Genomic DNA, 57,671 nt, shown 5'->3' on the forward strand with positions numbered 1-57,671 from the left:
GAATCACTGGCAATTAATATAGGTGTTTCGGCAAACTCAACTAGCGCAATATCAATTGCATCTAAACTGGTGCCAGTCATTATACCAATATAATAGTCTGACACTGAGTTCGCCTTTTAACGCATGGCTAATAGAAGGTTTTTATTATGCTGTAACATATCCATACGCGACTCTGCTAATGCTAAGAAGCGTTGCTTTTCATCTTTTGATATTGGATTTGCCTTTGGCAGCGAGACAGTTCTAGGGTTGCGATGAACGCCATTAACCAGAAATTCATAATGTAAGTGAGGACCAGCGGCTAAACCCGTTGCGCCCACTAAGCCAATAACTTGGCCTTGCTTAACTTTTGCGCCCTTGCGAACTTTTCTTTTCGAGAAATGAATATACTTTGTGGTAATACCGCCGCCATGTTCAACAAAAACATGATGGCCGTTAAATCTGTCGTATCCTGACTTTATTACTTTTCCATCACCCGCAGCAAAAACAGGTGTACCTGTACTCGCGGCATAATCTACTCCGCGATGTGCTTTATATCGTTTTTGAACTGGGTGATATCTGCGATTACTAAAGCTGGAGCTGATATATTTGAAACTCACTGGCGCACGTAAAAACGTTTTTTGCATGCTATCGCCCGTTGGCGTGTAATAGCGTCCATCTGAGTAACGAACTGCGCTAAAGTCATCATCTTGGTTGGTAAACTCGGCTGCAAGTATTTCTCCATACCCGGCAAACTCACCATCGATAAAAATCTGTTCGACGAGCGCTGAGAAATGGTCGCCCTCACGAATGTCTAATGCAAAATCGACATCCCATTGAAATATATTGGCTAAGTTCATTATAAGCTTATCGTTTAAGCCTGCCATGACGCCCGCGTTCCAGAAATTACTATTAATGGTGCCTTCGAAGTATTTTTCTGTTACTACTGTTTCTTTTTGTTCTAATTCTGTTTCAAATTTGCCATCGTCTAGTCGTTTTGCCACTAAGGTCTCGACCGCTTGGGTCGCGTATTGAAGCTCAATAAGATCGTTATTTTCGTCAAAGGTAAATGTCAAATATTTGCCAGGTATTAGTCTGGTAAATTGTTGAGATAGCTTGCCCGAACGAGTGATCTGTAACATGGTTTTTTGTGGTACGTTTTGACGCTGAAATATTGTAGCGAGCGAGTCGCCACTTTTGATACGTACTTGTTTAGTCGATGTATTTGCTTGGCTGTAATGAGACGCTGCTTTTATTTCTAGAGGTAAAGGGTACTCTTGACCAACGGCTAACTCTTGATAATCAGCAGCAACATGGATGACATCTTTTGACGCTTCTGCAGATTCAGATGGTAATAAAAGTAAAACAAACAACAAACCCAACGCACCTAACAGGGCATATCTGTGTTGTTTCGGAAAACTGTCTATAAACTCTCTCATTACCTACTTCTCGCAATAAAAGTCACTCGGAACATAATAATCTCTCAATTTGAGCCCTGAGAATAGCATTCAAAAATGCGGAAGCCAACTTTTTAGGGTTGGCTTCAATCTTCACTGTCTAAAATAAGACACTAAATGTCTAGACTCAGTTTCTTCTGCTATGACGTTTAATAAAGCCACCAGCTCGACGTTGTTGAGACAATGTCATGGCTTTCTGTTTTTTGTCTTCAAATGGGTTATCGCCCTCTCTGAATTCAATTTTTATTGGCGTACCCATTACATCCAAAGCCTTACGATAGTAGTTCATTAGGTAACGCTTGTAAGAGTCTGGCAATTCGTCAACCTGATTACCGTGAATTACGATACGAGGAGGGTTATAACCACCAGCATGGGCGTATTTAAGTTTTATTCTACGACCACGAATCATAGGCGGCTGATGATCATCTTGAGCCATTTTCATGATACGAGTTACCATAGAGGTTGAAATACGCTTGGTTGCTGACTGATAGGCTTCAACGATAGACTCGTATAAATGACCAACACCAGTGCCGTGTAATGCAGAAATAAAATGCAAACGAGCGAAATCAATAAAGCCTAAACGACGATCTAATTCTCTCTTAACGTCATCTTTTACACCTTGGTCAAGCCCGTCCCATTTGTTAACCGCGATAACAATTGAGCGACCCGCATTCAAAGCAAACCCAAGCAGACTTAGGTCTTGGTCAGAAATGCCTTCTCGAGCATCCAACAATAAAAGTACCACGTTGGCATCTTCGATAGCTTGAAGGGTTTTAACAACTGAGAACTTCTCGATAGACTGCTTAATTCGACCACGACGTCGAACTCCAGCTGTATCAATAATAATGAAGTCTTCATCGTTGCGTGTCATTGGGATATAAACTGAGTCTCTAGTTGTACCCGGCATGTCATAAACTACAACGCGCTCTTCACCTAACATACGATTAGTTAGTGTAGACTTACCTACGTTAGGTCGACCAATAATTGCAAACTTTATTGGTAAATCTTCAAAAGGGACCGCCTCTTCATCACTCTTTTCATCATGTTCATGATCAAGTGCTAAATCTTCAAGGGATTGTAACTTCTTAACGTTTTGCTCTGCATCACCGTCGGTGTCAGCGTGTTCATCACCCAAGCTTTCTAACAAACGTTCAGCTTCAGCCAATTCATCCATTGCAGCTTCATATTCGGCAGTTAGACGTTCTACAACCGGCATTAGTGAATGATCCAACAACTGACTTATACCACGACCTTGAGATGCGGCTATTTGGTGAACATCACCCAGTGCTAAAGAGTAAAACTCAGCACTATAAGAGTCACCGTCAATACCATCGACTTTGTTTGCAACAACAAACGTCGGTTTGTCTTTTTTACGTAAATGCAGTGCAATAGCTTCATCAGCGGCCGTTAGACCTGCTCTAGCATCAACTAAAAACAAAATGACATCTGCTTCATCAATCGCGAGTAACGATTGCTCAGCCATTTCCACATCAATCCCTTCTTCCGTTCCATCAATACCTCCTGTATCTACAACAATAAAGTTGTTTTCGTCATGACTGGCTTGTCCATAACGACGGTCACGTGTAAGTCCAGGAAAGTCCGCCACTAACGCATCGCGCGTCTTAGTTAAGCGATTAAACAGGGTTGACTTTCCAACATTAGGACGACCAACTAGAGCCACTACAGGTAGCATGAATTCACCTCAAAAGTTTGATTTAGCAAAAAACCAATAAATAATAAAAACGAAAAAGGCTTCGTACCCAATATGGACTACAAAGCCTATTAAAAATGTCTAACTATTACGGTAGACGTAAAGCGGTCAGTTCGCCATCTCGAGTTTGTATATATAACAACTCATTTGACGCAACCGGAGCTGTATACGCGCGACGGTCTTCACTCGTAAACCAGCTTGCAAACCAATGGAATGCTGAATAGTCGTAGTCATCTAGCTTGTAGCGTGAAATTTCAACGCCTGATGACTTGTCTAAAAAGTGAAAATAACCTTCAAAATCACCCACTACAATCGTATCTTTATATACGACTGGCTGTGTTAAGCGACGATTATAAAAGTCGTTGTTTGTCCACTTCTCAGTGCCTGTCGCAGCATCTACTGCGGTTACAAACCCTTTTGCGTCAGTTAAGTAAATAACACCAGCATCTAACGTCAGGTTACGATACGACGAGTACTCACGCTTCCAATTAATACGGCCAGACTGAATATCAACCGAAGCTAAGTTACCATTGTAAGCGATCATATAAACTTCGCTGCCAACGACAATAGGCTTACTATCAACATCAATCAAACGTTCTAGTTCTGTTGTACCCTTTACTACGGCTATTTGTGCATCCCAAGCAAGTAGACCTTGCTCTAATAACAATACTTGTAGCTTACCGGTCGCAGTACCGACTAGCACGCCACCACTTGCTATTGTAGGCGAAGAGGTGCCGCGCAATGTTAACGTTGGAACTGTCGTTTCAGACTGCCAACGTTGCTCGCCTGTATCAGGATGCAATACAACAATATGTCCAGATGTTGTCGATGCAGCTATCCAACCATCACCAGCATCAGGTGCAGCAACTACTTCACCTGGTACTTTTTGACGCCAAAGTAGTTTACCATCGGCCTGCGAAAGCGCGATTATCTCACCATTTTCTGAGCCAATATAAATATTTTTATATGCTGCCGTAATACCACCGCTTAACTTGTCAGTTTCATTGTCATCCAACAATACTTTATCAAGCAAAGAAGGCGCATTAATACGCGTGTCAGTTTCCCAAACGGTCTCGCCGGTCAGCTTGTTGTAAGCTATTACTTCACCTTTCCTGCTTGCAGCAAAGATTACATCACCAACTATGGCTGGTTGAAGGTTAGAAAAATAATTATCGACACCAGAACCCGCTTGCTCTCGCCATTCAACATCAACATGTCTTGTGATGTTAATTGGTTTTAACTCGGCAATGCGTGTTGCTTCATTTTCTTCTGTTGTCTCACAACCCATCAGCATTGATGCACTTAGAGAAGCTAACAACGCGAGCTTTATACCACTCGTTTTAACACTTTTTAACAGCATATTGTCTGCCTTTTAGCTAGCAACGTTTGTTGACAATGCCAAATCTTGAAGCTTCATCTTTAAAATCGCATTTCCATCCAAGCCACCTTTATCCGCAGCCGTTTGATAAGCTTGACGAGCTTCAGTGTTTTTACCTTGTGCAAGGAGTGCATCACCTTTAATTTCCGCTACGCGAGCTTCATATGCTGGTTCTGTGATTGATGCTAATGTAGCGATGGCTACATCGTACTTTTCTAAAGCGATTTGTACTCGAGCCAAACGAATATCAACCAAACCTTTAAGGCTTACTTCAGACGTTTCTTTTGACGCTGCAAGTAATCTAGTTTCTGCTGTTGCAAGTTGCCCTGCTTCTACAGCCTTTTTAGCGGCAAGCAGATTAGCGAAAATCGCATAACCGGTTTCGCCATGAGCTTTAACAAAGCTATCCAGTTCCGCGTCAACCAACTCTGATTTGGTCGTTTCTGCACCAGCTACTTTTATAAATTCTTCAAATTGCATTGAAGCATTTTCTTGAGCTTCAATTTTACCGTCGACATACATATTCCAGCCGGTAAAACCAGCTAAACCCAATGCTGCGCCTACAAGTATTTGTACGCCATTCTCTTTAAAAAACGACTTGATTGCTTCTTCTTGTTGTTCTTCTGTTGAGTAAATTTCCATTACAACCTCATATTTTGCACTGCATCACGCACTAGGCGTAGATATCAATTTTGTCCTACCAACTCTTGAACTTGGTTGGCTACGTCGCTCCAGCTTACTGTTTGTTGTTCACCCTGTACAACTAGGTTTTTAACAGTAACCTGCTCATTATTTATTTCGTCTTCCCCTAGAATCAGGGCGACTTTAGCGCCTAATTTGTCAGCACGCTTCATTTGTTTTTTAAAGTTGCCACCACCACAGTGGTTCACAACACGTAAACTAGGGGCAGAATGTCGTAATTGCTCGGCAATTTCAACCGCTTTTAATTCTGCGTTTAAGCCCTGAGCTACGATGTAGACATCGGCACTTGATGTTGGTTCAACTAAAATACCTAATGTTTGCAATAAAAGCACCAAACGCTCAATACCCATTGCAAAACCAACTGCAGGTGTAGATTTACCACCTAACTGCTCGACCAACCCGTCGTAACGGCCACCAGCAAGCACGGTTCCTTGTGAACCTAAACTCTCAGTAACCCACTCGAATACAGTTCGATTGTAATAGTCTAAACCACGAACAAGGCGCTCATTTACAACGTATTCAATGCCAGCGGCATCCAATCTTGCCTTTAACTCACTGAACATTTCTGCTGATTCTTCATCTAAATGCTCAGACAAACGAGGTGCATCTTTAAGCACTTCTTGCACATCCGCGTTTTTACTATCTAGTATTCTTAGCGGATTAGTACCTAAACGTCGTTTAGAATCCTCATCTAACTTATCTTCATGTTTCTTCAAGAACTCGACTAATGCTGCGGTATATTGTTGACGCGCTTCACTTGTTCCTAGCGAATTGATTTCAAGCTTCAAATGTTCAGTTATGCCAAACGCTTTCCACAATCGAGCAGACAACATGATGACTTCGGCATCCATATCCGCGCCAGCAAACCCATAAGACTCAACACCAAACTGATGAAATTGGCGATAGCGCCCTTTTTGAGGACGTTCATGACGAAACATCGGGCCCGTATACCAAAGGCGTTGCTGTTGGTTATATAGCAATGCGCCCTGATTTGCAGCACGAACACACACAGCAGTACCTTCTGGACGTAAACTTAGTGAGTCGCCGTTTCGATCGTCAAATGTATACATCTCTTTTTCAACGATATCAGTAACTTCACCAACAGAACGCTTAAACAAGTCCGTAAATTCAACAATTGGAAAGCGGATCTCTGAATAACCATAACTGGCTACAGTTTGGCGTAATACAGCTTCAACTTGCTGCCACTGAGCGGTTTCAATCGGCAGAATATCATTCATGCCTCGAATGGCTTGGATCGGTTTTGACACGACTAGAAAAACCCTTAGATAAAAAATAGTGCCGTATTATATGCGCTTTGTCGCCTAAGGTAAATTGCCGTTGTAAATGAATACTAATTAACGATTAAGTTTTTGTATATTTTTATAGTAATTAATTAGGGCTGATTGGTACTTTTTCTGTTAAATTGTACTGATTAAAAACTACCAAACTCGTAATCATAAGATGTTAAAAGAATTTTTAGTTAGCGATCTCAAGTGCAATATGTTCATTGCCGAAGTAACTGAACAAACGGGACGCTTTTCCGTTAAGTCTGGTGGGTTTGTTAGAAGCCAAAAGTCGATAGATAATCTCGCAGCGAAAGGTGTTTCTAAGGTTTTAGTTGACTTAGACAAAAGTGAACATGAAAAAGAACCTGAAGTTGCGCCTGTTAGCGCCGCAGTTCCTGTTGAAAAAGTTCGACCAAAGACATCGTTTAAAGATGAAATTGGTAAAGCAAAAAAACTATATAGCCAAGCTAAAACACTTCAACGTCAAGCTTTAAAAAACATGAAAGCCGGTCGACCTATCGATACCGGTGGTATGAAAGAAGTCGCTGATGGTTTTATTGATTCTATTTTTCGAAATCAAGACGCGCTGGCGTGTATGACAAGAATGCGTCAGAAAGATGATTATTTAATGGAGCACTCCATAAATGTATCTATCATCATGACGATATTTGCCAAGCATCTACAGATTGATGAAAAAACAATTCATGACTTAGCAACCGGCGCTCTTTTGCATGATTTAGGAAAAATAAATATTCCTGATGAAGTATTGCATAAACCGGGTCGTTTAACTGATGATGAAATGGTGATCATGCGTTCGCACGTAACATTAGGTTACGACATACTAAGAGAGTCTAGCGATTTATCACCGACCATTTTAGAGGTAGTTCGAGACCACCATGAGCGTTTAGATGGCTCAGGTTATCCAAATGGCAAAAATGAAAATGAATTAAGTCAGTTTGCTAAAATGATCAGTATCTGTGACACATACGATGCTATTACTGCCTCTCGTGTGTACCAAAATGCTCGAACACCCATTATGGCCTTTAAAATCCTACGAAAAGAAAGTGGTACTGGTTTCGACGCAAATTTAGTGGCTGAGTTTATAAATTGTATGGGCGTTCACCCAGTTGGCACATTAATTCAAACTAAAAGTAACAAACTTGGGATTGTAATAAAGTCAAACTTTGTTAACCCGTTATGTCCTGTTGTTAAAGTTTTTTACAGTTTGGCCAATAAAGGCTATATCCCGTCAAAAACAATTGATTTGGGCGCGCCGGGTGTAGAAGATGAAATTGCCCAAAGCGTAAAACCGGAAGATTACGGAATTGACATTAACCGTATCATGACTGAAATATTAGACTAACTTTAAAGCAAACAAGAGATAACCCATGAGTGACGGATTGCAGCGAATTCCAATTACAAGACTATTGCCGGGGCAATATGTGGTGGATATCTCTCAGCAAATTGGTCACATGAAAGTTGCTTCTTCTGGCTGGGTTCGAACGCAGCAGGAAATCAATGAGCTAATTGCTAAAGGCATTGTTAGCGTAACTATTGATACAACCCAAAATGCCAATCAAATAGAAGCAGATGACTTTAGTTTCCAAGATCAATTTGTGCGAGTGCCATTTAGTCAAGAAATTGAAAACGCCAAAGAGTCCGTAGAAAACTTAACCTCTGTTTTAGAAGAAAGCTTTGATTATATTCGCAATGAAAATTTGTTTGATGTGAACGCGCTTCACCTCGCTGCTATGGAATTCATTGCATCTATTTACAGAAACTCTGCGCCAGCACTAGCGCTTGTGCGTGTTAAACACTACAAAGATTTTCAAGTTGGCCATGCGCTGCGTTGCGCCGCTTATTATGCTGCAATGTTAAGAAAGATGAAGTGGCCAACTGACGTTGCGCAAAACTGGGTAATGGGTGCATTACTGCATGACATAGGAAAACTAACTATGTCTAAAAGCATTCAACAACCTAATGATAAAACGTTGACTAACAAGCAACGTGCCGAAAATGAATTTTTAGTCGTTGATCATGTCGAGAATGGTTTAGAGATTGCAATGTCGGTAGGCAGTTTAACCAAAGAAAGCATTGACGTAATTCGCCTACACCATGAAAAAATTGACGGCTCTGGATATCCAGCAGGTAAAAAGCTGACAGATATCAACGACGCTTTACGTATATTTAGCATTGTAAATGCCTTTGACAATCTAACTAGAGTTGGTATTAACGGCAAACCAATTGGTGTATTACAGGCATATCGAAAACTGATGACGCTAGATGGCGAGTTCGATAATGATATGTTGCAGCGATTTATTCAAAATATTGGAGTTTACCCACCTGGCACTTTGGTTAAGTTAAAAAGTGGCAAGGTTGGTTTAGTATTAGATAACGTAGGCAATCACTTAAGACCATTTGTTAAGGTAATTTATAATGAAAACCTTGGCCATCATGTAACCGCTAAAGTTTTTAACCTAGATACTAGCCGCAACGAAGAAATTGAAGGTTTATATTACGGTAACAAGCGCGGCATTTTCGCTGAGAATTATCTATAACAAACAGTCCCATCTACCATAAGTCAAAATACCGCTTTATTGGAATTTAGCGATAGTCCTCAAGTGCGACTTGGATAAAACGTCTGTCTCTGCTTTCCCACACGATTAAATCTTGTCTAATTTCAGCAACTCGTAAATAAGGCGTTAGTCGATCGCCTTCAAATAAAGTGATGTTGTTTATTCTTACCCAACGCTCATTCACATCTGAAGAATAAATGTGCATTTCGTATAATAGTTCCGGGATTAGCGCTTTATCACTACCTTTTAACTCTTTAATATCAACCAAACTAGAATCAACTTCGACCTGAATGCGATTGTTGTTACTAGTTTCACCTTTTAAACCTTTCTTATTTTCAGTATCGGTTTCTTCTAAGGCTAACGCAAACTTAGCTTGTAAGTCGCTGGAAACCTCATCTAGAGTCATGTTTGAACTGTTAATATCTGCAACATTAATTACGTCTTGAGGCTCATCTTCCAGGACGTTTTGCTCTATTGAGTCTGTTAAATTTTCACTCACTTTGGCGACATTCAAACTGTTTGTCGCTGGTTGCTTACTTTCTGCCGTACCATCATGTTTGACGTCGACATCGGTAGCATTAGCATTTGTTTGTTCAGAACTAGGCTGATCAGCCCCCTTGCCGTTAGCATTAACGCCAATTAACTCAGTTTGACTTCGCTCAGCTTCTAGAATGTGAGAACCCACCTTAATTTGCGAAGCGACCTTTTCCGTTCCTAATATGTACCCAGCCAATAAACCAATAATTAATAGTAAAAATGCGATGGCAAACCAAGCTAACCATGGGCGATTATTTTGATTGGCAAACCTAGGTTCTGGTATTTCTGAATACGCATATTGATTGCTGTAAGTAGCTGTGTGATTGGCCGAATTGCTGTAATTTTGATCTTGGCCTTGTTGATTTTGCTTACCTTGATCTTTTAACAACGCCTTATATAAAAAACTCACGCTCTTTTTCCCTTTAAAAATGACAGCCACGACCAGCGTTTACTTGTTTCATTTGCAATACCTAAAATTTCACTTGATGCCTGTTTTACTAGTTTTGCATCAACATAAAAGCGGTTACTTGCGTACGCCCCCATTAAGGCACGATCTGCTAATAAGTTTATCAGCCTAGGCGTTCCTTTTGAGTATCTAAACAAGGCACTAATCGCTTTTTTATCAAATAACGGACGACTAGCCCCCACTGACTGCAGTCGATGATTTACATATGCAGAGGTCTCTTGTTCAGTAAGTGGCAGCAAGTGATAACGTGCTGTTATTCGCTGGGCCAACTGGCGCAATTCACGTTGCGCTAATTTTTCTTGTAACTCAGGCTGTCCTATTAAAATTATCTGTAATAACTTCTTGTCGTTAGTTTCAATGTTGGTAAATAGGCGCAATTGTTCAAGAGCATCTACATCCAATAATTGAGCTTCATCTACTACAAGTAGACAACTTTCACCCTTCTCATGACTTGTCACCAAAAAGGCTTGTAATGCATCTGACAACTTTTTATGGTCAGAAGTTTCATCGAGTTGCAATTCAAAAGCGTCGCACACAGTCTGTAATAATTGAATTCGATTCAATGTTGGGTTGAGAATGTATGCTACATGTAATTCATCGGGTAAGTCAGACAGTACTGCGCGAGAGACCATCGTTTTACCTGTACCAACTTCTCCCGTCAACATAACAAAACCACCGTTACCACGTAACCCATACTGTAAGTAAGCAATCGCTTCTTGATGGCGCTGACTTGGGTACATCATATTTGGGTTTGGCGCTATATTAAACGGTTCTTGGTTTAACTGAAAATACTCTAGGTACATGAAACTTGCTCACAACTGGTGCGGTTTGATAAATATTTGAATTGAGCCAACCATACCGACCAACCTCGAAAAATCAACTACTTTCCACAAGGACTTTTTTTGTAATTCAGAATATACTTAATCTATAAAGCAGTATGCGGTGGGAGTAATTGTGCAAATATATCTAGTTGGTGGTGCTGTTCGTGACGAGCTACTAAATTATCCCGTTAAAGATAACGATTATTTAGTAACAGGCGCGACAATCGAACAAATGCTTGATCTTGGTTATCAGCAAGTCGGAAAATCTTTTCCTGTTTTTTTACATCCTACTAACAAACAGGAATATGCCCTTGCTCGCACTGAAAAAAAACAAGGCTCGGGTTACACAGGCTTTACCTGTGAATTTACACCAGACATCACGCTAGAGCAGGACTTACAACGTAGAGATTTAACCATAAACGCAATGGCTATGAGCGAGGATGGAACGATTCATGACCCGTATAACGGTCGGGTCGATCTGAACAACAAACTCCTTCGACATGTATCCGAAGCATTTGTCGAGGATCCGTTAAGAGTTCTCAGAGTCGCCAGGTTTGCAGCAAGGTACCATCATCTTGGTTTTTCAGTGGCTCCAGAAACGCTGGCCCTAATGAAACAAATAGTGTCAAACGGCGAAGTTAACGCTTTAGTACCCGAGAGAGTGTGGCAAGAGACCGAGTCGGCGCTAAATGAACAGGACCCACAAGTCTATTTTGAAGTCTTACGAGAATGCGGTGCCTTGAAAGTTATTATGCCGGAGCTTGATATTTTATGGGGCGTTCCTAACCCTCCTAAATGGCATCCTGAAATTGACACTGGGATACATACCATGTTGGTAGTAAAACAAGCTCAACTGCTGTCAAATGACCTAGCCGTTCGTTTTGCTTGCTTATGTCACGACTTTGGCAAAGGCCTAACAAAACCAGAGGATTATCCACGACATCACGGCCATGAAAAATCCGGCATAGTACCGATTAAGGCCTTTTGTGAACGTCTTAGAGTGCCAAATGAACCACGCGATTTAGCCATATTACTTAGCGAATTTCATACACATACGCACCGCGCTTATGAATTAAAACCTGAAACATTGATAAAACTTTTTGACCGACTAGATGCGTGGCGAAAACCGATAAGGTTTGAGCAATTCCTAACTTGTTGTACAGCTGACATGCGAGGGCGCACAGGCTTCGAAAATGCAGAATATAAACAGACTGATTATTTAAGAAGTATGTTTGAAGTCGCTAATAGTGTCGCGATTAAAGATGTCATTGCGGCTGGTTTCAAAGGACCAGAAATAAAAGAAGAAGTTCGTCAGCGTCGAATTGAAGCTATTAGTCAAGCTAAATCAAAACTAGCCTAACGTAGGTGAACGAAGGCTAGTTTTTATGTGGGTTATTAACCGGGTTGAATTACCACCTCGAGTTAACAGCTACATTTTTCTAGTTTAGATAAAGAAAAATATTAGGATAGCACCAAGAAGTAATCGATAGATAACAAAAGGTAGCATGCCTATTTTCTCAACTAATATTAAGAAATAGTGGATACATGCGTAAGCTGATACAAAAGACAACAAGGTACCAAGGCCAATTGCTGCCCAATCAACAGGCATAGTTTGTTGAGCTAACTTAAGAGTTTGATAACCACCAGCAGCTAAAATAAGCGGTATAGATAATAAAAATGAAAATCGTGCTGCAGCTTGACGAGTCAAGCCAACCATCAAGCCGGCCGTAATTGTTATCCCACTTCTTGAAGTCCCAGGGATTAACGCCAATACCTGAGCAAAACCGATAATAAGTACTTTTTTAACTGTGACTTGATATTCATCTGTATTTTGTTTTGCGGTTGCATCGGCGTACCATAGCAACAAGCCAAATATGATGGTCGTAGTGGCAATAACCGCAGAGCTTCGTAAGTTGCCTTCAATAAAGTCATCTAATGCAAAACCAATCAAACCTGCCGGTATTACACCAAGAATGATGAGCCAAGCTAAATTGCTTTCTTTGTCTTTGTGCCCTGAAAAAGACTTTACCCAACTAACAGTCATGGCTGATACTTCATTCCTAAAATAAAGTACAACTGCAAATAAACTACCAGCATGAACGGCAACATCAAATGCGAGTCCTTGGTCATCCCAACCAAACATTTGTGACGGCAAGATTAAATGCGCTGAACTGGATATCGGCAAGAACTCAGTTAACCCTTGTAAGATTGCCAATACGATAATCTCAATCAAACCCATTCTTTTATATCCTTGTTATTCTTTGATAAATCCAATAATTATTTATTTCGCATACTGGCTAGAGTCACGCTCTATTATTACGCCAACACTTTTTGTACTGGCAACCGCGCCAAGCTTTCTTAATGTAATCTTTACACTATTGACTGAGTAGTGTGTCAGAATTTGCTCTGCCACTTTCTCGGCAACCGTTTCAATTAACTCGGCTTGATTGTCTTTGGCCAATCGAACAATATCTTCAGCAACAACGGCATAATCCACTGTTTTCGACAAATCATCGACTTTGGCGGCCGCGCTAATATCCGTCCTCATTTCAACATCAAACTGAAGCGTTTGTTGAATGCTTTTTTCCCACTCATACACACCAATGACGGTATCTACTTTTAGCGCTTCTATAAAAACGATGTCTTGAATCATGTTTTGCCCTGATATTGTTAATATTTCGCGTTCATGGTTTGAAGTCCGGCGATTGCTCAGATACCATGCAATTTGTTCGAAAATAATTCGAGCGCGAATTCTAGCGTATATTCATCTGTTGAGGAACTGATGTCTTTTGACTTTTTCATAACAATTGTTGTTGCCTACCTGATCGGTTCGATTAATTTTGCGATTTTAATCAGCCGGACTAAAGACTTGCCTGATCCTCGAACACAAGGTTCGAACAACCCCGGTGCTACAAATATATATCGTATCGCAGGCCGTTCTACGGCTTTAAAAGTGCTTGGGTTAGATATATTAAAAGGTATTGTGCCAACTTGGGGAAGTTACTATCTTGGCTTATCACCTATGGAAATTGGTTTTACCGCGATTGCTTGCTGTTTAGGTCACATGTTTCCAGTATTTTTCAAATTCAAAGGCGGCAAGGCTGTTGCTACCGCATTAGGATGCTTACTACCCGTTGGAATTAGTTTAGGTGCGGTTTTACTTTTGGCCTGGATCGCTGTCTTCAAATTAACAGGTTATTCGTCGCTCGCTGCTATTGTATCTGTTGGCGTCTCTCCAATAGCAACTTATTTTATCGCCCCAAAATACACACTGCCTGTAACTATGCTGGCAATATTTATTATTTTGAGGCACATCCCGAATATTTTACGCTTAATTAAAGGTGAAGAGCCTAAATCAAAGCAGAGGTTGTAATTCTTCAATTGACCAGCGTGGTTTCGCTTTTACTTTTAAGTCAGTAGTCCCTTGATGAAGCCTTTGAGCCCCCGCGTAAGCAATCATAGCGCCATTATCAGTACAGAACTCTGGACGAGGATAAAATACAGAACCACCTTGCTTTTTCATCAACACTTCAAGCTTTTCACGTAACTCTGTGTTGGCACTCACGCCACCGGCAATTACCAGCGTTTTATGTCCGGTTTGCTCCATCGCCCTACGGCATTTTATTGCAATTGTATCTACAACCGCTTGCTGAAACGCATGAGCAATATCGGCTTTTGTTTGCTCTACATTTGCAGGGGCATCTACTTGACTAGATTGACCGCCCGCTAAATGAATGCCCTCTTTTCGAATCGCATTTGCGGCTGCGGTTTTTAGGCCACTAAAACTAAAATCCAAACCAGGTCGATCAGTCATAGGTCGTGGAAACTTAAAACGTCCTGGCTCACCATTTAACGCTAATTTAGCCAACATTGGGCCACCTGGATAATCCAGCCCAAGAAGCTTTGCTGTTTTATCAAAGGCTTCTCCGGCGGCATCATCAATTGACTCACCAAGAATTTGGTACTCACCAATCCCTTTTACTTCAACAATTTGTGTGTGCCCGCCCGATACTAATAAAGCAACGAACGGGAACTCAGGTTGTTTATCTTCTAACATCGGCGCTAACAAATGACCTTCCATATGATGCACCTCAATCGCTGGTACACCCCACGCGAATGCCAAAGACTTTGCTATACAGGCTCCAACCATAAGCGCACCAACTAGACCTGGGCCCGCTGTATATGCAATACCGTTTATATCCGACTTATTTAAACCATGCTTAATCATTAACGCTTTTATAATTGGAATCGTTTTACGGACATGATCTCGAGATGCTAGTTCTGGAACAACACCACCGTAATCCGCATGTATTTTTATTTGGCTATACACTTCGTGACCAATAAGGCCTTGTTCTGTATCGTATAAAGCGACACCAGTTTCGTCACAAGAAGACTCTATAGCTAATATTAACATTCTAAATTTCCACAGCGATTGATAAATAACGACGGCATTCTACCCAACCTCCATTAAATGCTCCAGAGAATTAATCTATTCACGTTTAAATAAAGACTTTACTTTGCCAGTAATTTGGCTATAGAATACGGCACCATTTTTATTAGTCTTGGTTAAATAGATAACCATTAATACACAAATACTGAGGTGAATTTTTAAATGCCAGTAATTAAAGTAAAAGAGAACGAACCGTTTGACGTAGCTCTTCGTCGTTTCAAGCGTTCATGTGAAAAAGCAGGTATCCTTTCTGAAGTACGTCGTCGTGAGCACTTCGAAAAGCCAACTTGGGCACGTAAGCGTAAGAAAGCTGCGGCTGTTAAGCGTCACTTGAAAAAAGTGTCTCGCGAAAACGCTCGTCGTATCAAGCTTTACTAATATTGGTTTAATCTCTTTTCGTAAGGAAGCAAATGAGCTTAGTTACCACGCTTAAAGATGCACAAAAAGATGCAATGCGTAACAAGGATAAAGAACGCCTTGGTGCAATTCGCATGGTTTTAGCAGCCGTAAAGCAAAAAGAGATTGACGAAAGAATTGAACTGGATGATGAGCAAGTTATCGCTATCTTAACCAAAATGGTTAAACAGCGCCGTGATTCCCAATCACAATTTGAACAAGCAGATCGTCCAGAGTTAGCAGCAAAAGAAGCGGCTGAAATTAAAGTTATTGAAGCCTTCATGCCTCAGCCATTGTCTGAGGAAGAAGTGTCATCACTTATCGCGAATGCTATTGAATCTACCTCCGCGTCAGGTATGCAGGATATGGGCAAAGTAATGGCAGAGTTGAAACCGACTTTAACTGGTCGTGCTGACATGGGGAAGGTCAGTGGCCTTGTGAGAACTCATTTAAATAAGTAATCACAGCTTTTATTGCTAAAGAAAACCACAAATTTTTATTTGTGGTTTTTTTATGCCTAACGTTAATTTATATACTTTGTAAGGCAAGCTCGTGTGCTGCTTGGTGACACTCGAAATATGCAATAGCCTTATTGCAGTACAGTAAAACATTGAAGTTCTAACTTTTCATTTTCTTAAATTCACTTTTCTGCAATAATTCACATCCACTTTATTTATATAAATGAGAGAGCACTTTGGCAGGACGAATTCCAAAAGGTTTTATTGATGACGTTGTAGCTCGCACAGATATTGTTGAACTAATAGATGCGAGAGTCCCACTGAAAAAAGCTGGGAAAAACTATCAAGCCTGTTGTCCTTTTCATAATGAAAAATCGCCATCGTTTTCAGTAAGTCCAGATAAGCAGTTTTACCATTGCTTCGGTTGTGGTGTGCATGGTAACAGCGTTAGTTTTCTAATGGAGTATGAACAGCTCGAATTCGTAGAAGCTATAGAAGAATTAGCCCGCTTAAACTCTATGGACGTTCCTAGAGAACAAGCTGGCGGTAAAACCAAACATTACCCCACCGTAAGCAAAGAACAAAAGCAATCCGATTACGACTTGATGGAAAATGCTTCTCGTTTTTATCAGCATCAATTGAAACATGATGAGAATGGTCCTGGTGCCATTGAATACTTAAAATCACGCGGATTATCAGGCGAAATTGCCCAGAGATATGGTATCGGTTTTGCTCCAGACAAGTGGGATTCAGCATTAACAACGCTCGGTAAAACATCGGAAGCCAAACAACAACTTCTTGATTTAAAAATACTAACCTCTAACGATAAAGGTCGTACATACGACTTTTTTAGAAACCGTGTGATGTTCCCCATCCGCGATAAAAGAGGCAGAGTTGTTGGTTTTGGTGGTCGAGTAATGGATGATGGTACACCAAAATATCTTAACTCCCCAGAGACACGTATATTTCATAAAGGTCGAGAACTTTATGGATTCCATCAAGCCAAAATGGCGAAAAAAACACTTGATCAGGTAATAATAGTAGAAGGTTACATGGATGTTGTGTCATTGGCGCAACAAGGCATTAGCTATGCGGTTGCAGCATTAGGTACAGCAACAACACAAGACCATATGCAAATGCTGTTTCGAGCAACCCGAAAAGTTATTTGTTGTTATGATGGCGACCGTGCGGGAAGAGACGCTGCGTGGCGTGCATTAGAGAACGCATTGCCTCAATTAAAAGATGGTGTCGACTTACGTTTTTGTTTTCTTCCTGATGGTGAAGACCCAGACACCATGGTTCAACAAGAAGGGAAAGAAGCATTTGAACAACGTTTGGCTAAATCTACTCCACTAATTGACTATTTTTTTGAGCATTTTGTAGATCAACTAAACTTGACAGATGATGCCGGAAAATCAGCGCTTTTAGCTCAAGCGAAACCGCTTATCTCGCTTATACCTAGCGATTATTATAAAGAGGCTTTATTAGCTAAGTTGGCACGCTTGGTAGGTAAACAAGTTGATCAAATTAAAATAGCTTCTCGCTCTCCTGTCGCAGATGTTAAACAGCGTCAAACTGAGTTTCAAATAACGCCAATGCGACGGGCCATTGGTTTAATGCTTCAACACCCAGCACTTGCTAGCGAAATTCCTTTTATTCCTGCATTAGCTAACGCTGAGTTACCTGGCTTCGATTTATTTATTCGCATTCAAAAAAACTTAGTGGACGAGCCGAACCTTAGCTCGCCGGTTTTACTCGAGCGTTTTAGAGACAGTAAAGAGTATCCTTATTTAGCTCAACTCATCGCCTGGGATCATCAAATTCATCCAGATAATCTTATTGCAGAGTTCTCTGAAACATTTAAGTCGTTACAAGATAGTTACTTAGAAAAGCGTTTAGAAGGTTTGTTAATAAAGTTTAAAACGGGGCGATTAGATGCCAATGAAAAAGCAGAATATGTCGCTTTAATGTCCGCTTTAAAAAAATAACTTTCATCTATCTTATCCTGAGCTGTCGACTACACTTGAGCTATAGAATATTTGATTTGGTTTCCTTTATTTCATAGCCAGATAAAGATTCTGCTGTTATAATATGCAGTTCGATTTTTCCATGCTTGGTTTAAATTATCCCAAACATAGGAAATTTCTTTTCCAGAATTTGATGTTCAACTAGTAGGTGGAAGATAATCTGTATGGAGCAAACTCCTCAGTCTCAATTAAAACTTCTTATAATTAAAGGTCGCGAGCAAGGTTATTTAACTTTTGCTGAAGTTAACGATCACCTTCCACAGGATATGATCGACGCCGATCAGGTCGAAGACATCATTCAGATGATCAACGACATGGGGATCAAGGTGTGTGAAACACCACCTGATGCCGACGAATTATTAATGCAAGAACAAACCAGCGATGACGAAGTTGTCGAGGCTGCTGCAGCTGCATTAGCAACTGTTGAAAAAGAAATCGGCCGTACTACCGACCCTGTTCGTATGTATATGCGTGAGATGGGTACCGTTGAACTTCTAACACGTGAAGGCGAAATTGTTATTGCCAAGCGTATTGAAGAAGGTATCTACACGGTACAATCTTCAGTTGCTGAATATCCTCAAGCAATTAGCTATTTATTGGACCAATGGGACCAATACGAAGCAGAAGAAATTCGACTTAGCGATATTATCAATGGTTTCTTAGATCCGAACGAAGATGACGTAGCTCCGGCTGCAACGCATGTTGGTTCAGAATTGTCTGAAGATCAGTTAGCTGATGAAGACGGCGACAATGATAATGACGATGATGATGAAGACGAAGAAGAAGTTGATACAGGTCCAGATCCTGAAGAAGCTCGTGAACACTTTGTTGAATTACGTCGTTTATACGATGAATCTACGATTTCTATCAATGAATTAGGTCGCGCTCACCCTGAAACGCAAGAGAAAATTGCCGCACTTGGTGAACATTTCCGCCTATTTAAACTAATTCCTAAGCAATTTGACCGCCTTGTTAAAAACATGCGTGACATGATGGACAGAGTTCGTGTTCAAGAACGTTTAATCATGAAACACTGTTGTGAATATGCAAAGTTACCTAAGAAAGACTTTGTTAAAATTTTCCCTGGTAATGAAACCAAGACTTCTTGGTTAGACTTATTACAAAAAGGTGGCGATCCTGTTGCGAAAAAGCTAATCGACGTTGATATTGAAATTCGTCGAAGCATTTCGAAATTGCGTGATATTGAAGACGAAACTCGATTAAACGTAGAATCTATTAAAGATATCAACCGTCGTATGTCAATCGGTGAAGCAAAAGCTCGTCGTGCGAAAAAAGAAATGGTTGAAGCCAACTTGCGTTTGGTAATCTCAATTGCTAAAAAATACACAAACCGTGGTTTGCAATTCTTGGATCTTATTCAAGAAGGTAATATCGGTCTAATGAAGGCAGTTGATAAGTTTGAATACCGTCGTGGTTATAAGTTCTCAACTTATGCTACGTGGTGGATTCGTCAAGCAATCACTCGTTCAATTGCCGACCAAGCACGTACTATTCGTATCCCGGTTCATATGATTGAAACTATCAACAAGCTAAATCGTATCTCACGTCAAATGCTTCAAGAAATGGGTAGAGAGCCTACACCAGAAGAATTGGCTGAGCGTATGGTGATGCCTGAAGATAAAATCCGTAAAGTATTAAAAATTGCAAAAGAGCCTATTTCAATGGAAACGCCAATTGGCGATGACGAAGATTCGCACTTAGGTGATTTTATTGAAGATACTACGATTTCTTCTCCGGTTGATACAACGACATCAGAAGGCCTACAGAACGCCACACGTGACGTACTATCTGGTCTAACAGCTCGTGAAGCTAAAGTTCTTCGTATGCGTTTTGGTATCGACATGAATACTGACCATACATTAGAAGAAGTTGGCAAACAGTTTGACGTTACTCGTGAGCGTATTCGTCAAATTGAAGCGAAAGCGTTACGTAAATTACGTCACCCTTCTCGCTCTGAGCCGCTTAAAACATTCTTAGACGAATAAGTTTATTGCTCTTAATAAATGAAAAAAGCCTGCAACAGCAGGCTTTTTTTTGCCTAAAAAAAGCCGATTCCGTAAAGGTAATCAGCTTCTTTTATATTAAACGATTTTATTACTCTTCGAAGTGAGTGCCCCAGCCATCATACTCAAGATCATGAGCTTCAGCGAATGCCACCATCTCTTCTACTTCTTCATTTATAATTATTTCATCTAATGGACACTCTGTATCAACATCAAAGCAAAATACTAACTCACCATCTTCTGTTTCAACTTGTTCTATTTCAGAGATGTCCCAGCCCTTTAAAAACGCTGCTTGCTGAGCTTTGTCTGCAACATCGGCAGTCTCTGCAACAAAGTGATGCTCTATGCCATACATAGCTTCTGTATTAGAGCCATCTTCTATAAGTTGTTCGATAATGTCGTTACTAAATTCTTGCCAATCTATCGGTTCCATTATTAACCTTTTTTACCTGTCTCTTCTGATTGTGGAATATAGCCTAATTCTGAGTTTAATTCGTCAATTTTTTTAGACATTAATTCTCTTACTTCTTCTGCTTTGGCTCTGATGTATTGTTTTTCATCGCTTTCAATAGCTACTGGCTTCATATACTCAATAATAACTTCACCGTTATTCCAACGATTAAGTTTGATACGTTCATGCGTACTACTTATTGCAACGGGAACCATAGGAACGCCCGCCATAAATGCCGTGTAAAAGGCACCAGTTTTAAACTTCATTAAACCACGGCCGCGTGAACGTGTTCCCTCTGGAAATAACCATACAGATATTTTCTTTTCACGAATTTTTTGAGCCGCTTGACCAATTGTGCCGTGGGCTTTAGTCCGATTGGCACGGTCAATCAAGATGTTGCCAGACAACCAATATACCTGCCCAAAAAATGGCATCCACTTTAAGCTTTTTTTGCCAACACTTACCGTGCCTTTTCTAACTGCGTTAGAGGCGGTAAATATGTCCCAAGTGTTTTGGTGATTGCCTATATAAACCACAGGCTCTGACAAAAGGTTTTCCTTACCACGAAGTACAATTTTTAGGCCAAGCATTTTTGCAAATGAGCCGTAGACGGTTGCTACCATGTGAACATTATTTCGCTGAAACGGCTTAATGATTAGATATATAAGGAGAAAGGCTGTAGATAGAATAAAGAACACACCTAAAAGCAATACACGTAAAATAGCCAGCACAAATAGAACTCCAATAATTTAAAGGCGCATTGTAGCAAAGTCAGCGAACACCTGTAAGCTAAAGTTTTGTTAAATCAGAGTCAATTTCATTATTTGTAGATAGGGCGAGAGAATCGCATGTTAGTTTTTGAATGGAAGCACGACTCTCACCGCTAAGCCACCCTCATCACGGTTAAAAAGTCCGATATGACCATGGTGCGCGTCTGTTATTTCTCTACATAACGCGAGTCCAAGGCCGCTGCCACTAGGCTTAGTAGAATAAAAAGGTATTAATGCATTTGCCATCACGCTTTCGGAAATACCTTTGCCTTTATCCATTACCGAAATACAAGATTCGTTTTGACGTTGCTCTAGTTGAATACTCACGTCACTAGGTAACGAGCCTGATTCATGGGCATTCTTTAATAGGTTAATTATCAATTGTTCTATTTGAATTGGGTCCGCATAAACGGTTTGCCCTGGCTCTGATAAATCAATAAATTGCCATTGAGACTTAAGCGTTGCAATCAATTGATCCCAACTAATGGGTTGGACATTTGGTTCAGGTAACTTGGCAAACTTACCATAGCCTTGCACAAAGTCACTTAAGTGCTGGATGCGCTCATCAATCGTTGAGAATACGCGCGTCAAACGCTCTTCTTTGAGCTTTTCGCTAATAATTCCGCCACTATGTAGCATGGATGATATTGGTCCCAGAGAGTTGTTTAATTCATGACTTATTACTCTAATAACTTTTTTCCACACTGCTACTTCTTGACGGCTAAGTTCTCGAGTCATTTGTTTTAAAATAAACAGAGTATGTCCCTGGTTATTTAATGAAAACTTCCCTGTAGACATATGCCAAGTTTGCGGCTCATCCTCATCAAAAACAATTGAAAAGAGCCCCTCTTTCTTTTCGGCAATAGCTGCTTGGGCGCCTTTAGGAGCCGTTTTTAATAATTGCGAAAGAAGATTGCCATCCAACCCCTTTGAACAGTTAAAAAAACGTCTAGCTGCAATATTACTAAAAATTACTTGCTGTTGGTCATTGACTAAAAAAAGCGCTTCTGGAGAGCTTTGCGTGACTTTATCTAACAATAGTTCACGTTGATAAATCCAATGTTTCTCTTCTCTAAGCTGTAACGCGGTGGAATTGTACAGTGAACATAACTTACCCAACTCATCTTTATTCTGATAAGACAAAGTTGTGGAGTATTCTCCGTCTTTTAAATTCAACAAGCCAAGCTCTAATGCAGACAAGCCCTCTCTAATGTCCCGTAACAAAAAACGAGCAAATAAAACACTCGAGCTCACCAATATTAATGCACTAATTATTTTAATATTTAAAGATAATTCATCTAACAGAAATAGTGGTATGCAACAAACACCGCTGACTAGCGCTACAACTATAAGTATTTTAGATAAAACCTTGTTCAACATTAGTAAGGGATCTCATATTTATCTAAGCGCCGATACAAAGCTTGTCTACTTAAACCAAATTGACGAGCGACACGAGCGATCACGCCTTTTTCATCTCGCATAGCAGCTTCTAATGCTTCTTTTGAGACTTCTAAAGTGGCGGGTTTTGATGTATTTGTTTGCGAAGCTAGATTTGCTTGAGAGGCCAAATTTGTTTGCGAAGCTAAATTGCCTTGAGAAGTTCCATCAGTTTGAGAAATCAAATTAACTTGGGAAGCTATGTTAATTGGTGTAGCGATATTCATTTGTTGGTTAAATGCAAAGTCTATAGCTTCAATTACACCCGTCGGTTTCAATACTGCGACTCTTTTACAGCTGTTCTCTAATTCTCTTACATTGCCCTGCCAATGATGAGCTTTAAGCGCGTTTTCGGCCGACAAACTAATCTCTCTGTTTGGTAAAAAGTGATGTACCAACGGCATAATATCGTCTAACCGACTCGATAAAGGAGGAACGTTAAGTTCAATGACATTTAACCGATAAAATAGATCTTCCCTAAAGTGACCACTTGCAATGGCATCTAAAAGATTACTATTTGTGGCAGAGATAACCCTGACGTTTGTTTTGATGGTATTCACTGAACCTAGGCGTTGAAATTCCCCTGTTTGGATCACTCGCAACAGCTTGGTCTGTCCAGAATAAGGTAAGTTGCCAATTTCATCCAAAAATAAGGTACCACCATCGGCCGCTTCAAATAGCCCTATTCGTTTTTTATTGGCCCCGGTATACGCGCCTGCCTCAGCGCCAAATAACTCAGCTTCGATTAAGTCGGCCGGTAACGCGCCACAATTAACTTTAATAAACGGTTTATCTGCAATAAGAGAATTAGCCTGTACCACTTCTGCTATTTTCTCTTTACCGCTACCATTAGCCCCCGTAACTAATACGGAAATATCAGATTTGGCAACTTGAACCGCCATATCAACTACACGCTGCATGGCTGCACTGGCATAAACTAAACCAGCACTATGAGCCTTTGACTTAGTAGAGTCATCAACTGACTGCTGACGAAGTAACTTTTCTTTGGCTTGATTAGCCTTGCCTAGCGCAACCAAGTTTACAATGGTGTTTAACAGCTTTTGGTCGTCCCACGGCTTCGCAATGTAATCTACAGCCCCCGCTTTAACGAGTTCAATGGCTTGCTCTAGATCTGTCCATGCCGTGATTAAAATAACAGGTAAATGTGGGTCAAGTTCGCGCAGTTGATAAAATAACGTTTTGCCTTCTTCCCCAGATGTTGTGTCGCCTGTGAAATTCATATCTTGAATAACAAGAGAGACACGTAGCTGGTTAGCATATTGCAGGGCTTCTAAAGGTGACGTTGTGGTAACAACATCGTAACCATGAATTTCAAGCAACAAGGACAAGGCTTGTAAAACGGCGGGTGTATCATCAACGATTAATATTTTGTCCATCATCTACTCATTGCTTGAATATTTCTAATAGCTTCAATGAATTAAGCCTATCAATTATGCGCTCTAAATACTACGAGTTGCGATGCTCGGCGAAATATTTGCCGCTTTAGAAGCTGGCATAACAACCGACAACAAACTGGCTATAAAAATAAATATCGCAGTGATCGCTACATAGCTAGTATTTAACGCAGGCATCGAATAGTTCTCTAGTAACATCTGGCCCATTAAAATGGCGGCGACGACACCAAGCGCAATACCGAATACACAAATAATCGCATTCTCAATTAAAAAGTATCTTACAATATCAGACTTTCTGGCGCCAAGTGCACGGCGGGTGCCTATTTGTTTGGTGCGTTTATTAATATTAAATACTGTCAAACCAAATATGCCTAGACCTGTGATAAGAACAAGCACCACAATAAGCGTAATAAGCATACGCAACATTAAAATATCTGACGAATTGTATTCTCGTTTATCGTCATCCATACCTTGCAACCCAATAATGACACGTTTGTTATGGTCTTGAATCATCAAGTCTTCAATCTGTCGCATGATGGCAGAGCGTTGTTCAGGCTCAGTACGAACAATGATTTTTTGAAACATCGACGCGCCAACATAAGGCATTATAGATACATTATCTGGTCTACTGTCTTTTAACCATGCACTCTTCATTGGTTCAGTAATGCCAATAATTTTCATCGGCGATACGCCAAAAAAAACGGTTTGTCCAAGCGCATTGCCCTCTGGGAACAACTCTAAGGCCAATGCTTTTGTAACCACAACAACTTCCGGAAATACGTCTCTGCTTTGAGATATTATCACTTCGTCAGGACGAAAGTTCCTGCCCTCTATTAAACTAATACCCAGCGTATCTAGTGCGTTTTCATCGGATAAAAAATACGATGTTCGAACGTCTTGGCCGCCTTCTGTTGCCGGGGTTAATCTCAATCCACCACCAGAACCACTCCCAGATAACGGTACAGCGTTAAACAATGCCGCATTTTTTACACCTGGAATGTTTCGAAGCATAGTCTCCGTTTCTTCAAACTTTTGAGAAAGATCGAGCTCCTTATCAAACGTCATTGTCGTAAAACTAAAGATTTCATCTTCTGGATAACCCGTTTCTTGGGTTAAGAATTCAATTCGATCATTGGCAATAAATGAGGCGTTGCTCACGATGGCCGTGGTAATAGCTATTTGGATCAGCAGCATTACTGCGCCCGCCTTAGAGCGAAGCAATGAATTAAATATAGGCTTAATTTCTAACATGATGCGCTCCTATTGCGTCTTTAAGTAGATGGCAGGTTGTGTCTTGCATACAAGCCAAGCGGGATAAAGGCCTGCGATGATACAAGCACCAATCGCTATTGCAGGGGCTGTTAAAATCATTGTGAAATCCATACCAGCTAGTTCTGCATATTGGCTACTCGTCACGCGCACGCCCCACAGCCCAAGTTGCGCGATGCCAATACCAATCAATCCACCTAATAGTCCGAGTACCGAGACTTCCACCAGATGCTGAAGAAATATCTGACGTTTACTTGCACCTAACGCTCGTCGCACGCCAATTTCTGGCGCTCTACGGATAAATTTACCAAGTAGCAGGCCTAAAATATTAGCTAAACAGACGGCCAAAAACATAAAGCTAAGTCCAACAAGTATCTTATTGTCCTCTGATACAACATTGTTGTATTCCATCCATTCATTCACATCTTTTAAATTGAATTGAGGCACTTCGCGTGTATAGCGACCTTTGCTACCTTGCTCAGTTAAGTACGCAAACAAAAAGTCATGATATTTTTGAACGTCTTTGTCCGTTGGTAGCTCTGCCCAAAACTGCACCCAAAACATTTCCGACTGCAGCTGGCCTTCAAACGTCGTTACGTTTTCATGCTTCCAGCCGTTGGTATTACCACGGCTAACGAGTCGCATTGGTTCCCATAATGCAATTGGAATAAACAGTGGCTCAGGTGCATTAAAGGAACCATTGTTTAAGTCGTAGTACTTAATATGGATATCCCAATTTTTAGTAACGCCGACAACCGTAAAAATCGCGTCGTCTAGATACATTTGTTTACCAACAGAGTTTTGGCCGCCAAACAACTTATTGTTAGTTTCTTCGTTTATTACAACGACTAACTCAGCAGCGGCTTCTTGAGCCTCACTCCACGACGAGCCATAAATAAACTCTAAATCGAACATGCTGAAAAAATCTTTACCAGCGACTCTGGCGGAAGTTAAAAAGGGTTTCACCTCTTGGTTGTTCATATGAACAGTAAACGCCGTGCGAATGGACGCGGTTTTTCGAACTGGTGTTTCAGCGTTGTGCAGAAACATCGCGTCTTTATAGGTCAATTGATATGGCACATCATCTGGTGTCCACCAGTTATTGCCATCATCGGTTGTATTAAGTTGTACTGCAAAAAGTTGGTCACTTTTATGTGGGATAGGATCCATAGACATCATGTGATAAACCGACAAGCTCGTCATCGTTATACCAATGCCAATTGCTATGGCGAGGATCATAAGCGCTGATACCAAAGGTGTGCGCTTTAGACTGCGCCAGCTAAGGTCTATGTAGTGAAGAAACATATTACACCTCCGCAATAGACTGTTCGACTCGCGCCGATACCGAGTCTGGAGACTTATTTTGGTACAAGGTAAAGTCTGCTAACTGACCATCAACTACCTGAATATTACGAGGCGCTCGACGGGCCAACTCCTGGTCATGGGTCACCATTATGATAGTGGAGCCTTCGGTGTTGATATTCTCCAACAGCTCCATTACTTGACGGGCCATCAGGCTATCTAAATTACCCGTTGGCTCATCGGCTAACAAAAAGCGTGGCTTGCCAGCCAACGCTCTTGCAATTGCTACGCGTTGTTGTTGACCGCCTGATAATTGTTGAGGTAAATGTTTGGCTCTACTGGCTAACCCAACTTTTTCTAAGCATTCCTCAATTCTAATTTTACGTTCAGCTGCTTTTATTCCCCGATAGCGTAAAGGCACTTCAATATTTTCATATAAATTCAGATCAGGTATTAAATTAAAACCTTGGAAAATAAAGCCAATCTTTTGGTTTCTTAAGTCAGCTCTTTCATTGTCACTCAATGTACCAACATTCACGTCATCCAGCATAAATTCACCACTCGAAAATGGTTCCAACATACCGGCAATATTCAAGAACGTTGTTTTTCCTGAGCCTGACGGTCCAGTCACTGCAATAAATTCACCCTCTTTTACTTCTAAATTAAAGTCGCGTAATGCGTGAGTTTGGACTTTTTCCGTTTGATAGACTTTGCTGATATTTTTCATGTTTAACATTGTGTTATTCCTTTCTGAATTTAACTGGTTCGCGTCGCAAATTTTCGATAAAACAAATTGATAGCTGGCGCTTTTGTTAATTTAATAAGAACGCATCTGCTTTACTGTATTCGTCATAATTGGAGATAATAATTTCATCACCGGCTATTAAGCCTGATAGTATTTCCACTTCTCTCATGCTTATTGCGCCAAGCTGAATATCGACTTTTTTGGCAATATCGCCTTCAACTTTAAAAACATAAAATCCACCGGCTTGCATAAAACTGCCACGGCGTACTTTCATTACATTTTTTTTGTTTTCGAGTAACACTCTGGCTGAGACTTGCTGGTTTTGTCTGATGCCATTTAATTGCTGTTGATCAAAGCGCACACGTGCCGTAACTTGGCGATTTTTTACTTCTGGTGAAATTGCAGAAAGCTTGCCTAAGAAAGTGCTGCCGGCGATATTTATTTCAGCTTGCATGCCAATACCAATGTCATTGGCATAACTCTCCGGCACGTTTAATTCAACTTCGTATGCACTTAAATCAACTAACGTCATTAACGCGTCGTTCTTTTTGACTAACGCCCGCTGCTGAACAATTAAATTACCAACAACGCCTTTTACTGTCGCAAGTATGTTTAGGTCGTTAATCTTACGTTTTAGCTCTTCTAGCACTAATGTTTGGCGTGACACTGTACTTTTAGCACTGGCTAATTCAAACGCTAGACGCTCTTTGGCAATGATCACTTCTTCCTTAGCGTGCTTGTGAGTTAGCTCCGCTCTTGCTAAGTCATCCACGGCTTTTTCAAAATCAATTTGGCTAATTAAATTACTCTTCATTGACGCATGTGCCCGACGATTTTCTCGTTGCGCAGCTTCTAAATCTACTTGCGCAATATCCAACAGTTTTGTTAATTGTAATGTTTGACTACGGGCATCTAACTCCTGACGCGCAAGTTCCCCTTTAAGTCGTTCCATTTCTGAGGTTTCTTGTTTTAACTGGTTAGCAAGTTCAGGGCTTTCTACCGTTGCGACAATTTGACCAAGCTCCACCTCGTCTCCTGCTTTTACTTTTAGTGAAACAAAGCCTTGTTCTGGACTGTAGATTTGAGGTGCGTTGGCCGCAACAATTCGCCCATTAGAAACAATGTCTCTTATCAACTCACCCATCTCAACCCTGGCAATTTGCATTGATGAACGATCAAACGAGTGGCTAACTGAAGCTCCGCTCATCAGAGCCTTAACAGTGAACGCAAGCACGATAATTAAAACTAGCGTGATGCTTACAACTTTTTTTATGTTTGGCTTAGACTCAACGGCAACATCTTGTGCGCTTGTATCCTTAATCATCTTTTCTGCTCCATTGACCATAAATGGACTCATTCATGCGTCGTATAACTAATACAATAAGCTAGTTAAAGCGAGGACCGTGCCAAAAGATAAGCAGCTGATAAATAAAGACAAAATAAAGCAGAGATGATTTAAAAGCGTCCGCGGACAGTTTGAAGTGTCCGATCGGACACTTTATATTTAACAACTTAGAAGTCTGGTGAGCTAGATGTAAAAAAGCCACAGAATTTAATATCTGTGGCTTTAAAATAAACAACGATGCCCAAGTCATTGCATAAACAACTATGGGATTAACATTAACCTTCTGACGAGCCCTCTGTGGTCGCGTCATCATTAATTATGTCGTCGTTTGTTACTTTCATTTCAACTTCAACACGATCAACTCGCTGCAACCCGCGAGGTAACTTACTGCCTCTACGACCTCGCTCTCCACGATAGTGATCTATGTCTTTTGCCGTTAGGGTGAGTTTTCGCTTTCCAGCATGTAGCACTACGTTTGCGCTTTCAGGAACAACAACAATCTGGCTAACAACCTCTTCTCTACTAGCAGCACGAGCAGAAGGAATATTGATAATTTTATTACCCTTACCCTTTGATAATACAGGCAAATCTTTAAGAGGGAACACCAACATGCGCCCTTCATTTGAAATCACCAAACAGTCTTCATTCTGAATATCATCAGCCGTTTGTGGTGCTAATAACTTAGCTCCAGTCGGTAACCTAACCAAAGCTTTACCGGCTTTTTGGCGAGTGAGCATGTCCTCAAACTTACAGACAAAGCCATAACCCGCATCTGATGACACTAAATACTGTTGCTCAGTTGCAGCCATCAAAGTATGTTCCAGCGTCTCACCAGCAACAATACTAAAACGTCCACTCAAAGGCTCACCTTGGCTTCGGGCTGACGGCAGTGAATGTGCATCGGCACTAAAACTTCGCCCTGAACTGTCAATAAAGACAACTGGTTGATTGCTCTTGCCTTTGGCGGCAGATTTAAAGCCGTCACCAGATTTATAACCTAGTTTTTCTGGCTCAACGTCATGGCCTTTTGCACAGCGTGCCCAGCCTTTATCTGATAACACAACGGTTACAGACTCACTTGGTACTAAGTCTTTGGCCGAAATCGCTTTTGCTTCACTTCTTACTACAATTGGCGAACGTCTATCGTCACCGTAAGCTTCAGCGTCTGCAGCAAGTTCTTTCTTGATAAGGTTGTTTAATTTGGTATTCGAACCTAACAAGCTTTGCAGGTGATCACGCTCTTTCGCCAACTCAGCTTGTTCCGCTTTAATTTTAACTTCTTCAAGCTTAGCTAACTGACGTAATTTAATTTCTAAAATAGCTTCAGCTTGCGTATTTGATAGGCCAAAGCGCTCCATTAATACTTGTTTAGGGTGCTCTTCCGTTCTAATGATATCGATGATTTCATCTATGTTTAAGAACGCAACTAATAGGCCTTCAAGAATGTGAAGTCGAGCTAACACTTTGTCTAAACGGTATTGCAGACGACGAGTTACTACACCTCGGCGATACTCAATCCACTCCGTTAGAATTTGTCTTAAGCCTTTTACTTTTGGCAAACCATCTAAACCAAGCATGTTTAGGTTTACTCGATAGCTTTTTTCCAAATCCGTTGATGCAAACAAATGTTGCATGACTTGTTCAACGTCAACTCGATTTGAGCGCGGAACAATAACGATTCTAGTTGGGTTTTCGTGATCAGACTCATCGCGCAGGTCCGTTACCATAGGTAACTTTTTAGCCTGCATTTGCGCCGCAATCTGTTCTAAAACTTTACCGCCTGAGACTTGATGCGGCAGCGCGTTAATAACAATATCGCCATTTTCTTCAACAAACGTAGCGCGCATTTTAATGCTGCCTTTGCCGGTTTCATAAATCTTCGCGATATCGGCGCTTGGCGTGATAATTTCAGCTTCAGTTGGATAATCTGGACCTTTAACGTATTCCATCAATTGCGGAAGTTCTGTCTTAGGCTCTTTAAGTAAGTGAATACACGCTTGCGCTACTTCTCTTATGTTATGTGGCGGTATATCAGTAGCCATACCAACAGCGATGCCGGTAATGCCGTTTAGAAGTATATGAGGTAATCGTGCTGGTAAAGTAACTGGCTCTTTCATTGTGCCGTCAAAGTTAGGTTGCCACTCAACGGTGCCCTGACCTAACTCAGACAATAAAATTTCAGATACTTTTGATAAACGAGCTTCGGTGTAACGCATGGCAGCGAATGATTTAGGATCATCTGCTGCACCCCAGTTACCTTGTCCGTCTACTAATGGGTAACGGTAAGAAAATGGTTGAGCCATCAGCACCATTGCTTCATAACATGCACTATCACCATGCGGATGATATTTACCTAATACATCACCAACGGTACGAGCAGATTTTTTATATTTTGCAGCCGCAGATAAACCTAGCTCTGACATTGCATAAATGATTCGGCGCTGAACAGGCTTTAAACCATCACCGATGTGAGGGAGCGCTCGATCCATGATCACGTACATGGAGTAGTTTAAATAGGCATCTTCTGTAAAACGCCTTAACGGTAATTGTTCAATTCCGTCACTGCTGATGCTGATTGCCTCTGTCATTACCTATACCTTCTTATCTTCTTATTTGGCTAAGTTCGATTCTAATTGATTTAATATTGTCATAAATTCTGTAGGCTTAGAAACCTCACAGATTTCATAACGAGCCGAGAGTAGTGGCTGTGTTTGTTCTAATTGTTTTTCTATTCGCGTCACCAAAACTCGCGCTTGATCTGAGTTGTAACCTTCTGCGATTAACCAATATCGATGACCGCTAATTGGTAAAACTTGATAACGCGTATTTAGTTGCTTAATTTTTGCCAATTTATCATTAATGGCCAAGTCGGTTTTTAATACACCATAAGCGTTATTAAGTGATGACACGTGATTAAAATCAATCGCTACGATGCTGAACGTTTTTTCACTTGCCATCATCTGATTGACCGCTTTTTCAGCACTATGCAATACCAAATGACCAGAAAGTGCACTGCGACCAGCCTGGCGCCGTAATACCGCATTGTATATGGCGAATACTAGCCCGAATACTAAAATTAATATCAGCCACCTTGTATTTGATAACTTATCTGCGAGCACTAAAAATGCCGTCGACAAATCTTGATTCATTACCTGATACTCGAGCAATTGACGTTCGTTTTCTTTTTGTATTTGCTGTTGTTCGTATGCCCTGTAGCTAGCGAGTTTTTTCGTTTGTAATGCCTGAACTTCGTTACTTTGATAAGCAATCAATGCATCTAATTGAGCCACTAGTTGCCAATTATGTTGAGCAACCGCAACCTTTCGTTTTAGTACATTAACATCGACTAATGACAACTGAGATTTTACATCTGATTGTCCACCCAGCTGAATACGAGCGTTTTGATTTGAGATAGAAATCGTTTTCAACAGGCGTTCTGCTTTTTGAAATGAATTATTTAACAGCGCTAATCTCGCACCTGAGAAGTTTAATTCATTGAGCGTTTGTCTTTTGTCGTCATCATTTCTCCCTAAAGCTCCAGGTAAACCTTTGAGTGTATTTGCAGCTTTAGCCAACTGTTGTGCGTAGCCTAGGTTGTTCTGATCTATCTGGCTCTTAATTAATTCTATTAAGGCCGTTAATTGCAAATGACGATTTTTATTGTTATCCGCATATTCATAAACAGCTTCTAAACGCTTATCTGCCAACCTATATTTTAGCTGGTGACGATTTAACAACGCCCAATCCAATTTTAATTGCTCAGCCAATACTGTTAAATTTCGCTCCTCTAACAGTCCAACTAACCGCTGATAGGCTTGGTTTGCCAAAAAAAGCTTGTCTTCATCTATTAACAAATGAATAACTTCTTTTTGACTCCATACTATTAACGCTATTTGCTCACTGAGCTGCGCCTTATACTCTGCTGCTACCAACCAGAACTTTGCTTTTTGATAATCTTGAACATAACGATAAAACTGACCTCGTTTGATAGTCCAATAAACGTCGACATAATCATCTACGTCAGTGTTAGTTTTATTAGGCGATGATTCAGAAGCTATGTTTAATAGTGTAAATACCTGCTCAAAATGGGTCGACACGACATCAAAGTTAAGATTTTTCAAAGCCACTTCGATAGACAGCTCGTGCCAACGAAGTTGCGTTTCTATGGTTGCTACTTCGGTAAGCGTCGACATTCTGTGCAATGCCAATTGAGCTTGTTCGTACCGAGCAAGTTCAACTAACGCTTCGACATGGAGCATATTTAGTTGAACCTGCTGCGCAATTGTTAGGTCATCGTTAGCATCAAAGTCAGCATTAAAAAATCCAACGCCCGTTAACACCCAAGCTGGATCTTTCGATATATGCGACTCTGCTTGTGCGATAAAGTTTTCAAAAGAACCGTACTCTTTTTTAAATTGAGATTTGGCTTTAGATAATTGCCCTACTTTTATAACTTTTTCAGGAGAGTTACTGGTATCAAACGTTGCATAGACAGAAAAAATAGGTGTAAGCACGACTGCTATCGTCAAAATTGATAACAATGCGTTTTTTTTCTTCCACGCTGTCGCTATGCCCATAACTTTCCTATCTACACTAATATTAGAGTGATATTAAACCGTCCGCTTTATTGCCTTTGCTCTCAAGCCACGACTTACGGTCTCCTGCGCGCTTTTTAGCCAACAACATGTCTAACATTTCCATCGTAGGCTCAATTTCGTCTATTGTTAACTGCACCAAGCGTCTGGTATTTGGATCCATCGTTGTTTCACGTAATTGCAGCGGGTTCATTTCACCCAGACCTTTAAAGCGCTGCACATTCACTTTACCTTTTTTCTTTTCAGCGGCGATACGATCTAAAATCCCATCTTTTTCACCATCATCAAGTGCATAAAATACCTCTTTACCCACGTCGATTCGATAAAGTGGAGGCATAGCGACATAAACATGACCAGCTTCTACTAACGTTCTATAGTGTCGAGTAAACAGCGCGCACAACAAGGTCGCGATATGCAAACCATCACTATCAGCGTCGGCGAGGATACACACTTTGCCATAACGTAGTTGGCTCAAGTCAGAAGAATCAGGGTCCATGCCAATTGCAACAGAGATATCATGGACTTCTTGAGACGCGAGAACCTGTCCGGCTTCTACTTCCCAAGTGTTAAGTATTTTTCCTCGTAATGGCATAATTGCCTGAAACTCTCGGTCTCGAGCTTGTTTTGCCGAACCACCAGCTGAGTCACCCTCTACCAAAAATAGTTCTGTACGGTCATTTTCTTGACTCGAACAGTCCGTTAACTTCCCAGGTAGTGCTGGTCCTTGCGTTACTTTTTTACGAATAACTTTTTTTGCTGCTTTAAGTCGTTTTTGAGCATTGCTGATACACATTTCTGCAAGTAATTCAGCGATGTCAGTATGTGTGTTTAGCCATAAGCTAAAGGAATCTTTTACTACACCGGAAACAAACGTTGCACACTGCCTCGAAGAAAGTCGCTCTTTGGTCTGACCGGCAAATTGAGGATCTTGCATTTTAACCGACAAAATATAGCTACATCGTTCCCAAATATCCTCTGGAGTTAATTTGATGCCTCGAGGAACCAAGTTTCTAAATTCACAAAATTCGCGCATGGCCTCTAATAAGCCTTGGCGAAGACCATTAACGTGAGTACCACCTTGCGCCGTTGGGATCAGGTTTACGTAACTTTCACCAATAGAGTCGCCCCCTTCAGGCAACCACGTTACCGCCCAATCGGCTGCTTCTAGGTTACCGCTGAAAGCTCCAATAAATGGGTCTTCAGGTAAATTAACATAGCCTTTTACCGCATCAACCAAATAATCTTTAAGACCATCTTGGTAATACCATTCGTGAGTTTCTTTGAGCTGTTTATTATTGAATTTAATTTTTAAACCTGGGCAAAGTACCGCTTTTGCTCTGAGGTTATGTATAAGTCGAGAATTAGAAAATTTTGCGCTATCAAAATAAGATGCATCTGGCCAGAAACGAACGGTTGTACCAGTATTACGACGGCCAACTGTTCCGATAACTTCGAGGTCCTGAACCTTGTCGCCATTTTCAAAAGCAATAAGGTATTCTTGTGCGTCACGGCGAACTCGAACTTCCATACGGGTGGTTAAAGCATTTACGACTGAAACACCTACACCATGTAAACCACCAGAGAACTCATAATTGCTGTTAGAAAACTTACCACCAGCGTGCAGTTTAGTAAGAATTAATTCTACTCCAGGAATACCTTCCTCAGGATGAATATCAACCGGCATACCACGGCCATCGTCTGATACTTCTAATGAATTATCCTCGTGCAAAGTCACCACTATGTTAGTCGCGTGACCAGCAAGTGCTTCATCGACACTGTTATCGATGACTTCTTGCGCCAAGTGATTTGGACGTGTTGTATCTGTGTACATTCCAGGGCGACGACGAACAGGCTCTAGGCCGTTTAATACTTCGATTGCTTCTGCATTATAAGATTGATTTGTCATAGCGCTTATTATTCTAATTTTAGGTTCTAAATGAAGGTTAACTAGGATTGAGTCAAACTTAAAGGAAAAATTCTACTATCTTTGGTAAGTGTCGATTAAAGCCAACAAAACTATGATCGCCACCGGGCTCCAAGGTTAATGTTGCCTCTTTATAATGTTCACAAGCTTGCCGATAATCTAACACTTCATCGCCTTCTTGTTGTAGGCACCAAACTTTGTCGGGATTCTTAATTTTTGACTGATAAATATGTTTCAGTTGTAGCATATGTCGAGGCTCAAGCACATACTGCTCACCCGTGATTGGATGAATTTGCTCACCGATATATTCTTCTAATAATTCAAAAGGTTTTACAGCTGGATTAATCACTACCGCCGGCACATCATATTTATTGTGAATGTAAGTACTTATATACCCACCTAGGCTACTACCTACTATACCAAGTAGCTCGGTACTATTTTTAAGTTCAGCAACTAAAGTTTCAACTGTGTTAATTGCATCAATCGGATATACCGCTAACTGAGGTGCATGAACTCTAATTTCGGGGTGGTTTTGTTCAACATATTCTACAAATAGCTTTGCTTTTTCGGACATTGGTGAAGAGTGAAATCCGTGAAGATATATAATACTGCGCATGGTTACTTCTTTTATAATTAACTTGTTTTTGTTTTTGTTTTAATTAACGTTTGAACGTAAATCATTAATGACCAAAATTAGTTTGATGCTGAGTTCCGCAACACAGAACTTTTGGATTTGTTAAATTGATGATCAATTGCCAGGTTTAGCCAATCTTTTAGTAAAGCGTTAATCTGGGTTTTCTCGTCTTTATGATGCAACTTAGAGTTTGGATAGGGATTATTCGCCCTAATTCTGTCTTGTTGCTGATACTTTGTCACTTCCACCATTTGTGCGTCGTGATATAGTCGAAACTCTATTTCTAGTTGTCCAACTAATGTTGGCAAATTACTGTTTTGAACTAGCTTAAATTGCTCTGTATAGGGTGTCACGTCAAGAACCGACAATATAAAATAGAGACCTTGTCCAAGCTCAATCTGCCAAGTTTGCTGGTTTGTATAATCCAGTGGCAATAATCGAAGCAATAACGCATAGTTGCGACTACAAATACTTTGTAACTTTTGCAGATCAACTACGTACTTCTCTTTTTTGACTGTATTCATATATTCTCTATTTTACTCTGTAACAGAAGCGTTACTGTCTATTTTATCTTTGTTTAATTTGAGCCATTGCAGGCTAATCACAGTCGCGGCATTATCAATGACTCCTGAATCTAGTAGTTCAAACGCGTGTTGAACATCAATAACATGAACTTTGATATCCTCGTTTTCGTCATCTAAGCCATGAACCCCACCAACATTTTCACTATTTATCACACCAAGGTATAAATAAAGTCGCTCGCTGGTTCCGCCCGGACTGGATAAATAACTTAACATAGGTGTCAATGTATCAATGTGCAAATTCGCCTCTTCTAACGACTCCCTTTTCGCGACATCCTCTAAATCTTCATGTTCTTTATCAACTATACCCGCGATCACCTCTAGTAACCAAGGTGTATCCTTTGATGCCTGAGCGCCAATTCTCACTTGCTCAATTAGCACAACTTTTTGTAAAAAAGGATCGTAAGGTAACACCCCTACAGCGTCACCACGCTCAAAGATCTCTCGCTCAATCCAATTACTTTGACCGCCTTTGAATAATGAATGACGAAATGTAAACTTATTAATTTTAAAAAATCCATTGAATACTCGCTCAACAGACTTGATTTCAATATTTTTGTTATCAAATAGAGGGGTATATTTTGAGTTCGCCATTTGTGATCCTTACCGTTCAAATGCGCGCGCCAGTTTAACATAAATAACGTAATCAGCTTATTTACAATTCAATATTCTGTTACATTTGCTGAATAGATATTTACAATAAAAACATTACGCGAAACAAAGAGAAAGGCTACAATGAAGCCAATTATCGGTAAACGTCAAGATTGCAATAAATTTTCTGTTAAGGAACCAGTATGAGAAAGTCTTTATTAACTGCATCAATAGCGCTATTTTTTGCCAGCGTATCTATGCAAAGTCAAGCGACAAACTTATTAGATGCCTACAAAGATGCAGTACAAAACGATCCACAGACACTCAAAGCAAAAGCGAATTATGAAGCCAGTTTGCAATTAGAAGAACAAGCTTTCTCTAGATTATTACCAAATGTATTTTTCTCAGCTGGTTATTCCATGGGCAACTCGGAAGCTGTAAGTACAACCACTGGTGAAGTGTATGATTACGATTCAAGTAATTTAAGCTATGGCATTACATTAACCCAAAACATTTTCAAAATGGGTGATTGGTACAACTTAGACGCATCTGAAAAACGTGCGTTACAAGCACAAACTAGCTTTAATTTAGCACAACAAACGCTAATCCAACGCGTTGCGACAAGTTACTTTAACGTTTTAAAGGCACAAGATAATTTAGAGTTTGTTCAAGCAGAGAAAAAAGCGATTGAGCGTCAATTAGAGCAAACAAAAGAACGCTTTAAGGTAGGTTTAACTGCGATTACCGACGTGCATGAAGCTCAAGCAAACTTTGATACTGCGGTTGCAACTGAAATTCGTAGTAAGAATAACTTAGAAATTTCTAAAGAAGTCCTACGAGAAATAACCGGCAAGTTTTACAACAATTTTAATGCGCTAAATACTGAACGCTTTGAAGCTTCATTACCAATGCCAAACGATGTTCAGCAATGGGTTGAAAAAGCAGAGCAGAACAACCTAGATTTAAAAGGTAAAGAATTAGTTGTTGATGCTGCAAAATTTGAAATTAAACGTGCGGATGCAGGTCATTATCCAACGTTAGATTTAACTGCACGTATTAACCACAATGATGCTGGTAAAGATATTGACGGTCCTGGTCTAAACTCATCGTCTATCGGCATTAATCTTAATGTACCTATTTATAGTGGTGGTGGCACCACAGCTGCGATCAAACAGGCGCAGGCAAATTATGTATTTGCTAGCGAAGATCGTGAAGCGGCTTATCGTGCCGTAGTTCGCAATGTGCGAACGTCTTTTGCTGATGTCTCTTCACTTGTGTCTACGTTAAAAGCACTTAATCAGTCTGTCGTCTCTGCGGAGAGTGCATTGCAAGCAACTCAAGCTGGCTTTGATGTAGGTACTCGTACAATTGTTGATGTTCTAAACAGTACTAGAAACTTATATAACGCTAAGCGTAACCTAGCAACGAGCCGTTACGACTACATTCTAGCCATGCTGTCATTAAAACAAGCTGCCGGCCAACTTAACGGTCAAGATTTAACAGCCGTGAACAATGGCCTTAAATAAACAGCCTGAACTTAAAAAGTCACGTTGATATCAAACTAAAAACGGAGCACCAGCTCCGTTTTTTTATGACGTGATTTCCTACCTGTATTACTAATAAATATACCTATCTAAAAATGGTTATCCATAATTCGCTGATATCGGTTAGAATACTTATGTTTTTAACTTGTCACCAAGCATGGAATCCAGTTTTGAGTAAAACAGAATCAAACAATGCATTTATCGCCCCTACATTTTCTTTGAGTTTTTTGCATCCCAAGTTTTGGCTGACCTGGTTAACGATCTCAACACTATATCTCCTTAGTTGGCTACCATATAAACTGCAATTAGCTATGGGTCGACTCATCGGCAGACTGTTAATGAAAGTTTTAAAGCGACGTAAAAACATCGCCATTCGCAACCTACAACTGTGCTTTCCAAATATGTCAGCGGCTGAAATTAACAAGTTAGTTAAAATAAATTTTGAAAATGCTGGCATCGCACTTTTCGAGAGTGGAATATCGTGGTGGTGGCCATCTTGGCGAGCAAAGCCAATATGCCATGTAAAAGGAACTGAGCATATTGATGACGCGTTGCAACAAGGCAAAGGTATTTTTTTACTATTTTTCCACATCTTACCATTGGAAATGATGGCCAGAGTATTAGGCGAAGCTGGGTACCCGTGCGTTGGTTTTTATCGCCCCCACAACAACAAACTGCTTGAATGGGTTCAATACCGAGGGCGTTGTCGATCAAATAGATATATGATTGGTAAGCGTGATGTTAAAGGCTTACTAAAAGCCTTATCTAACGGCGAAGTTACTGTTTATTTACCCGATCATGATTATGGGCCGAACCGAAGTGTATTTGCTCCGTTTTTTGATGTTGAACAAGCGGCCACAACAACTGGAACTGAAATTTTTGCTCGACATAAAAACGCAGTTACCATTCCAACTAAATTAAAAAGATTACCGAATAACGGTGGTTATGAGATTGAATTTTTACCGGCTTTAACCGATTATCCTAGTGAAGACTCTTTAGAAAACGCTAAGATGATAAATAAATGGGTCGAAGAAGCTGTTTTAGACAATATGGAACAATATATGTGGGTACACCGTCGGTTTAAAACTAGACCTGAAGACGCCCCTGAATCGTTATATTAAGAGGGACTTATGGATAAAAATAAAAGCAAAAAAAAGCAATCTGGGTATTTAGGTAAAATATTGGCCCCTGTCATATTTATCTTAATTATTGTTGGCTTTGTGTATTGGGGTAGTGACGAAAGTAATAAAACTAGTGAAAATGCGGTAGCGAAAGGTGTTGCCAAGTTTTACGCTGAAGTTCGTCAGGCCCTTAAGCCTGGTGCTGAACGCCTAAATGATTATACAATTAAACTGCCTGAACCAGAGCAATCTATGGTTCAACAACTTGCCTCTTTAGACGGAACCGTTGAGCCCGCATCTGACAATTGGCAAGGAGCCTCTATAAAACGCTCTTTTAAACAAAACGATACGTTAAAAACCGCACTTGAAACCTATGCAAAAACAGAAGGCATGGAGTTGATTTGGGATTTAAAATACGACTACATCGTAAAAGAACACTTTACCGAAAGTAGTGACTTTAAATCGCTAGTCAACAAAATATCTTCTGTTGTTAGTGGCGATTATAGTGGCCAAGTTAAAACGTACTTTTGCAAAGACGCACGAGCACTCGTAATTACGGATAAAACCGATACCTACATTAGTAAGCATTGTGAGCCAACAAGATAGGTTTAGCTTTCAACAGCCTACAAATCAATTAAGGAAAATTTATGTTCTCAAAGGGTTATAGAGCTCTTTTTACCCTACCTATCATTGCAGCTTCGCTTGTTTTACAAGCATGCTCTGGTGGCGACTCAAACAAAAATCCAGAAAAAAGTGATGGCAGTGTATCAATCAGTGGCACTATTACCGGCTTAGCAGACACTATAGTCGTGAGTTTAAATGGTAATGAAGAAACACTTCAAACCAATGGTGACTTCACATTTGCCACTCGTATTCCAGTCAATCAAGACTACTCGGTTCAGTTAGTTCAACAACCAACTGGATTAAATTGTGTCATCAATAACGGCTCTGGTAACGCAATCAGTAACGTCAGTAATATTGAGATTAGCTGTACTGGCATTCAAGGCACTGCATACAGTTTAAATCCATTAGCGTTTAATGAAGCATCAAAGTCTATATTGACGTTTGCATTTCACATTGTTGACCGATTTACTGGCAAAGCATTAGAAGGCCTCACCACCGACAATGTTAGAGACTATCTAACAATTACGGAAAACGAATTAGCGATTTCACCATTAGAATCATTTTTAGAGATAGAACAACTAGTCGGCATTGATGCTCAATATACAACGGTTTTTGCTATTGATATTAGCTCGTCTATGACCGCTGGTGACCTGCAACAAATAACCACAAGTATTAAAAATACGATTAGTGATGAAAATGGCAACTCTTTGCTACAAGCCAACCAACGTGTATCAATTTTTACGTTTGATAGTGCTGTTGAGAATATTGTTACTTCAAGCCAAAGCCTAGATACGATTTTCACCGCGTTAGATAATATAAAAGTAGGTGGTAATAGTACCAACTTATTTGGGGCGATCGCCGCCAGTGCCGATAGCTGGGTAAACGAAGTTTCCTTGAGCCTAGTTAGTTACGGTAGTTTAATTTTATTTACTGATGGCAACGATACGTCTGATATGGTCTCTCAAGAGACTGCTCGAGCATCAATTGGTAATAAAGATGTCTATTTTATTACTATTGGCAGTGAGTCTAATACAAGTGTGTTGGAGAATTTTACGGACAGTTCAAATATTTTTTCCATTAGTGATTTTAACGAACTTGGGGCCGTGTTAGATAGCACTTTACAATTTGCAAAAAGTTATGAAAATGGCCTTTATTTACTGAGTTATGCGACCCCAAAACGAGCAGGAAATCATAAGCTTGGCGTTGCTGCTAATGATAACTATGACTGTAATAGTCCCGTAAATGATAGCGAGACTCAACAAGTTTCAGATACTGGTTTTATTACTCATTGTGTTGATAGCGTAACATACGATTTTAACGCTGACGGCTACGTCGACGTTGTGCCTACGGTTGAATTAAGCGGTATTAGAGCAACGGTTTCGCCTACCGTAACATGGGAAGCAAAAGTTCGCTGGAGCAACGCTGAGCCTGCGTTACAGTGGGAAGTTGAAGACTGTGTTGGGTCAATTGATTATGATATTAGTCGTAATGGTAAGTTAGTTACCTTCACCCGACCGAGCGACTCGTTTAATATGATTTATATTAAGGTCACTGATAATTCGACGATGGCAATTCAAGACGGATATTTAAAGATGTCTGATAATGAAGCTGATTTTGAATTTATCAAAAATAGACGAAACGAAGATTTATGTAATCAATAGTGATTTAGCTATTGGTTTATCAAGGTTGGCTTCACACGGCTGACCTTGCCAATACCTCATATTTACCTCCCCTGTCGCTAATTCAATCACTGTTAAAGACTGACTACAAGCTTCCTCTCTGTGCATACAAAGGCTATACGCTAAATCACTGCCAACGACTGGTTGGTGGCTTTGATGAAGCCTAATCAAGTCAGAAATTGTTTTGGGATTGCTTCCTTTCACGTATTTAGCTCTTAACGACTGTATACTTGCAACATCAGGGTGACCAGATGAGTACACCTGCTCTGGAGCGGGGCGATTTGTAATTGCTCTAATTCCGTCGTAGTGCCAAATGGTTTGGCTCGTATTGCTTAGAGCTAATAAATAAAAGGGTTGAGAGTGTTCATAAGGCCAGCGCTTAATGACTTGTTGAATTTGTGTTAGAGACTTGCATTCTGAGAGCTGCTTTATAAGTTGCCCTCTTGATATTAACTTCGTTTGCGCCGATTTTAATTGGCCTTGATAGTCATTCAACAAACAAAATATAAAGCCTGCACTATTTGCCGATATCCAACTTCCACCACCAACAGGATCAACCGGCATAAGGTATTCAATACCACCTTTGGCAAAACGTTGCGGAGGCAAAGACGGCGCTCTCAGTACCGATTCATCCCTGGTAAATACCAAAGACAAACGATCATTAAACTTACGCCAATTTAGGCTGCACATATGATTCAAATGCCTGTGTAGATGCCGCTTTACCGAAATCATCAGAGAAGGATAAACTTAAATCCGCGGCCAACAGCTTAATGATTGCCATATGATGTGTTGTGTGGCTATACAAAAAAACCAGCTCTCTGGCTAATGAGCTTTCTACTGGAAGGCTTTTTTTGTGGGCGTTTGTTGCACATATCACACTGACGGCCTTGTCATTTTGAGCACTTGCTAATTTAGTCAGTAAATGGCTAATGGCCTGATTAGCCAACAATGTAGAATTCTCGAGAAGAGTATCTCTGGATCTTTGATCGTAATTGACAACACTACTTGCGGAAAAAAATGATTGGTAATGTTCAATGATATGGCGAACGTGAGCTCCTATTGACGAGCCATGCTGCTTTTTTACTTTTTTGTAGTCACTATCACTGAGCTTTTCAGTCAATGATAGCAACTGATTTAAGACAAATTTATTATCATTTGAAATTTCTTGAATTAGTGACATAACCATCCATTATTTTTATTTCCTAGGTTATAAGAACATCAAAACATACAAAAAATTTCAACTTCAAAAATATTAATTATCGCCGTGCTAGCGACCTGAATGTTTCATTAATCGCTCTTTTTGGCGACCCCAGTCCCTGTCTTTTATATCAGCACGTTTATCTTGGCTATGTTTACCTTTTGCTAGATGAAACTCGACTTTCACCCAACTTTTTTTCCAATACATTGCCGTTGCAACTAGCGTATAGCCTTGACGTTCTACTGCACCTACAAGTTCCATGATTTCACGTTTTTTAAGTAACAACTTGCGATAACGATTTGGTTCGCAAACAACATGGCTTGATGCTTGGTTTAGCGGCTGAATTTCAGAATTTAATAAGAAGACTTCACCGTTTTTTAGGTACACGTAAGTATCGGAGATATTAACTTTACCTTCGCGAATGCTTTTAACTTCCCATCCTTGCAATTCAATACCGGCCTCGAACTTTTTATCAAGCTGGAATTCGTGACGCGCCTTCTTGTTTAAGGCAATTGTATTTGATGGATTTTTTGGTTTTTTCTTAGCCATAATTACTTCTTTAATGAATACTCATCGATTATAACCATTTATACGTTATTTTCTATGTAAGTTTGTTAGAATAACGACCAACAATCAATGATAAGTGTTAAGTAGGAGCCATGCCAAAACTTTCACGCAGTGCGTTAGTCATGTATAGCTGTGACCAAATGTATCAGTTAGTCAATGATATCGAATCATATCCGCAGTTTATCCCTAACTGTGCCGATGCTACCTGTAAAGTTATCTCAGCAACAGAATTAGAAGGTTCATTGTTAATTAACAAAGCCGGTATAAGTAAATGGTTTACCACAAAAAATGAACTAGTCTCTAATCGTATTATTAATATGACATTAGTAAATGGTCCATTTAAATATTTAACCGGTAGCTGGACCTTTACCGAACTAGACAGTAACGCTTGTAAAGTAGAACTACAATTAGACTTTGAGTTTTCCTCAAAGATGATTGAATTGGCATTCGGTAAAGTATTTAATCATGTTACCACCAGTATGGTAACCGCGTTTACGCAAAGAGCAAAACAAGTTTATGTCTGAAAAAATTACTATTGAAGTCGCCTACGCACTTCCAGAAAAACAATCGTTATTAGAGCTGCAAGTAAACAAAGCAGCAACGGTTGAAGAAGCTATTAATACCAGCGGTATTTTGGTGAGCCATCCAGAGATTGATCTGTCTGTTTTGAAAGTCGGTATTTGGTCAAAAACATGTAAACTAGACGCTAATTTAAGAGACGGCGATCGTATTGAAATATATCGCCCTCTCATAGCTGACCCTAAAGAAGTCCGTAAACGTCGCGCTGAAAAAGCAATTCAAGAAGGACGCGCGGATAAGGTCACCGGTGGTCGACCAAACCCTCGTAAAAAAGCCGAAGATTAACTTCGGCTTATTTATGCATGCTCCAACAGGAGCAGTTAAAATGCTGTCGAGCTGCTATTCGCCGTCTAATGGCGTATTAAAGTCTTTTGGTTGATCAAAATCACCCGTAACCTTGTTAACCTTGCCATCAACAAAATGCACTATTAGCTCTTTTTTAACAAACTCGTCAGTTTTACCTAAACGAATAGTATAAACATAGTGCCAATCATCATCACGAAATGAATTAGAGACAACCGGTGTACCAAGTACATACTTAACTTGTTCCTTGGTCATTTCGACACGAAGTTTATCAATGTCTCTTGAGTTCAAGTAATTTCCTTGAACAATATCGTATTTATAAACCCAACTGCTACATCCAGAAACAACCGTCAGGGTTAATAAAATTAAAAAAATCTTTTTCATGCCATTACTACTTTATAAGATTGATAGTGTGTCGCTATTGGAACTATGCCCTAGCAAAAAGTTCCGCCATACTAGCAGATAAATATCCGATAGGTAAGGCAGAATGTGCGCTAGGGCTATTCAAAGTACTACATTGATGCCGCTACTTTTTCAACTTCTTTCCACACACGCATAAAGTTACCTGATAATACTTTTTTAATCTCTTGTTCGGTATAGCCACGGTTTAACAAACCTTGAACAAGATGCGGGAAGTAAGATACGTCTTTTAAGTCGCGTGGCAACGAGTCACCTACGCCATCAAAATCGGATCCGATACCAACATAGTCAATACCGACTAAGCTTTTTACATGATCAATATGATCTAGAACTGTATCTAACGACGCAAACGGGTATGGGTTTTCTTTACGGTAAGCTTCAGCAATCTCATTAGCTTTAGGCTCGCCCCACTTGGTGCCAGCTTCTTCAAACTTTTTGCTTAAATTGTCTTGCCAATCTCTAGTTTCTTGAGACACAAAACTAGAACCAAAGTTTATTTGAATAACACCACCATTTTTTGCCAGTGCCTTAATCATTTTATCATCCATATTACGCTCAAATCCTGGTGTAAAACGACGTAATGATGAGTGTGACGCTATAGCTGGAGCCTTTGTTATTTCGATAGCTTGATAAAAAGCAGCATCAGAAACGTGTGAAATATCAACCATAACGCCAAGCTTGTTCATTTCAACAACTAACTCTTTACCAAATGGGCTCAAACCTTTCCAGTTTCGACGCAAATCGTATGATGAATCTGAGATATGGTTTGATAGAGAATGCGCTAAAGTGATGTAGCGAATACCGCGATCATAAAACATTTTTAAATTGTCTAGACTACCCGCAATTGGACTGCCGTTTTCCATTCCCATTGGCAAGGAAATAAGCCCTTTTTTAAAGTGCTCTTCGACATCTTTTGTAGAATAAGCAACTGCAAATTTTGAAGGGGCGCGCGCGGCAATAGCCTCTACCGAATCGATAAGTTGGTGCGCAAGTTGTACCCCGTAGTCTTTACCTGGCCCTTCCATTGTTGCAGGAAGATAAATTGACATAAACGGCGCATTGAGCCCGCCTTTTTTAGCACGAGGGTAGTCAAAGTCACCTTTGGCAGTTGCTACTGTAACGTCCTCCCATCGTCTATTTATACGATATGGAACGTCAATATGACTATCAACAATAATCGTATTTTGAGCGATATCTTTGGCCTTTTGAGACACTTCGATGGCATTCACTTGGCTTGATGACAGAAATGACAAGGCCATAGCAGCATAAATAGCAGTAACGGATAACGACTTCATAATATTCCCTATTTTGTAATAATTAATAAAGATGCGGAGCTAGAATAGATTTTCTTATTTAAACACTTTTAAAAACGATATGAAACTAACTTAGTTAGTCAAAGCGGATGCCGTCTATATAATTAAAAAAGAAGTAGTCTGTTAACGTGGATTTATTGCCAAGCGTCTGTTTTATATTGCCATTCTCATCCATTAGTCGCAGTTTTAAGTACACTTTATTATTTTCTAAAGTCACTTCTGGTTGGATAACCCAGACTGGTCGATCTGATGATGAATTTGAAGTATTAACAAATTGATAGGCTTCGATACGATTTAATACAAACTCATTGATAATTTCATTGGCGCGAGTTTGGTATACCGCTTTTTTTATTTTTCCTTGAACTGGCATCAGTTTTAGTTTTGGTGCTGGTGTTGCCATTTCAATATGTGGCGCTAGCCGGTCATAAAGCTTATTTATATCGGCTTCGACTAATAAGTAGTATTTAAGACGGGTATAAAAAGGATCGAGTAAGTCGGCCGGCGATCCTAACGAACGACGCTGCTCTTCTATCTCATCTAACTCATGCTTAGTATACTCAGTAACGTTAAATACCGTTTTAGTCACAACGGTAGGAGGTAACGAAGCGCAACCACTCATTAACAAAGTCGTAAGTAAACAGGGCAACCGCTTCATCATCAGCTGACTCTATAATACGATTTGCTTGGCGTTTTGAGGAATAACAGTATCTAAAATAAAGTAAGGGATAAATCCACTCGCCGTTGATATGACCCACTTATTGTCAAAATTAACAATACGAGCGTTTATTAACAGACCTGTTTGTTGATACATAATAGTGCCCGTTAATACGTGTGTCATCGATTCTGAACCGCCGAGTTTGTCTGCGTTGCGTGAAAATACAAAGTCCCCCTGAGGCGTGACACTTATGGCACTTTTTACCTTGTAATCTGAAACGGTAAAGCCGTTTTGAAAAAGCTCCGTTGTAAAATGCTCTGCCACAATATTACCGACAGGCGTTAACGTTCCTAAGTCATTACTAAAATCAACAAACGAGGTAATGCCAACAACGGCATGCTTGGTCTCATTCGATAAATTTGCTATTAACCTGTTAGATATTTGCTCGATATACTCACTTAGCAACACCGAGTGTTGATTGCCGGTTAAGCCATGTTGCGGGATATAAACCATGTTATCCTCGGAGCTCACTTTTGGTTCTGGTGAGTACTGTGACTTTATTGGTTTTGCGACTATTACCTTATTCTCAGAAGGACCATCAAAAGCTTCGAACTGGCCAATATTAGGCGGGCAATCGATAATATCACCCTTTTTATTCATGCAAATATCTTCGTTTTTAACTTCGACCACGACCTCGGGCTGAGGCGTTAACGAGCATGCCGATATAATAGTGGCGATACAAATGCTTAACGACAATTTAATTTTTAGGTTATTAAATTTCATATATACCTTCTTGCTTCGAGTCATTTTATTAGTCGACTGAGCGCTGTGTACTACTTAATGGAATGCCGTCATTAAAGCCACTAGACACTAGCTGATTTACAACATTATTAGGCAAGAATCCTTGCGCTGAAGCTACAACAGCTTTTGATTCAACACCTATCACTCTTGCGTTGACTAAATAACCACTAAGTTGTTTTGTTAACGTACCAGCAACGGCATATTTAATAGGTAAGTCACCTTCTAATTCAAGGTAGTCCTTACTAAAAATAAAGTCTCCATCTGGCGTAACTCTTACAAAATCAGTTGCTTTAAAATCAATAACCGGAATGCCAAATTTGTGCACTTCGTGAATGAAGCTTTCTGATAGTTGCTTACCTAAAATATCGGCGTATTGAAAATTGCTATCTAACATCACAAAACTGGTCACCGCTATTGGCGTACTCGCGTTCACATATTTCATGTTTGAAACTAGGTCTTGCATTAAACCTCTAACATAAAAATTAATGTTTTTATCACGACTTGAACGATTTGGCTGATTTCGACCAATTTCGTTCATTCTTGTCAGTAAATGTTGGCGGTAATCGTTTTGAAACTTAAGGCTTGCGTCACTTGCCGACGGCACTTGTTCACTATCAATACGAGACTTTTGTGGTGCAACCTCAGCTGAGCTAGCTAACTCTTGATCGTGGTTCGCTGTATCAGTCATGTTATGTTCTTCGTCGATCACTTCTACATGTTCAATATTTTCTTCATGACTATAAGAGTCTTCCCAAGACCAATCAGACATTGAAGAACAAGCGGCCAAATTTGTTACAATTAATGCGGTAATAATTTTTTTCATTGCTTGCTCCTAGTATTCGCCACGATAAAGTTGTTCATTTTTAAGTTTCACCTTTTCATGGCTCCACATTGTATTCATTGGAATATAATCTGTTGCGGCTGCAACAACGGTCTTGTCAGACAGGTCGATCAGCCTGGCATTAACAATTAATTCATTTTCTTGCTGAATGTAATGGCCTACTAGTAAGTAATCGGCCGTAACATTTTTTTCTAAACTATTTACGTTTCGACTCATAAAAATATCAGCCGTAGGCGCAATATCTGCCTGCGTTTGAACTTTAAACTCAGTGACTTTAAGCCCGGCTTGCGTTAAAAACGTCACTAAACTTTCTTGAATTTGAATGCCAAAAGGGGCAATGGATTGATTGGTTTCCATCGACAATGTATCAGATGGCAAAAATGTGCCTACTAATATAGGCTGACTGACATTAAATTGATTAGTCGTGTTTAGCAACTGACGAGCTAATTGTTCAACGTGATAATGAAAAGACTGGCCCTGGCGACTTGGCTCGTATTGCTCATACCCCTTTTCTACTGGGGGATTTTGCAATTCAGCCAGACGCTCAATCGTCGTACAACCCGCTAAACTAATCACCATGATTAATAACAACAGTTTCATAAATTTAAAGCCTAAAATGAAATACTGAGTTTACTAAAGCAATTAAAGTGCCAGATTAACGCATTTATGCTTACAACATAGTACAGGCATAGCACAACTTTATATCGTGTAACAAGGAAGAGCAAAGTAACATCCCATGCCAATTACTAAATCACTCTCTCTATGGGTTATTTAAACGTTTCGCATCTTTGGACTTTCAATCTTCGTTTTATGTTTAACTTTTTTATTAAAATGTTCAGTCAAATTTGCGTTCGCACTCAGCGCTAAAAATATAACAGCATTTTAGTTGAATACTTTTAAGGCCTTGAACCATGACTAAAGCGGAGGTAGTGGCGTCCCCTACAGGACTTGAACCTGTATCTAAGGCTTAGGAGGCCCTTGTTCTATCCAGTTGAACTAAGGGGACATTTTAGTTAGAACTAATTTACACAGTATCAAAAACCTTTAGCAACTATTATTTTATAAATGTCCGTTTAACCACATAAAATCATTTAAATTTGTCTATTCCTCAAACAGATAGCTCTGTGTCTAAAAAATATACGATTAATTTCTCTAATGCTTTTCACCTTTAGCCTAAAAGTCTGTATAATCGCGCGTCCATTCACAGCTACTGTGAAATTGAATCTATATAGGTAGTCCAAATGCAAGCAAACAAAGCCCGACCAACTTCCCCAATTAAGCCGCCTGCGGCCACGGTAAAAACCGATAAAAAACTTTGGGATTATCCAAAGTATTGGGCTGAATGCTTTGGGCCTGCACCTTTTTTACCGACTACACGCGAAGAGATGGACCTACTCGGTTGGGATAGTTGTGATGTTATTGTTGTTACTGGTGATGCTTATGTCGACCATCCAAGTTTCGGTATGGCGGTAATTGGCCGTATGCTTGAAGCGCAAGGCTTCCGTGTTGGCATAATAGATCAGCCTGATTGGCACAGCAAAGACGACTTTATGCGTTTAGGTAAACCAAATCTTTATTTTGGTATTACCGCTGGCAACATGGACTCAATGATTAACCGTTATACCGCCGATAGAAAACTTCGTCATGACGATGCTTATACACCTGACAATATAGGTGGAAAACGCCCTGATAGAGCCGTTACCGTATATTCACAGCGTTGTCGTGAAGCCTTTAAAGGCGTACCAATTGTAATTGGTGGTATTGAAGCAAGTCTTCGTCGAATTGGCCATTATGACTATTGGTCAAATAAGGTTCGTCGTTCTGTTATTTTTGATTCTAAAGCTGACATGCTCATATTTGGTAACGCCGAACGACCTCTTGTAGAGATCACTCATCGCCTAGCAAAGGGTGAAGATATAAAAGAAATCAAAAATGTTCGTGGCACCGCTATTGTTGTTAAGGAAGCATTACCGGATTGGCAAGGGATTGATTCTACGCATATTGATAAGCCTGGCATCATAGATCCAAAAATGAATCCTTATCAAGAGTACGATGCAAATACTTGTAGTAATAAAGACGAGGCCATTCAGGAAAGTGCAGCCGACGCGACCGGCGTTAGCCAAGCCGTTGTTGTTCAACCGTATGACAGACAAAAATCTAAATCTCAATTGCGTCGCCCGTGGGATAGAGTTTATGTAAAACTGCCTGCCTTTGAAGTAGTTTCTCAAAATGAAGTGTTATACGCACACACTAACCGAATTTTGCATCAAGAAACCAACCCAGGCTGCGCAAAAGCATTGATGCAACGCCATGGTGACAGAAGCGTTTGGATTAACCCGCCAGCATTTCCATTAGAAACAGAAGAGATGGACTTTGTTTTTGGTATGCCATTCGCCCGAGTTCCGCACCCAAAATACGACGGCAAAAAAATCCCTGCCTATGACATGATCAAAACCTCGGTGAATATCATGCGTGGCTGTTACGGTGGCTGTACTTTCTGTTCAATTACAGAGCACGAAGGTCGTATTATTCAGAGTCGTTCAGAAGACTCGATCATTAACGAAATTGAGCAAATAAGAGACACAGTGCCAGGCTTTACTGGTGTTATTTCTGACTTAGGCGGACCAACGGCCAACATGTACATGTTGCGTTGTAAATCTGAAAAAGCAGAAGCTACATGTCGACGTGCATCTTGTGTTTATCCGGACATTTGTAGTCATATGGATACTGACCACGAACCGACGATTAATCTTTATCAACGAGCGCGTGAATTGCCTGGCATTAAGAAGATCTTAATTGCATCTGGTGTTCGCTACGATTTAGCGGTTCAAGATCCTCGTTATGTAAAAGAGTTGGTAACTCACCATGTTGGTGGTTATTTAAAAATTGCACCAGAGCACACAGAACAAGGTCCTTTATCAAAAATGATGAAGCCGGGGATGGGCAGTTACTACCAATTTAAAGAGCTCTTTGAAAAGTATTCAAAAGAAGCAGGTAAAGAGCAGTATTTAATACCGTACTTTATAGCGGCGCACCCTGGAACAGAGATCCAAGACATGATCAATTTGGCGCTATGGTTAAAAGAAAACCGTTTCCGCTTAGATCAGGTTCAGAATTTCTATCCATCACCAATGGCTACGGCGACGACCATGTATCACACCGAAATTGATACGTTACACAAAGTTAAAAAGCAAAATGACGTTGTGCCTATTCCTCGTGGTGAAAAAGAACGACGCCTACACAAAGCTATTTTGCGTTATCACGATCCACAAAACTGGAAAATGATCCGCCACGCCTTAAAAGAAATGGGTTTAACTAAGCTTATTGGTCATGGTCCTAATCATTTAGTTCCTCCTGCGTCGCCAAATGAAGAGAACCGCAGTAAAGGGAACGGTGGACGTAAACCTCAAGTAGGCGCAAATAAGGGCCAAAGAGCGCTTACACGTCATTCTGGATTGCAGCAGTTTGATAACAAGCCTAAGGCCAAGGGCAAAACAGCAGGTAAGTCTTCTGGCCGTCCGCCCGCAAAAAAGAAGCCTAGCCGAATTTAGATATTATTACGCTTTGATAGCGACCCTATTTTGTAATAGCAATTTGAATTGAGCCTTTTAAAAAAGGCTCTTTTTATATAAAACACTAACGAATTTAGAGAGCAAATATGAAGAATGACAGCACAACAATTAATGAATTTTTTGAAGAAGTAAAAGCGACCCAAATGATTTGGGCTCTGCACGACAAAGACTCTGAGGGCTGGGTCATCGTTGACTCGATTCAATTTGAAGATACAGATGTTATTTTACTTTGGTCTCGTGAATCTATAGCTCAAAAAAGCTGTACAGAAGAATGGGCAAGTTACACGCCGACGCAAATATCCGTTGCGGAATGGTTAGAGTTTTGGGTAGAAGACTTAAGCCAAGACAATATTATTGTTGGGCTTGATTGGCAAGACGATGGTGAGTGTCCAGAACTGGAGCTTGGTGAGTTTAGTCAACGTATTGCAGACCTAGAAAAATTATAGGTTTTCGTCGAATTTGGTTTACTTTTGTAGAAAAATCTCTACAATGCGCGCCTGATTAAAAAACGTTCTTTAGTAATTTGGAATATTAGTGCGCACACCTCTCTTTATTTGAGTTTAGGTGGGGCTTTTTTTGGCTTTTTTACTACTATTCTTTATTACGTTCTTTTCAAAAATAGGTGATTGTAATGCAACCGATGTTAAACATCGCAGTCCGTGCTGCGCGAAATGCTGGTAAAATTATTGCTAAAGCATATGAGCAATTAGATATGGTTAAGTCAGAGCTGAAAGGCGCAAATGACTTTGTGACCAACGTAGATATTGAAGCGGAGCAAGCAATCATCTCTACAATTCAGGCTTCATACCCTGATCATTCATTTGTTGCAGAAGAAAGCGGTGTAATCGCTGGCAATTCTAAATACCAATGGATTATTGACCCACTAGACGGCACAACAAACTTTGTTAAAGGCATTCCTCATTTTGCGGTTTCAATCGCGCTAAAAGTTGATGGTCGCCTTGAGCAAGCGGTTGTATTTGATCCTATTCGTGGCGAGTTATTCTCGGCATCTAAAGGTGCTGGTGCGCAGTTAGATGGAAAACGTATCCGTGTTTCCAAAGCAAAAGACTTATCTGGTACGGTATTAGCAACGGGCTTCCCATTTAAGCAAAAGCATCAAATTGAAGCATATTCAAAAATATTCAATGACTTGTTCTTACAAGTAGCTGATATGCGTCGTGCAGGCTCAGCTGCGCTTGACATCTGTTATGTCGCTGCAGGTCGTGTTGAAGGATTTTTTGAAATTGGACTACGCCCTTGGGATACAGCGGCAGGCCAGCTTATCGCGCAAGAAGCAGGTGCGGTAGTTTCAGATTTTGAAGGTGGCAACAACCACGACAAGTCTGGCAATATTGTTGTAGCAACACCAAAGGTACTAGGTGCGATTCTAAAATCAATACGCCCACACCTTAATGATGGTTTACGCACGCTTCGTTAAGAATAGGAACCTGATACTAAGTATCAGCGAAGTCTAAATTGAAAAAGCCAGCTTATTGCTGGCTTTTTTGTTTATCGCTCAATAACTTTTTAACCACCCTATCCAACTCTTCTAACAAGAACGGCTTAGTTACGTAGTCGTTTACACCTAATATCTTGGCATATTCCCTGTCTTCCTGACTCACGCTTGCACTTATAATAACCACTGGAATAGAAGCGAGTTCAAGGGTCTTTTTCATTTCCCGTATCATTGAAAAACCATCTAATACCGGCATATGTAGGTCAACAAAAACAATGTCAGGCTTATGCAGAGCTAAATAATCTAACCCTTGCTGACCATCATCAGCTAAGTGAGACTTCACTTGCAACAACTCTAATTGCTTACTTGCAATTAGTTGATTAATTTTATTATCTTCAACAATTAAGGCATTAAACTTCATACCTCGCCCTGCTGATTTTTTTAAATATGATGCAGTGTCTTTTTCACTGTCTATCATTTCTGATTCTTGTAGCTTAACCGGCATCAAAATCTCAAAACTTGTACCTTGGCCTTCAAGGCTGTAGACGTCAATACTTGCGCCCATAGCGTCGCATAATTGCTTAACAATCGCTAAGCCCAAGCCTGTGCCACCAAACTCTCTAGTTGTAGACTCATCGGCTTGAGTAAAGCTCTGAAAAAGTGATTCAACCTTGTTTTGTGGAATTCCAATACCTTCATCTTTCACTTTAATGAAGAGTTGGCCTGAGCCTTCCTTAACATTTTTTAAACTAACCGTTAAAGTCACACTTCCAATCGCCGTAAATTTAACGGCGTTATCCACTAAATTCATTAGGACTTGTTCTAATCTAACGGAGTCGCCGATGACTTGATAACTATCAAGATTGTTTTTATCTATTATAAGTTTTACACCTTTAGCGTGCGCTTTTTCTTTTAAAAGATTAAAAATCGTGTCTACTGAACGCCCTACTTTATATGCTTTGCTTTCCAGAATAATTTTCTGTTCTGATATTTTTGAAAAGTCGAGCACGTTATTAATAATGCCCAGTAGAAATTTTGATGAATTAAGTATTTGTTCAAAAAACTCAGCCGACTTCTTACCACTATGGTCATTCATTCCTAATTGTGCAAAACCAATTATTGCATTCAGCGGAGTCCGATACTCGTGGCTCATATTCGCCAAAAATCGACTTTTAGCTTCGTTTGCTTTGGTTAGTTCGACGTTCTTTTCGCTTAATTCTTTTGTTTTGCTTTTTACTTTAGATTCAAGCATTTCACTTAAGTTAGTCATTACAATAATAAATATCACGCTAAAACTACTAACTAAACAACCAACAACAATTATCAGCCAGCTAGACCAATCAACTGATGCATTGTCAAAATCGGCGGTGCTTGAATAAAGTACCAATAAATTAGTATCAAAAAATGAATATGTTGAGCTGTGTTTAAACAGTGCTGTTTCACGGTAGTCTGAATTAAAAAAGGCCGTTGTTTGTTGATCTTGTAAATACTGAGTTTGAAATACAAAATACTTTTTCATTGTGTCATCGTACATGCTCAAAACAAGTTGATCTAACTCCAGTGCAACTTCGAAAACACCTAACAACTTCTCTTCACGAACACCCTCTTCGGGTGTCATGCCGCCGTCAAAATAAGGGTAGTAAACAATAACCGTATTAAACTTTTCTACCTGCTGTACCAATGATAACTGCGGAGATACCGCCATTGTGCCAGTGTTAATGGCTTTTTTTACCGTCTCACCGACAATACTATGAGGACGAACATCTAATCCTATCGCTGGACTATTTAAGGCTTGTGGCTCAGAGTAGAGGATCGGCAAGTAATAATCTTGTTGCTCTGCCACAATAAACTCGCCATCAACAAAGTGCTTGATCGTAAAACCCTCAAACTCATTCGCTGATATTCTATTTTGAAACTCATCACGATTTTCATCGAGAATTTTAGGGAGCCAGGCTATCGCTCTAATTTTAATTGCAGGATTGTTAATACTGTCGGTAAAATCTTTAAACTCTTCTCTACTAACGCTTTTACTACTATCGAATAAACCTTTTAACGCAACAAGTTGCTGGGTAATTGTATTTTCTATTAAGTTAACTTTTTGAGAAAACGCGATTGTTTCTGCAACAAAAGTTTCATGTCGGGTGTCTTCATAATTTGTTCTTGATAAATGAAAGACAAACGAAACTAGTAAAAACAGCATCAAAGCGGGAATGGCGATTTTAAGGCGGTCTTTTTTTTGCTGGTAAAAGTCATTGTCAAAAACAGATAACATGACTGGGGTAAAAAATATAACTCCGAGAAAGTCCCCTATCCACCACGTCAGCGCAATAAACAATGTTTGACTAATATCGATATCATTAGCTAGGGATATTGCCGTAGTATTAATTAAAGAAGCCACTAAACAAGAAACAGGACCAACGATAGCTAAAAATTGAATCACACTTTTTAGGCTAGTGGCCTTAATAGGCATATGACAAAAGCGTGTAAGAAGGTATTTTGTAACTATTAATTGTAATGAGGTGCCGAACGCTAAAACCGCAGGTAATAATAAAAGTTGATAAGAAAACGGGACTTCAGCGCTATAGGCAACTTGGTAGTTTGCAAACAGTGAAGCTAAAAACACACCGACAATGGCCCAGCCACCAAAAATAAGATAGCAGGCTAAACCAATACCGGCCGCTGGCCATATTGCACTTGCAAAGCCAGGTGGTATTGCAAATAACAATCCTAACTTTGCGAATAAGTAATAGCTAAAAAACGCGACTAATACTATTACACTTTTGTTTTCTGAAAGACTCAAATTAACTTCCTATAATTTAAATTCAATAGCAAAATCAGCTATATAAATTATTATTTAGTCTTCTTAACAATTTACTGATATATGCTAAGTCTGTCATTAGTTTTTTCCTAAAAACAAAGCCCAATCATTTTTGATTGGGCTTATCACAGAGTATAGTTTGTTTATGCTAAATATTAATGATTTTCTTTAGCGTGATTTAAACTATATTTTGGGATCTCGACCACTAAGTCTTCATCTCTAATAATAGCTTGGCAACCTAATCGAGATTCTGCTTCTAATCCCCATGCTTTATCAAGCATATCATCTTCTAGTTCATCGCTTTCTTCTAATGAATCAAAACCTTCACGAACAATGATGTGACAAGTAGTGCATGCGCATACTTTTTCACAAGCATGTTCAATGTCGATATCATTTTTTAAGGCTACGTTAAGCACTGACTCGCCTTTCTCGCCTTCTAAAACAGCCCCATCTGGACAAAGATCAGCATGAGGTAAAAATATAATTTGTGGCATAGTTAAGTCTCTTCTTTCTAAATTTTATACATCGTTGACAGAATGACCGGTCAACGCTTGTTTAATACTGTCTTCCATTCTTCTAGCTGCAAATGGCTGACTGATGTCATCTAAGGCTTTAATAGCTTGTTTAATTTTATCGCCATCAGTTTGTGATGTCGTTAATCTAAGTGCAATAATCGCCTGTTCAATTTCTGCTAATTCGTCAGACTGTAACAGATGCCCTGACTCATTAATTGCCATTTCAATCGCTTCAATCATCCGAATTGCATCTACTTTTTTCTCCGCTAGCATACGCGCAGCCATGTCTTCTCTCGCGTTAGACATTGAAGCTTTAATCATTTGTGCAATTTCAGACTGCT

Annotated in this window: 54 protein-coding genes and 1 tRNA gene (2 of these 55 running past the window's edge); 17 read left to right on the forward strand and 38 right to left on the reverse strand. The window is 40.0% G+C overall.

From position 1 onward, the window contains the following. From ACZ1GV_RS09460 to hisS, 6 genes are all read right to left on the reverse strand, one after another. Positions 1-104: the start of an anhydro-N-acetylmuramic acid kinase gene (locus ACZ1GV_RS09460; protein WP_472673950.1), read on the reverse strand. The gene continues 1,021 nt to the left of window position 1, outside the view; only the first 104 of its 1,125 coding nucleotides appear in the window; the start codon lies at positions 102-104; the stop codon falls past the left edge of the window. Positions 105-116: 12 nt separating this feature from the next. Continuing rightward, positions 117-1,415, reverse strand: a complete 1,299-nt coding sequence (locus ACZ1GV_RS09465) for a peptidoglycan DD-metalloendopeptidase family protein (protein WP_472673951.1) — start codon at positions 1,413-1,415, stop codon at positions 117-119. A 145-nt stretch (positions 1,416-1,560) separates the two neighbouring features. Continuing rightward, complete coding sequence (gene der, locus ACZ1GV_RS09470; RefSeq protein WP_472673952.1) at positions 1,561-3,126, reverse strand: ribosome biogenesis GTPase Der; 1,566 nt, start codon at positions 3,124-3,126, stop codon at positions 1,561-1,563. 106 nt (positions 3,127-3,232) lie between these two features. After that, positions 3,233-4,504 carry an outer membrane protein assembly factor BamB gene (gene bamB / locus ACZ1GV_RS09475; RefSeq protein WP_472673953.1) on the reverse strand — a complete coding sequence of 424 codons (1,272 nt, stop codon included), beginning with the start codon at positions 4,502-4,504 and terminating at the stop codon, positions 3,233-3,235. A 12-nt stretch (positions 4,505-4,516) separates the two neighbouring features. After that, the gene (locus tag ACZ1GV_RS09480; protein WP_472673954.1) at positions 4,517-5,164 is read right to left on the reverse strand and encodes a YfgM family protein; all 648 of its coding nucleotides are present in this window, start codon (positions 5,162-5,164) and stop codon (positions 4,517-4,519) included. A gap of 44 nt (positions 5,165-5,208) precedes the next feature. Further along, complete coding sequence (gene hisS / locus ACZ1GV_RS09485; protein WP_472673955.1) at positions 5,209-6,492, reverse strand: histidine--tRNA ligase; 1,284 nt, start codon at positions 6,490-6,492, stop codon at positions 5,209-5,211. 193 nt (positions 6,493-6,685) lie between these two features. On the opposite strand from hisS, the gene ACZ1GV_RS09490 reads away from it, so the two are divergent. Then, positions 6,686-7,873: an HD-GYP domain-containing protein gene (locus ACZ1GV_RS09490; RefSeq protein ID WP_472673956.1), complete on the forward strand. Its 1,188-nt coding sequence runs from the start codon at positions 6,686-6,688 to the stop codon at positions 7,871-7,873. A gap of 25 nt (positions 7,874-7,898) precedes the next feature. Next, entirely contained in the window at positions 7,899-9,068 is a 1,170-nt protein-coding gene (locus ACZ1GV_RS09495) for an HD-GYP domain-containing protein (RefSeq protein ID WP_472673957.1), read from the forward strand. A 46-nt stretch (positions 9,069-9,114) separates the two neighbouring features. Here the strand turns inward: ACZ1GV_RS09495 and ACZ1GV_RS09500 are convergent, their stop codons facing one another. Both ACZ1GV_RS09500 and ACZ1GV_RS09505 read right to left on the reverse strand, forming a co-directional pair. Further along, the gene (locus tag ACZ1GV_RS09500) at positions 9,115-10,032 is read right to left on the reverse strand and encodes a general secretion pathway protein GspB (RefSeq protein WP_472673958.1); all 918 of its coding nucleotides are present in this window, start codon (positions 10,030-10,032) and stop codon (positions 9,115-9,117) included. Then, positions 10,029-10,892, reverse strand: a complete 864-nt coding sequence (locus ACZ1GV_RS09505) for an ExeA family protein (RefSeq protein ID WP_472673959.1) — start codon at positions 10,890-10,892, stop codon at positions 10,029-10,031. The genes ACZ1GV_RS09500 and ACZ1GV_RS09505 overlap by 4 nt, the downstream gene beginning before the upstream one ends. A gap of 151 nt (positions 10,893-11,043) precedes the next feature. Here ACZ1GV_RS09505 and ACZ1GV_RS09510 point away from each other — a divergent pair, with 151 nt between their 5' ends. Further along, a complete protein-coding gene (locus ACZ1GV_RS09510) occupies positions 11,044-12,270 on the forward strand; it encodes a multifunctional CCA addition/repair protein (RefSeq protein WP_472673960.1) in 1,227 nt (408 codons plus the stop codon). Positions 12,271-12,354: 84 nt separating this feature from the next. On the opposite strand, the gene ACZ1GV_RS09515 is transcribed toward ACZ1GV_RS09510, so the two are convergent. After that, positions 12,355-13,149 carry an undecaprenyl-diphosphate phosphatase gene (locus tag ACZ1GV_RS09515; protein WP_472673961.1) on the reverse strand — a complete coding sequence of 265 codons (795 nt, stop codon included), beginning with the start codon at positions 13,147-13,149 and terminating at the stop codon, positions 12,355-12,357. A gap of 42 nt (positions 13,150-13,191) precedes the next feature. Further along, a complete protein-coding gene (gene folB, locus ACZ1GV_RS09520; RefSeq protein WP_210561922.1) occupies positions 13,192-13,563 on the reverse strand; it encodes a dihydroneopterin aldolase in 372 nt (123 codons plus the stop codon). Between the two features lie 129 nt (positions 13,564-13,692). Here folB and plsY point away from each other — a divergent pair, with 129 nt between their 5' ends. Next, entirely contained in the window at positions 13,693-14,283 is a 591-nt protein-coding gene (gene plsY, locus ACZ1GV_RS09525) for a glycerol-3-phosphate 1-O-acyltransferase PlsY (RefSeq protein WP_210561920.1), read from the forward strand. On the opposite strand, the gene tsaD is transcribed toward plsY, so the two are convergent. After that, positions 14,266-15,324 (reverse strand): tRNA (adenosine(37)-N6)-threonylcarbamoyltransferase complex transferase subunit TsaD, encoded by a 1,059-nt coding sequence (tsaD, locus tag ACZ1GV_RS09530; RefSeq protein ID WP_472673962.1) that lies wholly within the window; start codon positions 15,322-15,324, stop codon positions 14,266-14,268. The genes plsY and tsaD overlap by 18 nt on opposite strands. 198 nt (positions 15,325-15,522) lie before the next feature. On the opposite strand from tsaD, the gene rpsU reads away from it, so the two are divergent. From rpsU to rpoD, 4 genes are all read left to right on the forward strand, one after another. Beyond that, positions 15,523-15,738, forward strand: coding sequence for a 30S ribosomal protein S21 (rpsU, locus tag ACZ1GV_RS09535; protein ID WP_105053374.1), 216 nt, complete (start codon positions 15,523-15,525; stop codon positions 15,736-15,738). Between the two features lie 32 nt (positions 15,739-15,770). Then, on the forward strand, positions 15,771-16,217 hold the full coding sequence (locus tag ACZ1GV_RS09540; protein ID WP_472673963.1) for a GatB/YqeY domain-containing protein: 447 nt from the start codon (positions 15,771-15,773) through the stop codon (positions 16,215-16,217). Between the two features lie 233 nt (positions 16,218-16,450). Then, positions 16,451-18,202 carry a DNA primase gene (gene dnaG / locus ACZ1GV_RS09545; RefSeq protein ID WP_472673964.1) on the forward strand — a complete coding sequence of 584 codons (1,752 nt, stop codon included), beginning with the start codon at positions 16,451-16,453 and terminating at the stop codon, positions 18,200-18,202. A 203-nt stretch (positions 18,203-18,405) separates the two neighbouring features. Further along, a complete protein-coding gene (rpoD, locus tag ACZ1GV_RS09550; protein ID WP_472673965.1) occupies positions 18,406-20,247 on the forward strand; it encodes an RNA polymerase sigma factor RpoD in 1,842 nt (613 codons plus the stop codon). Between the two features lie 109 nt (positions 20,248-20,356). Here the strand turns inward: rpoD and rraB are convergent, their stop codons facing one another. The 14 genes from rraB to ACZ1GV_RS09620 form a co-directional block, all read right to left on the reverse strand. Next, the gene (gene rraB / locus ACZ1GV_RS09555; protein WP_472673966.1) at positions 20,357-20,698 is read right to left on the reverse strand and encodes a ribonuclease E inhibitor RraB; all 342 of its coding nucleotides are present in this window, start codon (positions 20,696-20,698) and stop codon (positions 20,357-20,359) included. Between the two features lie 2 nt (positions 20,699-20,700). Next, positions 20,701-21,447 (reverse strand): 1-acylglycerol-3-phosphate O-acyltransferase, encoded by a 747-nt coding sequence (locus ACZ1GV_RS09560; RefSeq protein WP_472673967.1) that lies wholly within the window; start codon positions 21,445-21,447, stop codon positions 20,701-20,703. 120 nt (positions 21,448-21,567) lie between these two features. Further along, a complete protein-coding gene (locus ACZ1GV_RS09565; RefSeq protein WP_472673968.1) occupies positions 21,568-22,866 on the reverse strand; it encodes a sensor histidine kinase in 1,299 nt (432 codons plus the stop codon). Continuing rightward, complete coding sequence (locus ACZ1GV_RS09570; RefSeq protein WP_472675883.1) at positions 22,866-24,320, reverse strand: sigma-54-dependent transcriptional regulator; 1,455 nt, start codon at positions 24,318-24,320, stop codon at positions 22,866-22,868. The genes ACZ1GV_RS09565 and ACZ1GV_RS09570 overlap by 1 nt, the downstream gene beginning before the upstream one ends. Positions 24,321-24,383: 63 nt before the next feature. Continuing rightward, positions 24,384-25,589 (reverse strand): ABC transporter permease, encoded by a 1,206-nt coding sequence (locus tag ACZ1GV_RS09575; protein ID WP_472673969.1) that lies wholly within the window; start codon positions 25,587-25,589, stop codon positions 24,384-24,386. A 9-nt stretch (positions 25,590-25,598) separates the two neighbouring features. After that, positions 25,599-26,912 (reverse strand): ABC transporter permease, encoded by a 1,314-nt coding sequence (locus ACZ1GV_RS09580; RefSeq protein ID WP_472673970.1) that lies wholly within the window; start codon positions 26,910-26,912, stop codon positions 25,599-25,601. Between the two features lies 1 nt (position 26,913). Then, positions 26,914-27,645 carry an ABC transporter ATP-binding protein gene (locus tag ACZ1GV_RS09585; protein WP_472673971.1) on the reverse strand — a complete coding sequence of 244 codons (732 nt, stop codon included), beginning with the start codon at positions 27,643-27,645 and terminating at the stop codon, positions 26,914-26,916. 76 nt (positions 27,646-27,721) lie between these two features. After that, positions 27,722-28,978, reverse strand: a complete 1,257-nt coding sequence (locus ACZ1GV_RS09590) for an efflux RND transporter periplasmic adaptor subunit (RefSeq protein ID WP_472673972.1) — start codon at positions 28,976-28,978, stop codon at positions 27,722-27,724. A gap of 296 nt (positions 28,979-29,274) precedes the next feature. Then, entirely contained in the window at positions 29,275-31,587 is a 2,313-nt protein-coding gene (gene parC, locus ACZ1GV_RS09595; RefSeq protein ID WP_472673973.1) for a DNA topoisomerase IV subunit A, read from the reverse strand. Positions 31,588-31,608: 21 nt separating this feature from the next. Beyond that, complete coding sequence (locus tag ACZ1GV_RS09600; protein ID WP_472673974.1) at positions 31,609-33,576, reverse strand: hypothetical protein; 1,968 nt, start codon at positions 33,574-33,576, stop codon at positions 31,609-31,611. 22 nt (positions 33,577-33,598) lie between these two features. Further along, positions 33,599-35,500: a DNA topoisomerase IV subunit B gene (parE, locus tag ACZ1GV_RS09605; RefSeq protein WP_472673975.1), complete on the reverse strand. Its 1,902-nt coding sequence runs from the start codon at positions 35,498-35,500 to the stop codon at positions 33,599-33,601. Positions 35,501-35,558: 58 nt separating this feature from the next. Further along, positions 35,559-36,134 (reverse strand): YqiA/YcfP family alpha/beta fold hydrolase, encoded by a 576-nt coding sequence (locus ACZ1GV_RS09610; RefSeq protein ID WP_472673976.1) that lies wholly within the window; start codon positions 36,132-36,134, stop codon positions 35,559-35,561. A gap of 77 nt (positions 36,135-36,211) precedes the next feature. Further along, positions 36,212-36,676: a DUF1249 domain-containing protein gene (locus ACZ1GV_RS09615; protein ID WP_472673977.1), complete on the reverse strand. Its 465-nt coding sequence runs from the start codon at positions 36,674-36,676 to the stop codon at positions 36,212-36,214. Positions 36,677-36,688: 12 nt separating this feature from the next. Beyond that, positions 36,689-37,327 (reverse strand): NUDIX domain-containing protein, encoded by a 639-nt coding sequence (locus tag ACZ1GV_RS09620; protein ID WP_472673978.1) that lies wholly within the window; start codon positions 37,325-37,327, stop codon positions 36,689-36,691. A 200-nt stretch (positions 37,328-37,527) separates the two neighbouring features. Between ACZ1GV_RS09620 and tolC the strand changes: the two genes are divergently transcribed. The 4 genes from tolC (at position 37,528) to ACZ1GV_RS09640 (ending at position 42,274) form a co-directional block, all read left to right on the forward strand. Further along, positions 37,528-38,850, forward strand: coding sequence for an outer membrane channel protein TolC (gene tolC, locus ACZ1GV_RS09625; RefSeq protein ID WP_472673979.1), 1,323 nt, complete (start codon positions 37,528-37,530; stop codon positions 38,848-38,850). 152 nt (positions 38,851-39,002) lie between these two features. After that, positions 39,003-39,989, forward strand: a complete 987-nt coding sequence (lpxL, locus tag ACZ1GV_RS09630; RefSeq protein ID WP_472673980.1) for an LpxL/LpxP family Kdo(2)-lipid IV(A) lauroyl/palmitoleoyl acyltransferase — start codon at positions 39,003-39,005, stop codon at positions 39,987-39,989. 9 nt (positions 39,990-39,998) lie between these two features. Further along, on the forward strand, positions 39,999-40,595 hold the full coding sequence (locus ACZ1GV_RS09635; RefSeq protein WP_472673981.1) for a TcpQ domain-containing protein: 597 nt from the start codon (positions 39,999-40,001) through the stop codon (positions 40,593-40,595). A gap of 41 nt (positions 40,596-40,636) precedes the next feature. Then, entirely contained in the window at positions 40,637-42,274 is a 1,638-nt protein-coding gene (locus ACZ1GV_RS09640; protein WP_472673982.1) for a vWA domain-containing protein, read from the forward strand. Here the strand turns inward: ACZ1GV_RS09640 and ACZ1GV_RS09645 are convergent. The 3 genes from ACZ1GV_RS09645 to smpB form a co-directional block, all read right to left on the reverse strand. Beyond that, complete coding sequence (locus tag ACZ1GV_RS09645; RefSeq protein ID WP_472673983.1) at positions 42,260-42,982, reverse strand: NRDE family protein; 723 nt, start codon at positions 42,980-42,982, stop codon at positions 42,260-42,262. The two genes, ACZ1GV_RS09640 and ACZ1GV_RS09645, sit on opposite strands and share 15 nt — an antisense overlap. Beyond that, positions 42,960-43,472, reverse strand: a complete 513-nt coding sequence (locus ACZ1GV_RS09650; RefSeq protein WP_472673984.1) for a DinB family protein — start codon at positions 43,470-43,472, stop codon at positions 42,960-42,962. Before ACZ1GV_RS09650 ends, ACZ1GV_RS09645 begins: the two co-directional genes overlap by 23 nt. 87 nt (positions 43,473-43,559) lie before the next feature. Further along, positions 43,560-44,039 (reverse strand): SsrA-binding protein SmpB, encoded by a 480-nt coding sequence (gene smpB, locus ACZ1GV_RS09655; protein ID WP_210561859.1) that lies wholly within the window; start codon positions 44,037-44,039, stop codon positions 43,560-43,562. Between the two features lie 110 nt (positions 44,040-44,149). Between smpB and ACZ1GV_RS09660 the strand changes: the two genes are divergently transcribed. Both ACZ1GV_RS09660 and ACZ1GV_RS09665 read left to right on the forward strand, forming a co-directional pair. After that, positions 44,150-44,581 carry a type II toxin-antitoxin system RatA family toxin gene (locus ACZ1GV_RS09660; protein WP_472673985.1) on the forward strand — a complete coding sequence of 144 codons (432 nt, stop codon included), beginning with the start codon at positions 44,150-44,152 and terminating at the stop codon, positions 44,579-44,581. Beyond that, complete coding sequence (locus tag ACZ1GV_RS09665; protein ID WP_472673986.1) at positions 44,574-44,921, forward strand: RnfH family protein; 348 nt, start codon at positions 44,574-44,576, stop codon at positions 44,919-44,921. Before ACZ1GV_RS09660 ends, ACZ1GV_RS09665 begins: the two co-directional genes overlap by 8 nt. Positions 44,922-44,975: 54 nt before the next feature. Here ACZ1GV_RS09665 and ACZ1GV_RS09670 read toward each other — a convergent pair whose 3' ends face one another. From ACZ1GV_RS09670 to ACZ1GV_RS09700, 7 genes are all read right to left on the reverse strand, one after another. Beyond that, the gene (locus ACZ1GV_RS09670; RefSeq protein WP_472673987.1) at positions 44,976-45,323 is read right to left on the reverse strand and encodes an outer membrane protein assembly factor BamE; all 348 of its coding nucleotides are present in this window, start codon (positions 45,321-45,323) and stop codon (positions 44,976-44,978) included. 128 nt (positions 45,324-45,451) lie between these two features. After that, positions 45,452-46,654, reverse strand: a complete 1,203-nt coding sequence (locus ACZ1GV_RS09675; protein WP_210561846.1) for a dipeptidase — start codon at positions 46,652-46,654, stop codon at positions 45,452-45,454. A 94-nt stretch (positions 46,655-46,748) separates the two neighbouring features. Further along, a complete protein-coding gene (locus ACZ1GV_RS09680; RefSeq protein WP_472673988.1) occupies positions 46,749-47,291 on the reverse strand; it encodes a hypothetical protein in 543 nt (180 codons plus the stop codon). A 48-nt stretch (positions 47,292-47,339) separates the two neighbouring features. Further along, positions 47,340-48,110 carry a FlgO family outer membrane protein gene (locus tag ACZ1GV_RS09685; protein WP_472673989.1) on the reverse strand — a complete coding sequence of 257 codons (771 nt, stop codon included), beginning with the start codon at positions 48,108-48,110 and terminating at the stop codon, positions 47,340-47,342. Between the two features lie 28 nt (positions 48,111-48,138). Continuing rightward, positions 48,139-48,951 carry a FlgO family outer membrane protein gene (locus ACZ1GV_RS09690; RefSeq protein WP_472673990.1) on the reverse strand — a complete coding sequence of 271 codons (813 nt, stop codon included), beginning with the start codon at positions 48,949-48,951 and terminating at the stop codon, positions 48,139-48,141. Between the two features lie 9 nt (positions 48,952-48,960). Beyond that, positions 48,961-49,569 carry a FlgO family outer membrane protein gene (locus ACZ1GV_RS09695; RefSeq protein WP_472673991.1) on the reverse strand — a complete coding sequence of 203 codons (609 nt, stop codon included), beginning with the start codon at positions 49,567-49,569 and terminating at the stop codon, positions 48,961-48,963. A gap of 330 nt (positions 49,570-49,899) precedes the next feature. After that, positions 49,900-49,975 (reverse strand) — tRNA-Arg (locus ACZ1GV_RS09700). A 235-nt stretch (positions 49,976-50,210) separates the two neighbouring features. Here ACZ1GV_RS09700 and ACZ1GV_RS09705 point away from each other — a divergent pair. The 3 genes from ACZ1GV_RS09705 to suhB all read left to right on the forward strand — a co-directional run bounded on the left by ACZ1GV_RS09705 (position 50,211) and on the right by suhB (position 53,979). After that, positions 50,211-52,520 carry a YgiQ family radical SAM protein gene (locus tag ACZ1GV_RS09705; RefSeq protein WP_472673992.1) on the forward strand — a complete coding sequence of 770 codons (2,310 nt, stop codon included), beginning with the start codon at positions 50,211-50,213 and terminating at the stop codon, positions 52,518-52,520. A 107-nt stretch (positions 52,521-52,627) separates the two neighbouring features. Then, positions 52,628-52,987, forward strand: a complete 360-nt coding sequence (locus ACZ1GV_RS09710; protein WP_210561837.1) for a DUF2750 domain-containing protein — start codon at positions 52,628-52,630, stop codon at positions 52,985-52,987. A gap of 185 nt (positions 52,988-53,172) precedes the next feature. After that, positions 53,173-53,979 carry an inositol-1-monophosphatase gene (suhB, locus tag ACZ1GV_RS09715; protein WP_210561835.1) on the forward strand — a complete coding sequence of 269 codons (807 nt, stop codon included), beginning with the start codon at positions 53,173-53,175 and terminating at the stop codon, positions 53,977-53,979. A 52-nt stretch (positions 53,980-54,031) separates the two neighbouring features. On the opposite strand, the gene ACZ1GV_RS09720 is transcribed toward suhB, so the two are convergent. The 3 genes from ACZ1GV_RS09720 to hscA form a co-directional block, all read right to left on the reverse strand. Then, positions 54,032-56,797 (reverse strand): CHASE domain-containing protein, encoded by a 2,766-nt coding sequence (locus ACZ1GV_RS09720; protein ID WP_472673993.1) that lies wholly within the window; start codon positions 56,795-56,797, stop codon positions 54,032-54,034. A gap of 173 nt (positions 56,798-56,970) precedes the next feature. Continuing rightward, the gene (gene fdx / locus ACZ1GV_RS09725) at positions 56,971-57,309 is read right to left on the reverse strand and encodes an ISC system 2Fe-2S type ferredoxin (protein WP_210561831.1); all 339 of its coding nucleotides are present in this window, start codon (positions 57,307-57,309) and stop codon (positions 56,971-56,973) included. 24 nt (positions 57,310-57,333) lie between these two features. After that, positions 57,334-57,671, reverse strand: the 3' end of a protein-coding gene (hscA, locus tag ACZ1GV_RS09730) for a Fe-S protein assembly chaperone HscA (RefSeq protein WP_472673994.1). 1,522 nt of this gene lie beyond the right edge of the window; the window shows 338 of its 1,860 coding nt (coding positions 1,523-1,860); its start codon lies off the right edge, out of view; it ends in the stop codon at positions 57,334-57,336.

Source organism: Psychrosphaera sp. HA2-10, assembly GCF_055693745.1.

Coding starts and splice junctions, on each gene's coding strand:
- ACZ1GV_RS09465 (WP_472673951.1), bottom strand. CDS start 1,415: ATGAGAGAGTTTATAGACAGTTTTCCGAAACAACACAGATATGCCCTG.
- der (WP_472673952.1), bottom strand. CDS start 3,126: ATGCTACCTGTAGTGGCTCTAGTTGGTCGTCCTAATGTTGGAAAGTCA.
- bamB (WP_472673953.1), bottom strand. CDS start 4,504: ATGCTGTTAAAAAGTGTTAAAACGAGTGGTATAAAGCTCGCGTTGTTA.
- ACZ1GV_RS09480 (WP_472673954.1), bottom strand. CDS start 5,164: ATGGAAATTTACTCAACAGAAGAACAACAAGAAGAAGCAATCAAGTCG.
- ACZ1GV_RS09490 (WP_472673956.1), top strand. CDS start 6,686: ATGTTAAAAGAATTTTTAGTTAGCGATCTCAAGTGCAATATGTTCATT.
- ACZ1GV_RS09495 (WP_472673957.1), top strand. CDS start 7,899: ATGAGTGACGGATTGCAGCGAATTCCAATTACAAGACTATTGCCGGGG.
- ACZ1GV_RS09505 (WP_472673959.1), bottom strand. CDS start 10,892: ATGTACCTAGAGTATTTTCAGTTAAACCAAGAACCGTTTAATATAGCG.
- ACZ1GV_RS09515 (WP_472673961.1), bottom strand. CDS start 13,149: ATGGGTTTGATTGAGATTATCGTATTGGCAATCTTACAAGGGTTAACT.
- folB (WP_210561922.1), bottom strand. CDS start 13,563: ATGATTCAAGACATCGTTTTTATAGAAGCGCTAAAAGTAGATACCGTC.
- plsY (WP_210561920.1), top strand. CDS start 13,693: ATGTCTTTTGACTTTTTCATAACAATTGTTGTTGCCTACCTGATCGGT.
- tsaD (WP_472673962.1), bottom strand. CDS start 15,324: ATGTTAATATTAGCTATAGAGTCTTCTTGTGACGAAACTGGTGTCGCT.
- rpsU (WP_105053374.1), top strand. CDS start 15,523: ATGCCAGTAATTAAAGTAAAAGAGAACGAACCGTTTGACGTAGCTCTT.
- ACZ1GV_RS09540 (WP_472673963.1), top strand. CDS start 15,771: ATGAGCTTAGTTACCACGCTTAAAGATGCACAAAAAGATGCAATGCGT.
- rpoD (WP_472673965.1), top strand. CDS start 18,406: ATGGAGCAAACTCCTCAGTCTCAATTAAAACTTCTTATAATTAAAGGT.
- rraB (WP_472673966.1), bottom strand. CDS start 20,698: ATGGAACCGATAGATTGGCAAGAATTTAGTAACGACATTATCGAACAA.
- ACZ1GV_RS09565 (WP_472673968.1), bottom strand. CDS start 22,866: ATGTTGAACAAGGTTTTATCTAAAATACTTATAGTTGTAGCGCTAGTC.
- ACZ1GV_RS09570 (WP_472675883.1), bottom strand. CDS start 24,320: ATGGACAAAATATTAATCGTTGATGATACACCCGCCGTTTTACAAGCC.
- ACZ1GV_RS09575 (WP_472673969.1), bottom strand. CDS start 25,589: ATGTTAGAAATTAAGCCTATATTTAATTCATTGCTTCGCTCTAAGGCG.
- ACZ1GV_RS09580 (WP_472673970.1), bottom strand. CDS start 26,912: ATGTTTCTTCACTACATAGACCTTAGCTGGCGCAGTCTAAAGCGCACA.
- ACZ1GV_RS09585 (WP_472673971.1), bottom strand. CDS start 27,645: ATGTTAAACATGAAAAATATCAGCAAAGTCTATCAAACGGAAAAAGTC.
- ACZ1GV_RS09590 (WP_472673972.1), bottom strand. CDS start 28,978: ATGATTAAGGATACAAGCGCACAAGATGTTGCCGTTGAGTCTAAGCCA.
- parC (WP_472673973.1), bottom strand. CDS start 31,587: ATGACAGAGGCAATCAGCATCAGCAGTGACGGAATTGAACAATTACCG.
- ACZ1GV_RS09600 (WP_472673974.1), bottom strand. CDS start 33,576: ATGGGCATAGCGACAGCGTGGAAGAAAAAAAACGCATTGTTATCAATT.
- parE (WP_472673975.1), bottom strand. CDS start 35,500: ATGACAAATCAATCTTATAATGCAGAAGCAATCGAAGTATTAAACGGC.
- ACZ1GV_RS09610 (WP_472673976.1), bottom strand. CDS start 36,134: ATGCGCAGTATTATATATCTTCACGGATTTCACTCTTCACCAATGTCC.
- ACZ1GV_RS09615 (WP_472673977.1), bottom strand. CDS start 36,676: ATGAATACAGTCAAAAAAGAGAAGTACGTAGTTGATCTGCAAAAGTTA.
- ACZ1GV_RS09620 (WP_472673978.1), bottom strand. CDS start 37,327: ATGGCGAACTCAAAATATACCCCTCTATTTGATAACAAAAATATTGAA.
- tolC (WP_472673979.1), top strand. CDS start 37,528: ATGAGAAAGTCTTTATTAACTGCATCAATAGCGCTATTTTTTGCCAGC.
- lpxL (WP_472673980.1), top strand. CDS start 39,003: ATGTTTTTAACTTGTCACCAAGCATGGAATCCAGTTTTGAGTAAAACA.
- ACZ1GV_RS09635 (WP_472673981.1), top strand. CDS start 39,999: ATGGATAAAAATAAAAGCAAAAAAAAGCAATCTGGGTATTTAGGTAAA.
- ACZ1GV_RS09640 (WP_472673982.1), top strand. CDS start 40,637: ATGTTCTCAAAGGGTTATAGAGCTCTTTTTACCCTACCTATCATTGCA.
- ACZ1GV_RS09645 (WP_472673983.1), bottom strand. CDS start 42,982: ATGTGCAGCCTAAATTGGCGTAAGTTTAATGATCGTTTGTCTTTGGTA.
- ACZ1GV_RS09650 (WP_472673984.1), bottom strand. CDS start 43,472: ATGTCACTAATTCAAGAAATTTCAAATGATAATAAATTTGTCTTAAAT.
- smpB (WP_210561859.1), bottom strand. CDS start 44,039: ATGGCTAAGAAAAAACCAAAAAATCCATCAAATACAATTGCCTTAAAC.
- ACZ1GV_RS09660 (WP_472673985.1), top strand. CDS start 44,150: ATGCCAAAACTTTCACGCAGTGCGTTAGTCATGTATAGCTGTGACCAA.
- ACZ1GV_RS09665 (WP_472673986.1), top strand. CDS start 44,574: ATGTCTGAAAAAATTACTATTGAAGTCGCCTACGCACTTCCAGAAAAA.
- ACZ1GV_RS09670 (WP_472673987.1), bottom strand. CDS start 45,323: ATGAAAAAGATTTTTTTAATTTTATTAACCCTGACGGTTGTTTCTGGA.
- ACZ1GV_RS09675 (WP_210561846.1), bottom strand. CDS start 46,654: ATGAAGTCGTTATCCGTTACTGCTATTTATGCTGCTATGGCCTTGTCA.
- ACZ1GV_RS09680 (WP_472673988.1), bottom strand. CDS start 47,291: ATGAGTGGTTGCGCTTCGTTACCTCCTACCGTTGTGACTAAAACGGTA.
- ACZ1GV_RS09685 (WP_472673989.1), bottom strand. CDS start 48,110: ATGAAATTTAATAACCTAAAAATTAAATTGTCGTTAAGCATTTGTATC.
- ACZ1GV_RS09690 (WP_472673990.1), bottom strand. CDS start 48,951: ATGAAAAAAATTATTACCGCATTAATTGTAACAAATTTGGCCGCTTGT.
- ACZ1GV_RS09695 (WP_472673991.1), bottom strand. CDS start 49,569: ATGAAACTGTTGTTATTAATCATGGTGATTAGTTTAGCGGGTTGTACG.
- ACZ1GV_RS09705 (WP_472673992.1), top strand. CDS start 50,211: ATGCAAGCAAACAAAGCCCGACCAACTTCCCCAATTAAGCCGCCTGCG.
- ACZ1GV_RS09710 (WP_210561837.1), top strand. CDS start 52,628: ATGAAGAATGACAGCACAACAATTAATGAATTTTTTGAAGAAGTAAAA.
- suhB (WP_210561835.1), top strand. CDS start 53,173: ATGCAACCGATGTTAAACATCGCAGTCCGTGCTGCGCGAAATGCTGGT.
- fdx (WP_210561831.1), bottom strand. CDS start 57,309: ATGCCACAAATTATATTTTTACCTCATGCTGATCTTTGTCCAGATGGG.